At 36.1% G+C, this 56,052-nt stretch carries 63 protein-coding genes and 5 pseudogenes (2 of these 68 running past the window's edge); 29 read left to right on the forward strand and 39 right to left on the reverse strand.

Features of this window, described 5'->3' with window-relative positions; translation table 11 throughout:
• The 7 genes from hisC to AC0IWE_RS12105 all read left to right on the forward strand — a co-directional run.
• Positions 1 to 339, forward strand: the 3' portion of a protein-coding gene (gene hisC, locus AC0IWE_RS12075) for a histidinol-phosphate transaminase (protein WP_471793263.1). The gene continues 702 nt to the left of window position 1, outside the view; the window shows 339 of its 1,041 coding nt (coding positions 703-1,041); the start codon falls outside the window, past its left edge; its stop codon occupies positions 337 to 339.
• A gap of 1 nt (position 340) precedes the next feature.
• Positions 341 to 1,474 carry a bifunctional histidinol-phosphatase/imidazoleglycerol-phosphate dehydratase HisB gene (gene hisB / locus AC0IWE_RS12080; protein WP_471793264.1) on the forward strand — a complete coding sequence of 378 codons (1,134 nt, stop codon included), beginning with the start codon at positions 341 to 343 and terminating at the stop codon, positions 1,472 to 1,474.
• Positions 1,475 to 1,674: 200 nt separating this feature from the next.
• The gene (hisH, locus tag AC0IWE_RS12085) at positions 1,675 to 2,268 is read left to right on the forward strand and encodes an imidazole glycerol phosphate synthase subunit HisH (protein ID WP_471793265.1); all 594 of its coding nucleotides are present in this window, start codon (positions 1,675 to 1,677) and stop codon (positions 2,266 to 2,268) included.
• Between the two features lies 1 nt (position 2,269).
• Entirely contained in the window at positions 2,270 to 3,019 is a 750-nt protein-coding gene (gene hisA / locus AC0IWE_RS12090; protein WP_055914524.1) for a 1-(5-phosphoribosyl)-5-[(5-phosphoribosylamino)methylideneamino]imidazole-4-carboxamide isomerase, read from the forward strand.
• A gap of 120 nt (positions 3,020 to 3,139) precedes the next feature.
• Positions 3,140 to 4,258 carry an imidazole glycerol phosphate synthase subunit HisF gene (hisF, locus tag AC0IWE_RS12095; RefSeq protein WP_471794033.1) on the forward strand — a complete coding sequence of 373 codons (1,119 nt, stop codon included), beginning with the start codon at positions 3,140 to 3,142 and terminating at the stop codon, positions 4,256 to 4,258.
• Between the two features lie 64 nt (positions 4,259 to 4,322).
• Complete coding sequence (gene hisIE, locus AC0IWE_RS12100) at positions 4,323 to 4,946, forward strand: bifunctional phosphoribosyl-AMP cyclohydrolase/phosphoribosyl-ATP diphosphatase HisIE (protein ID WP_463493204.1); 624 nt, start codon at positions 4,323 to 4,325, stop codon at positions 4,944 to 4,946.
• Positions 4,947 to 5,027: 81 nt separating this feature from the next.
• Positions 5,028 to 5,924, forward strand: a complete 897-nt coding sequence (locus AC0IWE_RS12105; RefSeq protein ID WP_471793266.1) for a WD40 repeat domain-containing protein — start codon at positions 5,028 to 5,030, stop codon at positions 5,922 to 5,924.
• Position 5,925: 1 nt separating this feature from the next.
• Here the strand turns inward: AC0IWE_RS12105 and AC0IWE_RS12110 are convergent, their stop codons facing one another.
• From AC0IWE_RS12110 to AC0IWE_RS12120, 3 genes are all read right to left on the reverse strand, one after another.
• Complete coding sequence (locus AC0IWE_RS12110) at positions 5,926 to 6,228, reverse strand: hypothetical protein (RefSeq protein ID WP_471793267.1); 303 nt, start codon at positions 6,226 to 6,228, stop codon at positions 5,926 to 5,928.
• Between the two features lie 159 nt (positions 6,229 to 6,387).
• Complete coding sequence (locus tag AC0IWE_RS12115; protein ID WP_055914532.1) at positions 6,388 to 6,594, reverse strand: hypothetical protein; 207 nt, start codon at positions 6,592 to 6,594, stop codon at positions 6,388 to 6,390.
• Positions 6,595 to 6,874: 280 nt separating this feature from the next.
• On the reverse strand, positions 6,875 to 7,660 hold the full coding sequence (locus AC0IWE_RS12120) for a C40 family peptidase (protein ID WP_471793268.1): 786 nt from the start codon (positions 7,658 to 7,660) through the stop codon (positions 6,875 to 6,877).
• Between the two features lie 110 nt (positions 7,661 to 7,770).
• Here AC0IWE_RS12120 and AC0IWE_RS12125 point away from each other — a divergent pair, with 110 nt between their 5' ends.
• Positions 7,771 to 8,223 (forward strand): universal stress protein, encoded by a 453-nt coding sequence (locus tag AC0IWE_RS12125; protein WP_055914956.1) that lies wholly within the window; start codon positions 7,771 to 7,773, stop codon positions 8,221 to 8,223.
• Positions 8,224 to 8,537: 314 nt separating this feature from the next.
• Here the strand turns inward: AC0IWE_RS12125 and AC0IWE_RS12130 are convergent, their stop codons facing one another.
• Positions 8,538 to 8,888: a 4Fe-4S dicluster domain-containing protein gene (locus AC0IWE_RS12130; protein WP_055914541.1), complete on the reverse strand. Its 351-nt coding sequence runs from the start codon at positions 8,886 to 8,888 to the stop codon at positions 8,538 to 8,540.
• Positions 8,889 to 8,966: 78 nt separating this feature from the next.
• Here AC0IWE_RS12130 and AC0IWE_RS12135 point away from each other — a divergent pair, with 78 nt between their 5' ends.
• From AC0IWE_RS12135 to AC0IWE_RS12160, 6 genes are all read left to right on the forward strand, one after another.
• Entirely contained in the window at positions 8,967 to 9,983 is a 1,017-nt protein-coding gene (locus AC0IWE_RS12135) for an acyl-CoA reductase (RefSeq protein ID WP_471793269.1), read from the forward strand.
• 68 nt (positions 9,984 to 10,051) lie between these two features.
• Positions 10,052 to 10,255 carry a hypothetical protein gene (locus AC0IWE_RS12140; RefSeq protein ID WP_057932355.1) on the forward strand — a complete coding sequence of 68 codons (204 nt, stop codon included), beginning with the start codon at positions 10,052 to 10,054 and terminating at the stop codon, positions 10,253 to 10,255.
• Position 10,256: 1 nt separating this feature from the next.
• Complete coding sequence (locus AC0IWE_RS12145) at positions 10,257 to 10,940, forward strand: cell division ATP-binding protein FtsE (RefSeq protein WP_471793270.1); 684 nt, start codon at positions 10,257 to 10,259, stop codon at positions 10,938 to 10,940.
• Positions 10,941 to 11,068: 128 nt separating this feature from the next.
• Positions 11,069 to 11,650 carry a nucleotide exchange factor GrpE gene (locus AC0IWE_RS12150; RefSeq protein ID WP_471793271.1) on the forward strand — a complete coding sequence of 194 codons (582 nt, stop codon included), beginning with the start codon at positions 11,069 to 11,071 and terminating at the stop codon, positions 11,648 to 11,650.
• Positions 11,651 to 11,827: 177 nt separating this feature from the next.
• The gene (gene dnaJ / locus AC0IWE_RS12155) at positions 11,828 to 12,991 is read left to right on the forward strand and encodes a molecular chaperone DnaJ (RefSeq protein WP_055914551.1); all 1,164 of its coding nucleotides are present in this window, start codon (positions 11,828 to 11,830) and stop codon (positions 12,989 to 12,991) included.
• 878 nt (positions 12,992 to 13,869) lie between these two features.
• Entirely contained in the window at positions 13,870 to 14,787 is a 918-nt protein-coding gene (locus tag AC0IWE_RS12160) for a Ppx/GppA phosphatase family protein (protein ID WP_471793272.1), read from the forward strand.
• 43 nt (positions 14,788 to 14,830) lie between these two features.
• On the opposite strand, the gene AC0IWE_RS12165 is transcribed toward AC0IWE_RS12160, so the two are convergent.
• From AC0IWE_RS12165 to AC0IWE_RS12205, 9 genes and pseudogenes are all read right to left on the reverse strand, one after another.
• Positions 14,831 to 15,508, reverse strand: a complete 678-nt coding sequence (locus AC0IWE_RS12165; RefSeq protein ID WP_471793273.1) for a carboxypeptidase-like regulatory domain-containing protein — start codon at positions 15,506 to 15,508, stop codon at positions 14,831 to 14,833.
• A gap of 52 nt (positions 15,509 to 15,560) precedes the next feature.
• Positions 15,561 to 16,127: a Maf family protein gene (locus AC0IWE_RS12170; protein WP_471793274.1), complete on the reverse strand. Its 567-nt coding sequence runs from the start codon at positions 16,125 to 16,127 to the stop codon at positions 15,561 to 15,563.
• 70 nt (positions 16,128 to 16,197) lie between these two features.
• On the reverse strand, positions 16,198 to 16,587 hold the full coding sequence (locus AC0IWE_RS12175; RefSeq protein ID WP_055914962.1) for a Spy/CpxP family protein refolding chaperone: 390 nt from the start codon (positions 16,585 to 16,587) through the stop codon (positions 16,198 to 16,200).
• A gap of 183 nt (positions 16,588 to 16,770) precedes the next feature.
• A complete protein-coding gene (locus AC0IWE_RS12180; RefSeq protein ID WP_471793275.1) occupies positions 16,771 to 17,298 on the reverse strand; it encodes a KdsC family phosphatase in 528 nt (175 codons plus the stop codon).
• Between the two features lie 64 nt (positions 17,299 to 17,362).
• The gene (gene iscX, locus AC0IWE_RS12185) at positions 17,363 to 17,605 is read right to left on the reverse strand and encodes a Fe-S cluster assembly protein IscX (RefSeq protein ID WP_025143141.1); all 243 of its coding nucleotides are present in this window, start codon (positions 17,603 to 17,605) and stop codon (positions 17,363 to 17,365) included.
• A 90-nt stretch (positions 17,606 to 17,695) separates the two neighbouring features.
• Positions 17,696 to 18,028 carry a 2Fe-2S iron-sulfur cluster-binding protein gene (locus AC0IWE_RS12190; RefSeq protein WP_029275355.1) on the reverse strand — a complete coding sequence of 111 codons (333 nt, stop codon included), beginning with the start codon at positions 18,026 to 18,028 and terminating at the stop codon, positions 17,696 to 17,698.
• A gap of 62 nt (positions 18,029 to 18,090) precedes the next feature.
• Positions 18,091 to 18,834 carry a Rossmann-like and DUF2520 domain-containing protein gene (locus AC0IWE_RS12195; protein ID WP_471793276.1) on the reverse strand — a complete coding sequence of 248 codons (744 nt, stop codon included), beginning with the start codon at positions 18,832 to 18,834 and terminating at the stop codon, positions 18,091 to 18,093.
• A gap of 4 nt (positions 18,835 to 18,838) precedes the next feature.
• Positions 18,839 to 21,305, reverse strand: a pseudogene (ccsA, locus tag AC0IWE_RS12200) (cytochrome c biogenesis protein CcsA).
• A 5-nt stretch (positions 21,306 to 21,310) separates the two neighbouring features.
• Positions 21,311 to 21,745 carry a cytochrome c maturation protein CcmE domain-containing protein gene (locus AC0IWE_RS12205; protein ID WP_463493193.1) on the reverse strand — a complete coding sequence of 145 codons (435 nt, stop codon included), beginning with the start codon at positions 21,743 to 21,745 and terminating at the stop codon, positions 21,311 to 21,313.
• A 252-nt stretch (positions 21,746 to 21,997) separates the two neighbouring features.
• Between AC0IWE_RS12205 and AC0IWE_RS12210 the strand changes: the two genes are divergently transcribed.
• The 3 genes from AC0IWE_RS12210 (at position 21,998) to AC0IWE_RS12220 (ending at position 26,239) form a co-directional block, all read left to right on the forward strand.
• Complete coding sequence (locus AC0IWE_RS12210) at positions 21,998 to 22,678, forward strand: hypothetical protein (protein WP_471793277.1); 681 nt, start codon at positions 21,998 to 22,000, stop codon at positions 22,676 to 22,678.
• A 29-nt stretch (positions 22,679 to 22,707) separates the two neighbouring features.
• Complete coding sequence (locus AC0IWE_RS12215; protein WP_471793278.1) at positions 22,708 to 24,768, forward strand: hypothetical protein; 2,061 nt, start codon at positions 22,708 to 22,710, stop codon at positions 24,766 to 24,768.
• 70 nt (positions 24,769 to 24,838) lie between these two features.
• Positions 24,839 to 26,239 carry a hypothetical protein gene (locus AC0IWE_RS12220; protein ID WP_471793279.1) on the forward strand — a complete coding sequence of 467 codons (1,401 nt, stop codon included), beginning with the start codon at positions 24,839 to 24,841 and terminating at the stop codon, positions 26,237 to 26,239.
• 223 nt (positions 26,240 to 26,462) lie between these two features.
• Here the strand turns inward: AC0IWE_RS12220 and AC0IWE_RS12225 are convergent.
• From AC0IWE_RS12225 to AC0IWE_RS12250, 6 genes and pseudogenes are all read right to left on the reverse strand, one after another.
• Positions 26,463 to 27,884, reverse strand: a pseudogene (locus AC0IWE_RS12225) (Glu/Leu/Phe/Val family dehydrogenase).
• A gap of 592 nt (positions 27,885 to 28,476) precedes the next feature.
• Entirely contained in the window at positions 28,477 to 28,680 is a 204-nt protein-coding gene (locus tag AC0IWE_RS12230) for a CcmD family protein (RefSeq protein WP_471793280.1), read from the reverse strand.
• Between the two features lie 77 nt (positions 28,681 to 28,757).
• Positions 28,758 to 29,027: a hypothetical protein gene (locus AC0IWE_RS12235; protein ID WP_471794056.1), complete on the reverse strand. Its 270-nt coding sequence runs from the start codon at positions 29,025 to 29,027 to the stop codon at positions 28,758 to 28,760.
• A gap of 7 nt (positions 29,028 to 29,034) precedes the next feature.
• Positions 29,035 to 29,172: pseudogene (gene ccsA, locus AC0IWE_RS12240) on the reverse strand (cytochrome c biogenesis protein CcsA); the annotation flags it as partial.
• 367 nt (positions 29,173 to 29,539) lie between these two features.
• On the reverse strand, positions 29,540 to 29,752 hold the full coding sequence (locus AC0IWE_RS12245; protein WP_471793281.1) for a heme exporter protein CcmB: 213 nt from the start codon (positions 29,750 to 29,752) through the stop codon (positions 29,540 to 29,542).
• A 32-nt stretch (positions 29,753 to 29,784) separates the two neighbouring features.
• Positions 29,785 to 30,138, reverse strand: a complete 354-nt coding sequence (locus AC0IWE_RS12250; protein WP_471793282.1) for a heme exporter protein CcmB — start codon at positions 30,136 to 30,138, stop codon at positions 29,785 to 29,787.
• 119 nt (positions 30,139 to 30,257) lie between these two features.
• Here AC0IWE_RS12250 and AC0IWE_RS12255 point away from each other — a divergent pair, with 119 nt between their 5' ends.
• From AC0IWE_RS12255 to AC0IWE_RS12265, 3 genes are all read left to right on the forward strand, one after another.
• Positions 30,258 to 30,737, forward strand: a complete 480-nt coding sequence (locus AC0IWE_RS12255) for a methylated-DNA--[protein]-cysteine S-methyltransferase (RefSeq protein WP_471793283.1) — start codon at positions 30,258 to 30,260, stop codon at positions 30,735 to 30,737.
• Positions 30,738 to 30,751: 14 nt separating this feature from the next.
• Positions 30,752 to 31,123: a cupin domain-containing protein gene (locus AC0IWE_RS12260; protein ID WP_471793284.1), complete on the forward strand. Its 372-nt coding sequence runs from the start codon at positions 30,752 to 30,754 to the stop codon at positions 31,121 to 31,123.
• 139 nt (positions 31,124 to 31,262) lie between these two features.
• Positions 31,263 to 31,706, forward strand: coding sequence for a lipocalin family protein (locus AC0IWE_RS12265; RefSeq protein ID WP_471793285.1), 444 nt, complete (start codon positions 31,263 to 31,265; stop codon positions 31,704 to 31,706).
• On the opposite strand, the gene AC0IWE_RS12270 is transcribed toward AC0IWE_RS12265, so the two are convergent.
• The 4 genes and pseudogenes from AC0IWE_RS12270 to AC0IWE_RS12285 form a co-directional block, all read right to left on the reverse strand.
• Positions 31,703 to 32,101 (reverse strand): hypothetical protein, encoded by a 399-nt coding sequence (locus AC0IWE_RS12270; protein WP_463493183.1) that lies wholly within the window; start codon positions 32,099 to 32,101, stop codon positions 31,703 to 31,705. The two genes, AC0IWE_RS12265 and AC0IWE_RS12270, sit on opposite strands and share 4 nt — an antisense overlap.
• Positions 32,102 to 32,408: 307 nt before the next feature.
• The gene (gene gldC / locus AC0IWE_RS12275) at positions 32,409 to 32,744 is read right to left on the reverse strand and encodes a gliding motility protein GldC (protein WP_055914613.1); all 336 of its coding nucleotides are present in this window, start codon (positions 32,742 to 32,744) and stop codon (positions 32,409 to 32,411) included.
• Positions 32,745 to 32,886: 142 nt separating this feature from the next.
• The gene (locus AC0IWE_RS12280) at positions 32,887 to 33,159 is read right to left on the reverse strand and encodes a hypothetical protein (RefSeq protein ID WP_471793286.1); all 273 of its coding nucleotides are present in this window, start codon (positions 33,157 to 33,159) and stop codon (positions 32,887 to 32,889) included.
• A gap of 97 nt (positions 33,160 to 33,256) precedes the next feature.
• Positions 33,257 to 34,605, reverse strand: a pseudogene (locus AC0IWE_RS12285) (DEAD/DEAH box helicase).
• A gap of 290 nt (positions 34,606 to 34,895) precedes the next feature.
• Here AC0IWE_RS12285 and AC0IWE_RS12290 point away from each other — a divergent pair.
• Genes AC0IWE_RS12290 through AC0IWE_RS12305 form a run of 4 tightly spaced genes read left to right on the forward strand, consistent with a single transcriptional unit; the run spans position 34,896 to position 37,688 of the window.
• On the forward strand, positions 34,896 to 36,230 hold the full coding sequence (locus AC0IWE_RS12290) for a dihydroorotase (protein ID WP_471793287.1): 1,335 nt from the start codon (positions 34,896 to 34,898) through the stop codon (positions 36,228 to 36,230).
• 36 nt (positions 36,231 to 36,266) lie between these two features.
• Positions 36,267 to 36,464, forward strand: coding sequence for a DUF2683 family protein (locus AC0IWE_RS12295; protein ID WP_471793288.1), 198 nt, complete (start codon positions 36,267 to 36,269; stop codon positions 36,462 to 36,464).
• 30 nt (positions 36,465 to 36,494) lie between these two features.
• Positions 36,495 to 36,611, forward strand: coding sequence for a type II toxin-antitoxin system YoeB family toxin (locus tag AC0IWE_RS12300; RefSeq protein WP_471794034.1), 117 nt, complete (start codon positions 36,495 to 36,497; stop codon positions 36,609 to 36,611).
• A gap of 3 nt (positions 36,612 to 36,614) precedes the next feature.
• A complete protein-coding gene (locus AC0IWE_RS12305; protein ID WP_471793289.1) occupies positions 36,615 to 37,688 on the forward strand; it encodes a DUF3810 domain-containing protein in 1,074 nt (357 codons plus the stop codon).
• A 36-nt stretch (positions 37,689 to 37,724) separates the two neighbouring features.
• Here AC0IWE_RS12305 and miaE (AC0IWE_RS12310) read toward each other — a convergent pair whose 3' ends face one another.
• Both miaE (AC0IWE_RS12310) and miaE (AC0IWE_RS12315) read right to left on the reverse strand, forming a co-directional pair.
• Entirely contained in the window at positions 37,725 to 37,997 is a 273-nt protein-coding gene (gene miaE / locus AC0IWE_RS12310) for a tRNA isopentenyl-2-thiomethyl-A-37 hydroxylase MiaE (RefSeq protein ID WP_471793290.1), read from the reverse strand.
• Between the two features lie 65 nt (positions 37,998 to 38,062).
• Positions 38,063 to 38,308, reverse strand: a complete 246-nt coding sequence (miaE, locus tag AC0IWE_RS12315) for a tRNA isopentenyl-2-thiomethyl-A-37 hydroxylase MiaE (RefSeq protein ID WP_471793291.1) — start codon at positions 38,306 to 38,308, stop codon at positions 38,063 to 38,065.
• Positions 38,309 to 38,459: 151 nt separating this feature from the next.
• Here miaE (AC0IWE_RS12315) and AC0IWE_RS12320 point away from each other — a divergent pair, with 151 nt between their 5' ends.
• The 3 genes from AC0IWE_RS12320 (at position 38,460) to AC0IWE_RS12330 (ending at position 43,677) form a co-directional block, all read left to right on the forward strand.
• A complete protein-coding gene (locus tag AC0IWE_RS12320) occupies positions 38,460 to 39,695 on the forward strand; it encodes a glycosyltransferase family 4 protein (RefSeq protein WP_471793292.1) in 1,236 nt (411 codons plus the stop codon).
• 306 nt (positions 39,696 to 40,001) lie between these two features.
• Positions 40,002 to 41,858 (forward strand): Fe-S protein assembly chaperone HscA, encoded by a 1,857-nt coding sequence (gene hscA / locus AC0IWE_RS12325; protein ID WP_471793293.1) that lies wholly within the window; start codon positions 40,002 to 40,004, stop codon positions 41,856 to 41,858.
• A gap of 787 nt (positions 41,859 to 42,645) precedes the next feature.
• Entirely contained in the window at positions 42,646 to 43,677 is a 1,032-nt protein-coding gene (locus AC0IWE_RS12330) for an Atu2307/SP_0267 family LLM class monooxygenase (protein ID WP_471793294.1), read from the forward strand.
• A 1-nt stretch (position 43,678) separates the two neighbouring features.
• Here the strand turns inward: AC0IWE_RS12330 and AC0IWE_RS12335 are convergent, their stop codons facing one another.
• The gene (locus AC0IWE_RS12335; RefSeq protein ID WP_471793295.1) at positions 43,679 to 44,122 is read right to left on the reverse strand and encodes a DUF4395 domain-containing protein; all 444 of its coding nucleotides are present in this window, start codon (positions 44,120 to 44,122) and stop codon (positions 43,679 to 43,681) included.
• 203 nt (positions 44,123 to 44,325) lie between these two features.
• On the opposite strand from AC0IWE_RS12335, the gene AC0IWE_RS12340 reads away from it, so the two are divergent.
• A complete protein-coding gene (locus tag AC0IWE_RS12340) occupies positions 44,326 to 45,282 on the forward strand; it encodes a zinc dependent phospholipase C family protein (protein ID WP_471793296.1) in 957 nt (318 codons plus the stop codon).
• Here AC0IWE_RS12340 and AC0IWE_RS12345 read toward each other — a convergent pair whose 3' ends face one another.
• The 10 genes and pseudogenes from AC0IWE_RS12345 to AC0IWE_RS12390 form a co-directional block, all read right to left on the reverse strand.
• The gene (locus tag AC0IWE_RS12345) at positions 45,283 to 45,969 is read right to left on the reverse strand and encodes a DedA family protein (protein WP_055914655.1); all 687 of its coding nucleotides are present in this window, start codon (positions 45,967 to 45,969) and stop codon (positions 45,283 to 45,285) included.
• Positions 45,970 to 46,060: 91 nt separating this feature from the next.
• A complete protein-coding gene (locus AC0IWE_RS12350; RefSeq protein ID WP_471793297.1) occupies positions 46,061 to 46,720 on the reverse strand; it encodes a DUF4397 domain-containing protein in 660 nt (219 codons plus the stop codon).
• A 79-nt stretch (positions 46,721 to 46,799) separates the two neighbouring features.
• The gene (locus AC0IWE_RS12355) at positions 46,800 to 47,477 is read right to left on the reverse strand and encodes a DUF4397 domain-containing protein (protein WP_471793298.1); all 678 of its coding nucleotides are present in this window, start codon (positions 47,475 to 47,477) and stop codon (positions 46,800 to 46,802) included.
• A gap of 80 nt (positions 47,478 to 47,557) precedes the next feature.
• Positions 47,558 to 48,683, reverse strand: a pseudogene (dnaN, locus tag AC0IWE_RS12360) (DNA polymerase III subunit beta).
• A gap of 34 nt (positions 48,684 to 48,717) precedes the next feature.
• Positions 48,718 to 49,140, reverse strand: a complete 423-nt coding sequence (locus AC0IWE_RS12365; RefSeq protein ID WP_471793299.1) for a Gldg family protein — start codon at positions 49,138 to 49,140, stop codon at positions 48,718 to 48,720.
• The gene (locus AC0IWE_RS12370) at positions 49,052 to 50,404 is read right to left on the reverse strand and encodes a Gldg family protein (protein WP_471793300.1); all 1,353 of its coding nucleotides are present in this window, start codon (positions 50,402 to 50,404) and stop codon (positions 49,052 to 49,054) included. Before AC0IWE_RS12370 ends, AC0IWE_RS12365 begins: the two co-directional genes overlap by 89 nt.
• Complete coding sequence (gene gldF, locus AC0IWE_RS12375; RefSeq protein WP_471793301.1) at positions 50,404 to 51,129, reverse strand: gliding motility-associated ABC transporter permease subunit GldF; 726 nt, start codon at positions 51,127 to 51,129, stop codon at positions 50,404 to 50,406. Before gldF ends, AC0IWE_RS12370 begins: the two co-directional genes overlap by 1 nt.
• Before the next feature lie 162 nt (positions 51,130 to 51,291).
• A complete protein-coding gene (locus AC0IWE_RS12380; protein ID WP_157255511.1) occupies positions 51,292 to 51,948 on the reverse strand; it encodes a porin family protein in 657 nt (218 codons plus the stop codon).
• Between the two features lie 391 nt (positions 51,949 to 52,339).
• Entirely contained in the window at positions 52,340 to 52,870 is a 531-nt protein-coding gene (locus AC0IWE_RS12385) for a DUF3575 domain-containing protein (RefSeq protein WP_463493167.1), read from the reverse strand.
• A gap of 239 nt (positions 52,871 to 53,109) precedes the next feature.
• Positions 53,110 to 53,436 carry a hypothetical protein gene (locus AC0IWE_RS12390; protein ID WP_471793302.1) on the reverse strand — a complete coding sequence of 109 codons (327 nt, stop codon included), beginning with the start codon at positions 53,434 to 53,436 and terminating at the stop codon, positions 53,110 to 53,112.
• Here AC0IWE_RS12390 and AC0IWE_RS12395 point away from each other — a divergent pair.
• Positions 53,420 to 53,593: a hypothetical protein gene (locus AC0IWE_RS12395; RefSeq protein WP_471793303.1), complete on the forward strand. Its 174-nt coding sequence runs from the start codon at positions 53,420 to 53,422 to the stop codon at positions 53,591 to 53,593. The genes AC0IWE_RS12390 and AC0IWE_RS12395 overlap by 17 nt on opposite strands.
• Before the next feature lie 63 nt (positions 53,594 to 53,656).
• On the opposite strand, the gene AC0IWE_RS12400 is transcribed toward AC0IWE_RS12395, so the two are convergent.
• The 3 genes from AC0IWE_RS12400 to AC0IWE_RS12410 all read right to left on the reverse strand — a co-directional run.
• The gene (locus tag AC0IWE_RS12400; RefSeq protein WP_471793304.1) at positions 53,657 to 54,364 is read right to left on the reverse strand and encodes an ATP-binding cassette domain-containing protein; all 708 of its coding nucleotides are present in this window, start codon (positions 54,362 to 54,364) and stop codon (positions 53,657 to 53,659) included.
• A gap of 145 nt (positions 54,365 to 54,509) precedes the next feature.
• The gene (locus AC0IWE_RS12405; protein ID WP_471793305.1) at positions 54,510 to 55,400 is read right to left on the reverse strand and encodes a glycerophosphodiester phosphodiesterase family protein; all 891 of its coding nucleotides are present in this window, start codon (positions 55,398 to 55,400) and stop codon (positions 54,510 to 54,512) included.
• A 158-nt stretch (positions 55,401 to 55,558) separates the two neighbouring features.
• A protein-coding gene (locus AC0IWE_RS12410; RefSeq protein WP_055914691.1) for a response regulator transcription factor crosses the window boundary here: on the reverse strand, positions 55,559 to 56,052 show its 3' portion. It continues 139 nt past the right edge of the window; the window shows 494 of its 633 coding nt (coding positions 140-633); the start codon falls outside the window, past its right edge; its stop codon occupies positions 55,559 to 55,561.

The following is a 56,052-nucleotide window of genomic DNA, read 5'->3' on the forward strand; positions in this document are numbered from 1 at the left end:
CCACCTTACAACATCAATCAGGCCACGCAGGATTTAGCTTTTGAAGCCTTAAAAAACATCGCTCAGGTGAACGATTGGATTAAAGAATCTGTTGCAGAAAGAGACCGTTTAAGCAAAGCATTAACCACATTAAATATTGTTAACAAAGTATATCCTTCTGATGCTAATTTTATCCTGACAGAAGTTACCGATGTACTGAAAATTTATGATACTTTAGTTGAGCAAGGCATCATTGTACGCGACCGTTCTAAAGTAACTTTATGTGAAGGATGTTTAAGAATTACCGTGGGTACAAAAGAAGAAAACGACAAACTATTAACTGTTCTAGAGAATTTTTAAAATGAAAAAAGTATTATTTATAGATCGCGATGGAACGTTAAATATCGAACCTGATGATGAACAGGTAGATAGTTTTGCAAAGCTTAAATTTTATCCGCGATCATTATATTATTTATCAAAAATTGCAGCCGAGCTGGATTACGAACTCGTAATGGTTACCAATCAGGATGGATTAGGTACTGCTTCAAATCCTGAGGAAAATTTCTGGCCGATCCATAATTTTATGTTGGATACTTTTGCTGGCGAAGGTGTTCATTTTAGCGAAATCGTGATTGACAGAACTTTTGCTAAAGATAATGCGCCTACCCGCAAACCAGGTACTGCTTTATTAACCAAATATTTTAGCGAAGATTACGACTTAAAAAATTCCTTTGTGATCGGCGATCGCTTAAATGATGTGGTTTTAGCAAAGAATTTAGGGGCTAAAGCAATTTTTCTGCGCCAGAATGATGCATTGGGTTCAACTGAAGCACTTGATAAACATGAAACGCTGTTAGATGTAATCATTTTGGAAACCAAGAAATGGGAAGATATCTACAATTTGCTTAAAGCAGGAAGCAGAAAGATTCACCATGAGCGTAAAACCAACGAAACAGATATTACCATTAACCTTGATCTGGACGGGACAGGAAAAGCAAAAATTGAAACTGGTTTAAACTTTTTCGATCATATGCTTGATCAGATTGCCAGACATGGAAGTGTTGATTTGGAGATAATTGCGAAAGGCGATTTGCATATTGACGAACACCACACCATAGAAGATACTGGTATTGCATTGGGTGAAGCCTTTGCTAAAGGATTAGGCAATAAATTAGGCATCGAAAGGTATGGTTTTTGTTTGCCAATGGACGATTGTTTGGCCCAGGTAGCCATCGATTTTGGAGGAAGAAACTGGATTGTTTGGGATGCTGAATTTAAACGCGAAAAGGTTGGAGATATGCCTACAGAGATGTTTTATCATTTTTTCAAATCGTTCAGTGATGCTGCAAAATGCAATTTAAACATAAAAGCAGAAGGCGATAATGAGCATCATAAAATTGAAGCTATATTTAAAGCATTCGCAAAAGCCATTAAAATGGCCATAAAACGCGATGCAGAGAAAATGGTATTACCGAGCACAAAGGGACTATTGTAAGAAAGGTGAAAGGCTGAAAGGTTTAGGGCGGAGGGTTTTGAAGCCCATCCGCTGTTAAATAAACCCGATAGAGCGGAATAGCCCGCATCCCGATTTTTCATCGGGAGCGGACTATAAGCGATAGCGGGACTACAGGCCCTATGAAAAGCTGACTTTCATTTTCAAACCTCATAAATAAAAGGAATCTGAAATACAAAACTATGATTGGAATAGTAAACTACGGAGCAGGAAACATTTTCTCCCTTACCGCTACTTTAGACCGCTTAAATGTGACCTACGGAATGGTAAATACTGAAAGTGACCTCGAAAAATATAGCCATATTATCATTCCAGGCGTTGGCCATGCGGGTGCTGCCATGGAAAAATTAAAGGGAACAGGTTTGGTGGAAGCGATTAAAAAATTAACTAAACCAGTTCTTGGAATTTGTGTGGGCATGCAGCTGATAACCGAACATTCGGAAGAAGGCGATGCAGCACTTTTAAACATTGTTCCGGTTAAAACCAAAAAATTCGATAAGCTACTGAATATCAAAATACCACATATGGGTTGGAATGCAGTAAGCCCAAAAAGCAATTCATTATTTGAAGGTGTTGAAGATAATACACAATTTTACTTTGTGCATTCGTACTTTATTGAATATAACCCTATTTTTGACATCGCATCTGCCGATTATGGATTAAAGTTTTCGGCAGCGGTACAAAAAGATAATTTTTACGGCGTTCAGTTCCACCCCGAAAAATCGGGAAAAGCCGGCGAATTAGTATTAAAAAATTTTTCAAACTTAAGCTTATAAAATGTACATAATACCTGCTATTGATATTTTGGATGGAAAAGTGGTCCGTCTTCGTGAAGGTGACTATAACCAAAAAACGGAATATGATGTTTCTATCCCCGAAATGATAGAAAAATACCGTTCAAATGGTACAGATTTTATCCATATTATTGATTTGAATGGAGCCAAAGGTGATTTCAGTAATCAAAAAACGCTTTTCGAAATCATCAAGAAAACTGAAATGAAAGTGCAGTATGGCGGTGGTATCAGAACCATTGAGCAGGTAACGAATTTACTAGATGCCGGAATTCACCGCGTAATTGTAGGTACACAAGCCATTACCAATCCTGAATTTTTACCACAGTTAAGCGAGGCTTTTGCTAAAAAAGACGATTACGCCAACCGCATTGTAATTGCAATCGACGTTTTAGATGAGGTAATTAAATATTCTGGCTGGATGGAAAGCTCGCCGATTAAACTGATGGATTATGTTGATAAATGTCTTTCATTAGGATTTTTCCGCTTCTTATGCACTGATATCAGCAAAGATGGAAAATTAGGAGGTGCAGCAGTCGATTTATATGAAAAATTGCTTGAACACTCTCCAATGATCAAATTAATTGCTTCAGGTGGTGTAAGTTCTATGGAAGATATTTATGAATTGGCCAAATACCCAATTAGAAGTGTAGTAGTTGGAAAAGCAATTTACGAAGAACGCATTACCATCGAAGAAATTAAAGAGTGGAATTTGAAGGCTTTATCGAGTATCTAACCCCCCAACCCCCTAAAGGGGGAGTTAATAGCATAATTAAAGATGACTTATAAAATAAATGAGGATGATTTTGATTTTTTACAAGTCAATGAACCTAATATGTTCTATGGTGCATCAAATATGATTTTTGAAAATGCTAAACGCCTAAGAAACAAAGTCACTGAAGCTGAAAATTTACTATGGCATGTTATCAGTAATAAGCAATTAGGAGTAAAATTTAGAAGACAACACCCTATTTCATCTTTTATCGCTGACTTTTACTGTCATGAGGCAAAATTAATTATCGAATTAGATGGAAGCATCCATGATCTACCGGAGGTTATTAATAATGATATTGAAAGACAAAAAGTTCTCGAGGGATTTGGAATTAAGGTAATGAGATTCAAAAACACTGAACTTTACAATAATTTAGACTCAGTTTTGGAAAAGATAAAAGAAGCCATACAGGCTAAGCAATTTGCATCTCCCCCTTTAGGGGGCGGGGGGCTAAGTAAAAGAATAATCCCTTGTTTAGACGTTAAAGACGGCCGTACGGTAAAAGGTGTAAATTTTGTTGATTTACGTGATGCTGGCGATCCGGTTGAACTAGCGGCACAATATGCACAACAGGGTGCTGATGAATTGGTTTTTCTTGATATTACCGCAACCCACGAGCGTCGGAAAACGATGATTGAAATGGTTAAATCGGTTGCCAGGCAATTAAATATTCCTTTTACCATTGGTGGTGGAATAACCGAAATTGCGGATGCAGAAGCATTATTAAATGCAGGAGCTGATAAAATCAGCATCAATTCGGCCGCAGTTAGAAATCCAAAGCTAATTGAAGACCTGGCTAAAACTTTTGGAGTACAATTTGTGGTTTTGGCTGTCGATACTAAACATGTAGACGGTAAAAATATGGTTCACTTAAATGGTGGACGATTAATTACCGAGCTGGAAACCGAAAGCTGGATAAAACAGGCAGAAGATTTAGGCGCAGGAGAAATCCTGTTAACCTCTATGGACCATGATGGTACAAAAGCAGGTTTTGATTGTGGATTATTAAGCAAAGTAAACCAAATGATCAATATCCCAATTATAGCATCAGGTGGAGCAGGCAATATGGAGCATTTTACTGAGGTTTTTGAAAAAGCCAATGTTGATGCCGCACTGGCAGCTTCGGTATTTCATTATGGCGAAATCCTGATTCCTGATTTAAAGCAAGAATTAAAAAGGAACAATATTCCGGTAAGAATATAAACCCCTAAATCCCCTAAAGGGGACGTTACCACTCAATATGGTAAAGTATAAAATAGAATAATAAATGATTGAAAAAAAAATAGATGTTAGCCAAATTGACTTTGGCAAAACTCCCCCTTCAGGGGGCTGGGGGGTCCCGGTAATCATTCAGGATCATAAAACTTTAGAGGTTTTAATGTTAGGCTATATGAATGCCGAAGCATTGGAAAAAACGCAAGCTGAAGGCAAAGTAACTTTCTTTTCGCGTTCTAAAAATCGCCTTTGGACAAAAGGTGAAACCAGCAATAACTTCTTGTTTGTTAAAGAACTTTTTGTAGACTGTGATAACGACACCATTCTGATTAAGGCCGATGCCGTTGGGCCTACCTGCCATACTGGTAGCCGAAGTTGTTTTAAAACAGATTTCAATCAAAATTTCATCTTCGAACTCGAAAACATCATTACCGATAGATACGAAAATCCTGTTGAAGGTTCGTATATCAATAAAATGCGTGCTAAAGGCTTAAACAAAATTGCTCAAAAAGTTGGTGAAGAGGGTGTAGAAACCGTAATCGCTGCCTTAGCTGAGTCGGAAGAAGAATTAATTGGTGAAGCATCAGATCTTGTTTTTCACCTTTTATTTTTATTGAAAGAAAAAGGTTTATCGATTCAGGATATAGCGAAGAATTTAGAGAAAAGACACAAATAAGGTTTGAGGTAGAAGGCGTAAGGTTTAAGGTGCTATATGCCTAACCCTACACCCAAAACCTTAAACCATGAACCTTAAGAAATGCTCAAACACCTACATACCTTCCCCGGACACCAAAACCCTGTTTATGCGCTTGCCAACTCAGATGAAGATGGTGTATTTTTTAGTGCAGGCAACGATAAAGGTGTTGTAGAGTGGTCGTTAAATGAGATGGCTTTTGTGAAGGTTAAAATGCCAGTGCAGAGTTCAGTTTATTGTTTGCACTATTATAATAAACAACTATTTATCGGTGAACGCAGTGGGGCTTTTAGTGTTTATGATTTTAAGGAGCAAAAGGTAATTAACAGAATAAATGCACATACCAAGCCGATTTTCAATATACAAACCGTAAAAGAAAAAAATGAGCTTTTAACCACTGGAGAAGATGGTACTGTTGCAGTTTGGTCGATTAATGATTTTACAGAAATTTATCGCTTCCAGGTGGCTTACGATACCGTTAGGGCAATTGCCATTGCACCCAATGAACGTGAAGTGGCCTTTGGCTGTAAGGATCATTTGATCAGGATTTACAACCTTGCAGATTATAGCTTGAAACAATCATTGGAGGGACATTCATTACCTGTTACCTCTTTGGCTTATCATCCCACAGGCAAATACTTAATTTCGGGAAGCAGAGATGCACAACTAAAAATATGGGATCTGCCGAATTACGAACTCAGAGAAACCGTTCCGGCGCATATGTTTACCATTTATGATATTGCCTTTCATCCTACCCTGCCTTATTTCGCTACTAGCAGTCAGGATAAGAGTATTAAACTTTGGGATGCAGAAAACTTTAAACTGTATAAAATATTAAGTTTAGAAAAAGCAGGTATAGGGCATACGCATTCGATTAATAAAATCATCTGGAGCAATGACGGCAAATACTTAATTTCTACAGGTGATGATCAGCAGGTGATGGTTTGGGAGATGGAATAATTTAAGATTTCTTTTTATTTATTCTTTTCTGCAGCTCTTTTATATCAGCTAAGTCTTTGAGCCTTCCAGAAGCAACCTTATTGGCAATAAAATCCTGAACATTGATAAAAGGCGTGACTAAACCATCAATTTCAGCATCAATTTTGTTTTCGAAGGCTTCATCAAACTCAACACCCGAAATTGCATTTAATATATCAATCCTTAACGGTGGATAGCCAATTTGTGAAACATAGTTTTCTTTTAAAAAATCATCTTTCTTAAACCCTAGTGATGCGAAACCGAATTCAGTCAATACATCAATCATTTTTTCAGCGTTTTCGTGATCTGGCTTAATCCAAATTATCTAAATCACCAGTATGTCTGGGTCTGCCATGATATGCTAAAGCATGAGCACCCACAATCATATATTTAACATCATGCTTATTTAAGAGTTCTATAAACTCTATAAAGTCAGGCTCAAATATCATAATTTACGATGTGTTATAACCTTATCCATTTTTTCAGGAAATGAACTATTTAACCAGGTGAAATAACTTTTCCTTAAAGAAACGACAGTTTTAAGCCGTTCTTCTGGAGCCTGAGCAAGCCAAAAGGCAATATCCAAAGCATCTTCATCCTCCATCTTTACCTGATTGAACACCATTGCCATTTTCCTTATTTTCGGCTCCATATTCGCTTTAATTATCTATACAAATATAATCAAAAAGAGCAAAAAAGGGACATAGATGATGCTTTGCATAAAGGTTTTGTGTTGTTGGTCGGCAAATTATGGTTTAGGAGATGGATAACTAGTTTTTTAATTTTAAGCTCCGTCATGCTGAATTTATTTTACAAGTAGAAATATTATTTTTAATTGTCTTGTAGCTCCTGCGTGGTCAGCATCTTTCTTGATAAAAATACCCTGAAATAATTTTTGTTTGCCATTGCGTCCAAAACCGCATTCCACAAACTTAATCCACAAATCGTTTAATAATTCTCAGTTTATGCGAATATTTACCTAATTCTTTATTAAAAATACCCTGATCATCAATTGGATCTATTTTTACTTTGGCTGAGGAATGAATAATTTCATTTGGACTGAGCATAATACCTACGTGAGTAATTCTGCCTTCGTCGTTATCAAAAAAAGCAACATCACCAGCCCTGCATTCTGCCAAAAAACCTACCAACTCGCCTTGCTCTGCCTGTTGCGAAGCATCGCGGTTCAGTTTGATGCCCAACATTTTAAATACAGTTTGGGTAAAACCAGAACAATCAAGGCCAAATAAATGCCTTCCACCCCACAAATATGGTATGTTCTGAAAAAATTTAGCAGTTTCAGTCACCTTATCTGTAAAATTTACAGCACTTTTATCATATTCTCCGAAATTTAACTTAAACTTTTCTTCGCCCGCATAACAAAAATCATCCTTTAAAAATGGAAGGTTACTGGCCGGACTCAAATGATAGCTACTTCCATCAGCCGCTGTTAATACGTTATTAAAACTTAATGGGGCAAGTAACTTACAATCATGCATTTCTGCAAACTGATTTTGGGTAATTGGTGCCAATTGCCTAAAATCCATCCAGCCCTCATAACCGTCATAACCATTCTGAATCAGCCACCATCGATCTTCTTTCTGTATAATTTCGACATGATCGCCAAATAAAAGTTGCGAAACAATTTCTGCCTGATCTGATGCATCTGCTCTTAAGGGTGCTACAGCAACCCTACAAATACCGTATTGATTTTCCATTTAAATCTGCTCGTGAAACTATTGTAAAACTAATAAAATACATCCATTGCCTAACATTTTGCATGCAAATTTGTTATTTATATGATGATCACCTTTTAAATCAGCTTGCCATGAATTTTAAAAAAATATTAATCGCCGTTGATAACAGTACCTGCTCAGAAAAAGCGGCAAAAGCCGGTTACGACATGGCCGAAAAATTTGGAGCAGAAGTTGCATTGGTTAACATTATCGAACCAGTACCTGCCAATGTAAATCCAGATTTAACCCTGGCACCTGTATTTTTGGAGACTTACGACAATAGTGAAGAAAACAGCCATATCTTACTTAAAGAAATGGAAACTAAATATGGAAAAGGAATTACCACAACTTATTTAAGCATAGTAGATACCGCAGCGCATGGCATTATACAGCAATCTGATGAGTGGGGTTCTGATTTAATTGTAATTGGTACTTACGGCCGCACAGGATTATACCACTTCTTAATGGGAAGCGTTGCAGAACACGTTGCAAGGAAATCGGCCTGCCCAGTGCTAATTATCCCTAATAAATGTGATGTTGATTAGGTTTAGGATAATTGCGGACTGATTAATAGATTAATAATCTACGTCGTCATTTCGAGCGGAGTGCAACGAAGTCGAGAAATCTTATAGCTTTCAGCATTGCTACTGTTGTTATCATACAGAACCCGTTCGCTATCTTTTTACATGAATAATACCACGCTTATAGATTTCTCCATTCCACTTCGTTCCAGTCGAAATGACGTGTCTTCTATTTAATCACTGCCAATCGGTAAAGCTCCGGCAAAAAGAGTGAAACCTTATAAAACAAAAAAAGTCTCACTTTAGGTGAGACTTTTTTCATAAATATTTAAGGTTGACTACCCTTCTTGGTGTAACCAGGCTTTTTTAGCCAACAATTCATCTTCTGTTTCGCGGATATCTTCGTCATCTACACAACAATCAACCGGACAAACTGCCGCACACTGTGGCTCATCATGGAAGCCTTTACACTCCGTACACTTATCGGATACAATGTAATACACTTCATCCGAAACTGCTTCCTGTGCTGAGTCAGCCTCAATTTGTTGATTACCAAAATCAATGATACCGTTTAAATTGGTACCATCAGAAAAACGCCATGCAGTACCGGCATCGTAAATTGCGTTATTAGGACATTCCGGTTCGCAAGCCCCACAATTTATACACTCATCTGTTATTTTAATCGCCATGTTTTCGTCTAATTCTTTTGCTTAGTTTACCTTTGCGATGCAAATATAATATATAATCACTTAATAATAATTCTAAATATGTCAGCATTAACTCAAGAAAAAGCAATATCCGCGTTTAACCAACTAGGCACATTGCTTACAAACCCTACTGACATACTAGGAAATGCATTTTATAACGCTGAAAATACCAATGTATGGTTCACAGCAGAAAATATAAAAAAATCTATTTTATCATTTGCTGAGATGTTAAATGAGGCCGATTTAAGCGTTTGGTTCAAATCAATCAGGTTTAGTAACTCCCCAAAAAAGGTGGGTTTAATTTTAGCAGGAAATATTCCTCTTGTAGGTTTGCATGATGTTTTAAGTGTACTGGCTACTGGAAATATTGCCCTGATAAAACTTTCTTCGGCTGACGATAAATTGATTAAAGCGGTAATTGCAGCACTGATAGAAATAGAGCCCGCTTTTGATACCCACATCCAATATGTAGAACGTTTGAAAGATTTTGAGGCCGTTATTGCCACAGGAAGTAACAATTCATCACGCTATTTTGATTATTATTTTAGCAAAGTGCCAAACATCATCAGGAAAAACAGAAACAGTGTTGCCGTTTTAGATGGTTCGGAAAGTTTTGAAGACATCCAGAATCTGGGCAACGATATTTTTGATTATTTTGGATTAGGCTGCAGAAATGTAGCAAAACTTTATTTCCCGAAAGGTTACGATATTGCTAATTTTTATGAAGGAATAGAAAGCTTTCAGCCCATAATAAACCATTTTAAATACAATAATAATTACGATTACAATAAATCTATTTACCTGGTTAATGCAGCTAAGCACTTCGACAACGGATTTTTATTGTTAAAAGAAGATGAAAGCCTTACCTCGCCACTGGCTGTTCTTTTTTATGAAGAATATGAACATCTGCATGAGGTTGAAGAAAAGTTGAAAGATAAATCTGAAAACATTCAGTGTGTGATTACCAAATCTCCTTTAAATTTTAAAACTTATGATTTCGGCCAAAGTCAGCACCCAAAACTTTGGGATTATGCCGATGATGTAAATACAATTGAGTTCTTGAACAAGCTAAACTGAATTTCTGTATTTTAGTGTTTAAGCTTTCTCCTTTGGGCTTTCAGCTTAAATAGCTATTTTTGGACACAATGTATATCGTTAAAGTTAAAGGCATAGCCAAAATTCCAGATTACGTACAGTTAAGAGATGACAAGTTTACACTTTTAGCTTATTTTAGGGTAGATAGACCTGATAAATCGCTGGAAAAACTCGGACTTGGAGACAAGCAGGAATACATTATGGAAATGGTTAAAGATTTGCCTTTCGGGCAGATTGCAAAATTAGAAATATAATATGGCAGGCAATTCAGTAATTCATTTAAGCAATGTTGATGTTTTTCAGCAGAAACATTTAGTCCTCTCCAACGTAAATTTACATATCGAAAGAAACGAATTTGTTTTCCTGATCGGGCAAACAGGCTCCGGTAAGAGTAGTTTGCTTAAAATATTATATGGCGACCTTCATATTGGTAATGGCGATGGTAATATTGCTGGTTTCGACCTTAAAAATCTAAAAGAAAGTCAGGTGCCTTTTTTACGCCGTAAATTAGGCGTGGTATTTCAGGATTTTCAACTACTTACTGATAGAACAATTGAAAAAAACCTCGAATTCGTACTTAAAGCAACAGGTTGGAAAGACGAAAAACTAATTAATGAACGCATTAAAGATGTTTTAGACAAAGTTGGTTTGCGTTCTAAAATTAAAAAAATGCCACATGAAATTTCGGGAGGTGAACAACAGCGTATCGTTATTGCGAGGGCTTTGCTAAACGATCCTGAAATTATACTTGCCGATGAACCTACAGGAAATTTAGATCCGGAAACATCAGAAGAAATTGTAACCCTTTTAAAGCAAATTAGCCAGGCCGGAACTGCGGTTTTAATGGCCACGCACGATTACCACATTATCCGTACTTTCCCTTCACGCATTATTAAATGTGAAAATGGTGTGGTGCATGAAGATGCACAAATCGTATAAAAAATTCTGACACCCGTCAGCTAATCAGCCAATCTGTTCAGATAAATACAAATAAATCTGACAGCTTGGCTGATTTCCGTTTATGGCAAAATAGTTGAGATTAACACAAAAAAATTCAGCCTAGTATTATGTTTAATAAGAAGAAAAATAACGATAAAGAAGAAAATATAATGAATCCTGAAAATACATCAGAAAATACTGCTGAAAATGTAGAGAATACTGATGCTTCTGCAAATGAAACTGAGCAGGCTCCAGAATTATCTGCTGAAGAAAAATTGCAAGCAGAAGTTCAACAGCTTAACGACAAATATTTACGTTTATACGCAGAATTCGACAATTATAAACGCCGTACCCAAAAAGAACGTATAGAATTATTGCAAACCGCTGGTAAAGATGTAATTGTATCGCTTTTACCAGTTTTAGATGATTTCGACCGTGCATTAAAAGCAATGGAAACTGCTGCTGATGTTGCTCCGGTAAAAGAAGGTATTTTGTTGGTTAGTACAAAACTGAAAAACACACTGGCACAGAAAGGCCTGAAAGATGTAGAAAGCATCAGCCAACCTTTTAATACCGATTTCCATGAGGCAATTACCAATATCCCAGCCCCTACTGAGGATTTAAAAGGAAAAGTAATTGATGAAGTTGAAAAAGGATATACCTTAAATGATAATGTAATCCGCTTTGCTAAAGTTGTAGTTGGAGCATAAAAAAGTAATTATTGAATGATTGAAATTTGAATGGTTGAATGCTAAATACCATTCTCTTATTCCATCAGTCATTTAATGATTAATACAGAAATAATTATTGAATAATTGAATTTTGAATAATTGAATTAACATTCTCTTATTTCCATCACTCAATCATTCAATCATTTTATAAAGAAGATGAGTAAAAGAGATTATTACGACGTATTGGGCGTAGCCAGGGGCGCAGCTGCTGATGAGATAAAGAAAGCCTACCGCAAGATGGCGATCAAATATCACCCGGATAAAAACCCTGGGGATAAAGCTGCTGAAGATAAATTTAAGGAAGCTGCCGAAGCCTATGAGGTATTAAGCAGTCCGGAGAAAAAACAACGTTATGATCAATATGGTCATGCAGGAGTTGGCGGCGCAAGTAGCGGTGGCTACGGCGGTGGCGGCATGAACATGGACGATATTTTTAGCAATTTCGGCGATGTATTTGGCGGCCATAATCCTTTCGAAAGCTTTTTCGGCGGTGGTGGTGGCGGTCAGCAACGCGGTGGCCGTAGGGTTGCCAAAGGTTCTAACCTCCGTATAAAAGTTAAATTAACCCTTGAAGAAATTGCACACGGCGCAGAGAAAAAAATCAAGGTTAATAAATTAATCGTTTGTAAAACCTGCGATGGCTCGGGCGCAAAAGATAAATCATCGGTAAGTACCTGTGGTACCTGCGGAGGTAGCGGCCAGGTGCGTAGGGTAACCAATACCATTTTGGGCCAGATGCAAACAGCATCTACATGCCCTACTTGTAATGGTAGCGGACAACAGATTACTTCTAAATGTACTGTTTGCCATGGAGACGGTGTGGTACGTGGAGAAGAAACCATTACCATTAACATCCCTGCCGGAGTAAGTGAAGGCATGCAGTTAAGCATGAGTGGAAAAGGAAATGCTGCTCCTAATGGCGGTATCCCAGGTGATTTAATTATCTTAATTGAAGAAACACCACACGAAACCTTAAAACGTGAAGGCAATAACATTGTATACGATTTGCATTTAAGCTTTGTTGATGCTGCTTTAGGAATGAGCATCGAAGTACCAACCATTGATGGTAAAGCAAAAATTAAAATCGATCCAGGAACTCAAAGTGGTAAATTATTGCGCTTAAAAGGTAAAGGTTTACCAGAAGTGAACTCTTACCACAGGGGTGATGAAATTATCCATATCAACATCTGGACACCAAAAGCTTTAAGCAGCGACGAACGCAGTGCCTTAGAGAAACTTCGTGAATCTCCAAACTTTAAGCCTCAACCAGGTAAAAACGATAAGAGTTTCTTCGAAAGAATGAAAGAATACTTCGAGTAATTATTAATATTAAATTTAAGAACCGATGTCGCAAGCATCGGTTTTTTTTATGCAATCGTCATGCTGATTTTATTTCAGCATCTGTATTAATTCACCTCACCTATCTAAGAAATTGTTTGCCTTGGGGGTTACCAAATTTGCAAAACAGGTATTAAACAACAATTTAGATGAATTCAAAAATGCCTTTAGAAAAAACTTAATAGAAGTATCAATATTCACCTATCGGTTGGTGTCTCACCTACCGAAACTAAGCAACCTTTATAAACGAAATTACATGATTGCTTTAGCTTAATATTTTGACCTGTAAGATAACAGTAATTTGAAAAGCAGTTGAGTAATTATATTAGCATCAGTCGGGCTATACGCTATAGCTCCGAATAAAAATCGGAGGCTGCCGCTGCTATCCCGTTTATTAACAACAGCTTTTGCTACTATTTGAGGTAGCCTGGCCAGCGCCAATTTTTCACCTATCGGTTGGTGTTTCATTGACTGAAAATGAGCAGCATCAAAGGATTAAATTACATAATTGTTTCACCTATCGGTTGGTGTCTCACCGACCGAAACTAAGCAGCATTAAAGGATTAAATTACATGATTGTTTCACCTATCGGTTGGTGTCTCACCGACCGAAACTAAGCAGTATCAAAGGATCAAATTTCACCTATCGGTCGGTGTCTCACCGACCGAAACTAAATAGTACTTGATAAACACCATGCTATTTCCTCCAAAAACCACAGGCCTCAATAAAATAAACCTGATAGCAATGGTATTTCGTTCTACTTCGTTTAATTTAGCAAAAACATTAACGAAATTTAATGGATAGCAGGACCACAGTTTCCGAAGAAACACTGCTATTGCTTTCCAAAATACAAAAAAACTATGCGCATTGCTATTATCGATCTTGGCACCAACACTTTCCATTTGCTTATTGTTGAAACAGAGGGAAACCAATTTGAAATTCTTTATAAAACCAATGTACCCGTTAAGTTGGGCGAAGGTAGAATTAACGATAATCTCATTATTCCTGAAGCCTTTGAAAGAGGAATAAGCTGTCTTGAAAATTTTAGCCGGACCATCTCCGAGTTCCGGGTTGATGAGGTAAGGGCGACAGCTACTTCGGCGGTAAGAAGTGCTAAAAATGGAAATGACTTTGTAGATGTGGTTAAAACTAGAGCAGGAATAACGATCGAAACCATTACTGGCGATGAAGAAGCTGAATTCATTTACCAGGGTGTAAAACTAAGTGGTGCAGTTACTGAGCTATCGTTAATTATGGATATTGGAGGTGGGAGCGTAGAATTTATTCTTTGTGATACCGAAAGATTAATCTGGAAGAAAAGTTATAACATTGGCGCTGCACGTTTAATGCAACAGTTCTTTAAATCCGATCCATTGGCCGATGAAGAGAAAAATGCCATTTTGTTCCATGTTCAAAATCAATTGACAGATCTTTTTGATATCTGCGAAAAATATAAACCAAAAATACTAATCGGTTCAGCTGGTGCATTTGAAACATTTGCAGCACTTATTACGAGAAAAAACAATCAAAAGGCAGACATTGCAACGATGAAAACTTTAGCATTGAATTTTGATGATTACATAGAAACAGCAATTAAAATACTCAATTCAACACATCAGGAAAGAACCGAAATGCAAGACATAATTCCTTTACGGGTAGATATGATTGTTATTGCTGCCTTGATCACCAATTACATATTGGGTAGAACAAAAATAAACCATTTGAAGCTTTCTACATATGATTTAAAAATGGGCGTACTTGCCAGTATGATGCAATGATAGATAGCCATTTCTATAGCTGGCTTCTTTACACTAATGTAATTTACTTCTTTTTTGGTGCAATTATCATACGTCCCATAATCATGGGTTCTGCTTTTTTAAGCTTAAGGTCATTCTGTTTGTCTTTAGAAAAATTGAGTATTAGCATCCCATTATACCGTATACTTTCAACAATTATCTGGTTATTTTTAACGTTGAATTTATCACCTAAACTTATCTCATACCGGCCGTTTTCATCGGTTGTTGCAAAAAACTTGGTATCAACAATCGTTAATCTAATCCCTGCTGCAGGCTTGTTATCGGCACCAAAAACATAACCATATACTTTTTTAGGTACAATCGGCTTTGTATCTGCGTGTTTGTGGTTAATGCTTTTTATAGTTTCAATTGGTGCTTTAATATTTTTAGCCTTTGCATCCATCACAAAAATGCTCATGCCTATAGCCAGTACACCAAGATATTTCATCCAGTTTCTGTTTGTTGTTGGCATAACCGACAAATGATAATTTAGCTGGTTTAATTGAGTTTGGCTCAACCGGCCGCATACAGAAGAACTTGAATTGGATAATACACCGATGATTTCGGCATTAGTATAGCCTGAAAAATCAATTACATTTTTACTGCAGGCTGTACAAAAATTAAAACCTGCACCCTTTTCCATTTCATCCCAATTTTGCAAACAGGGTTCAGCAATGGTAACTTCGTTAATTCTCATTTTCATCGTGATCATTTTATTAGATGATGTAACGATGTAGGAAATTCCACAAAGAGATTTAAATAAATTTAAGGAGTTCGTTATAAAGCTTTTCGGTTGGCAAGCCCATTACATTCGTATACGAACCCTCAATGCGCTCTACTACAACAATTCCCCACCAATCTTGCACACCATAACTTCCTGCTTTATCATAAGGTTGGTAATTATCGATGTAGAAATCAATTTCCTCACTGGTAACGGCTTTACAGTACACTTCTGTACGATCATAAAATGAATGGCTTTTATCGCCCTTAACAACCGTTACGCCTGTAAATACTTCATGCCTGCTGCCAGAAAGTTTTTTGAGCATTTCCTGTGCGTGTGCCCTATCGCTTGGTTTGCCTAAAATTTCGCCATTTAAAGCTACAATAGTATCGGCGGTAATTATAATTTCACCATCTCCGGTAAACGCCTTTGCTTTTTGCTCTGATATATAAACTGCAATTTCTGCCGGACTTAAACCATCAGGATAACGCTCATCAACATCTTTTAATTCTACTTTAAAATTTAAACCCATAAGGGTTAACAGTTCTTGTCGGCGTGGCGATTTAGAGGCTAAAACAATAGGGGGAAAATTTACAGGCATATTTTATTTTTTTTGCTAAAATAAGAAAAGCGGCCTAAAGCCGCTTTCTTATTTAATATTTTAACAAGATTTAGTTGTTGCCACCACCTTGTCTACGTTTTTCCATTTCGGCACGTTGCTCTTTTTGCCAGGTTTCGTAAGTTTTTTTCTGATCGTCAGTTAATACAGCATTTACTTTTGCATCATTATCAGCACGCATTTTTTGCATTTTCTCTCTCATTGCATCTCTATCACCACCTTGCATTTCTTCGCGCATTTTTTTCATGGTTTCAGCCTGCTCAGTAAAAACAGCTGTTAATTTCGTTTTTTGATCGTCAGATAGTTTTAATTTCTCGTCTAACTGTTTTACGCGGTCTTCAGGTTTCATCATCATTCTGCCTTGTCCACCACCTTGTTGTTGCGCGTTAGCGAAACCAGCTATACCTAGCATTAATCCGCAAATCATCATTAATTTTTTCATGTTGTTTTTGTTGTTTTTGGTTGAAAATTGAGATGGTTTGAGTCTAAAAAAAAACAATAGTTTAATGGCAAAATGTAACTTAGCTGTTGCAAATTACAATGTGCCGCGTTTCACACTTTCCTAAATAACTTTGTTAAGACGGAATTATTATGCAGCACCCAATAAATTATAAATTAAGCTAAATTACATGCCAGAATCGGCAGCGTTCGGATTTTCATCATGCCATCTGCCCTGCACTTTCATCACTTTTTCGATAATATCGCGAACAGCAGTTTTGCCTCCTTTGAAGGGAGATACAAATGTAGAAATGGCTTTTATTTCTTCTACGGCATCAGCCGGACAGGTTGGAAGACCTACCAGTTTCATAACTTTTAAATCAGGGATATCGTCGCCCATATAAAGCACTTCTCCGGCAGTAATATTTTTATCCTGAAGGTATTGATTAAAGATGGCAACCTTATCTCCGGTTCCAAGGAAAACATCGGTAACCCCTAAATTGAAGAAGCGTTTTCCCATTGCAATACCATCACCACCAGAAATGATACAAATGTTATATCCCTTTTTAACTGCCAATTGCATGGCATAACCATCTTTAATGTTAAATGTGCGTAGCGATTGACCATTATCAGTAACCTGAACTGAGCCATCGGTAAGCACACCGTCTACATCAAAAATGAAAGTGGTGATCTCTTTTAGTTTCTGTAAAAACATTCGCGCGTTTAGGGTTAAGCGCTCGGTGCTTACTCTGGACTGAGGACTCCGAACTCAGGACTAATTACTGATTATCTCTCCACTCGTACACCCAGGCAGATTGAATTTGCTCTAAATGCCCTTCGCTGCTTTCCTCACGGGTACCTTTAAAGTTTGGTAAGGATAAAACCCATTCTAAAAGTTCGGTAAAGCGGATACGGTAGATTTTAGCTTCTGTAAAGTCATCACCGAATTTCTCATATAAAGACATTGCAATATCTTCATAATCATTCCAGTAAAAAGGTAAAGCAAATTTATCGTTGTTCATGTTGTTTTGTTGGTTAATTGTTGAAATTGGTTAATCGGTTAAATTTATAAATTGGCTAACCGACTAATGACTTTTGCTTTGGGACTATAACTAGTGACCCATAAAGTCTGATTGATCTGGAATGGTAACTTCAATATCGCCATTAATTACCACACATTGGCAACCCAGGCGGGAAGTAATTTTCGGACGGACAGCTCTGTCGATAAAGTCTTCTTCTTTGTCGGAAATCTCTTCGATATTATCCATGCCCTTTGTTACGTATACATGGCAGGTACTGCAACCACAAACACCACCGCAGTTGTGTTGTAATTCGATTCCGTTATCCAGACAAACATCTAAAACAGATTCTCCCGCGGCTATTGGCAATTCAATAGATTCGTGATCTGCTTCTTCAAAATTTATTTTTAATTTAAAAATGCTCATAATTATTTTGCAAAAGTAATAAGCAAAAGCCGTAATAATACTATTTCAGCGTTAATTTTATGCTATCGCTTAATGTTTGATAAATATTCTGCAACCCGGGCATGCTTGTTAACATGCCTCATGTGCTTATTTAAAGTATTTTCATCAGCCCGTACTGCTGGTCCCGTTTGCACATTTTCAGGCAGATTGCTCATTACCTTATCAGCCGTCTCGGCAATTAAAGGTCTGATGATTTCGAAATCCAAATCATTCTGATTCAAAATTTCATTGGCTAAAGTGTAAAGGTGGTTCGGAAAATTACAGGCAAACACGGCAGCCAGGTGTAATACTTTTCGCTTCTCTCCATCTAACGGATATACTTTAGTACTTAATTTGCTAGCTAAATTGGTTAAAACAGTTAGTTGATCTTCGTTACTAGCTTCAATACAAAGTGGAATATTTACGAATGAAATTTCCTTCCCTTTAGAAAAAGTTTGCAAGGGATAAAAAACACCCGCATTTTTCACCAGTGAGGATAAAGTATTAATATCTGTAGTTCCTGATGTATGCACCACTAAACCATTTACATTTTTTAATGATCTGGCAACTGCGGCAATGGCATCATCTTTTACCGAAATAATATATAAATCAGCATTCTGTTCAAGATCATTTAAATCGCTTACTGCTTTGGTTTCTATTAAAGTAGCTAAAAACTGTGCATGATTAAAATTAGGGCTATAAACTTGCACCACTTCTTCACCTACAGCCTTTAAAGCCTTGGCCAATTGTGTGGCAACATTACCTGAACCTAATAAAACAATCTTCATGTTGTTATGCTACTTTGGCCTCTTTTCTTCTTCTGAAAATTGAAAGTAAGAAACCAACAACCATTACAATGGTACCTGCCCAATATAAATTGATAAATGGAAACTCAATTGCTTTAAAAACAACCCAATCTTTAGCTTGTTGAGGTTTTTCAAAAATCTGAAGTTCCACTTTTTTCTCATCTGGTAATACCCTCGAAAAACGGAATTTCAGATCAAGTTCATCAACCTTACGTGCGAAATCAAAAGTATTGTTACCTTTTATTAAAAAGATAGGCTCTGTGTTGTAAATTTTACCCGCAGCACTAATCTCTAAAGGTAAACCAACAGCGTAATCGCCCTGGCCTAATGCTAAATCTTTTGCGGTAGGTTTTCTGTTTAAATCTTTAACGGTAACGATTCCACTTGAGGTATGAATGGTATCCCCTACAGAAACCTTTACAATACGAGGTGCTTTATAGTTTTCATCATCCGAATGCCCTTCATGGTCATCATGCGATTCTTGTTTAACAGCCGCACTCGTAATGTGTGTATAAACATCGTAAGTTAAATAGTGCTTGGTATCAGGAGATGCAATTAAGCCCATTTTTTCATTTGCCTGAACATGCGGATGCAAGTTAAAATCTTCTTTAACCTTACCTTCTTTATCTAAAACTTTAAAATTAAGCGTATAAATGGTATTTGGTGCCACTGTGGTATCGGCTACATAGGTTACAGTATACTTACCCATTTGTTTTGGCTCGTTTTTATATAACATGATGTTCTCGCCAGGCTTTTCTGTCTTTTCAAAACCTTCTACAGGAATAAATTTATTCGCATTAATGGAAATTGGCTTATTTGTAGCGGCAGAAATTAATGCACCTAAAATTAAAAAAGCAAAACCAATGTGAGCAATTGCAGATCCGGCCAGTTTGGCTTTACCACCAAAAGCCTGATACAATATGGCTGCATTGGAAAGTACAGCAAATAAACAACTAAAAGTAATCAGGATGTACATGGTGTTGGTGTAGATTTCTGCTACATAGACCAAACCTGCAGTTAAAACAATTGAAAAAACAATTGCAGAAATTAAGCTGCTATAAAATTTGCGCGGGTCGGTTCTTTTATATTTTAAATATTGAGAAAAACCTGAAATTAATGTAATTAACACCGCAAATGGTGCCTGCCATTGGTTGTAATACTTTACAGCATCAATAGGAGGAGTAAATTTAGTGCCGAAAGCCTTATTAAAGACTGGCACTGAAGTAGAGAAAATAACCTGAATACAGGCGATGGTTACTACCAAAGCTCCGATAAACATCCAGAATTCGCGCGAATAGGTTTCTTCATCTTTGGTGGTAATCGGCAATTCTTTCCACCTGATTACAATTAATACAACTGCTAAAACGGCAAATACAACATTATATAAAATTAAGTGCCCAAACATACCCATATCGGTAAATGAGTGAACGGATGTATCGCCTAAAATACCGCTTCTGGTTAAAAACGATGCATAAAGCACCAATAAGAAACTTAAAAATACCAATGCAATGGCTGTAAAATAAGCATGACCGGTATTTTTATATGCAATCATTACGTGTACAGCACCAATTAAGGTTAACCATGGAATTAAAGAGGCATTTTCTACAGGATCCCAAGCCCAGAAACCACCAAAATTTAAGGCTTCATAAGCCCAAAACGAACCCATAATAATACCTGTACCTAAAACCATTACCGCAAAAAGCGTCCACGGTAATGCTGGTTTAATCCATTCTTTATATCTTTTTTGCCATAAAGCTGCAATTCCGTAAGCAAAAGGAACAACCATACTTGCAAAACCCAAAAACAAAGTTGGCGGGTGAATAACCATCCAGTAATTTTGCAACAATGGATTTAATCCTCTCCCATCAGTAATGAATTTTAAATAATTAGCGAAATTTTCAGGATTTGCAAAAACAACAGGTGCCATTGATTTTAAATCAAGAGAATCTCTTAGTAGAATAAAAGGAGAACTTCCGATGCGCTCGCCTAAAATTTCTACACCCAAAAGCATCGATGTTAAAAACACCTGTGAAAAGGCCACAACTGTCATTACAGGAGCGCTCCCAGGTTTTAGCTTTCCAGATTAATAAAGTACCTAAAAATGATTGCCAAAAAGCCCAAAGCAAGAAACTACCTTCCTGACCTTCCCAAAAAGCAGAAATAATAAAGTGTATTGGAAGCTGCTTTGATGAGTGCCAATAAATGTAACTGTACTCATTGTAGTGACCTAATACTAGGTAGAATAAAATTGCTCCTATACCAATAATACAAGCAAAATTAATTAAGAACCCAATACGGCCTAAATTTCGCCAGGATTTATCTTCTAAATTCTTCTCGCGACTGGCATAAAAGTATGCGATTGTTGAAAGTAATGATGCACTAAACGCCAGTACAATAAAAAACTGACCGATTTTACCCGGCAGCAGGTGTTCGCCTACAAATTGAATATCCATTAAAATTAGTTATATTTTTTTTCGCCGTACTTACCTACAGTATCAACCTTACCATCCTTGTTGATTTCAACCAGGTTATCGTTATATTTAGAAGGGCATTTCATTAAAATTTTGGATGCGTAAAATTTGTCCTGATCCATTTTACCAATCAAAACCAATTTTTCTGACTTTTCAAAATCCTGTGGCTTAGTACCTGCATACACAACCTCTCTTACTTCACCCTTTTCATCTTTCATATGGAATGAAAAATGGTTGGCATCTTTTACCGCATCGTAATACGTACCTTTTGATTTTTCCCAATAGCCCATTACGTGCTCTTCTTTATTAGAAGTAGCGGCTTGTTTGAAATTAGAGTAAGTATCTGTATTTGCGTTTAAGCTAAATAAAATCCCTACGGAAATTGCGATGGTAATTAACCCAATGATTGCACTTTTCTTCATGATGATGTGTATTGTAAAAGCTGGGAACAAAGATAGAAAAATAGGCTTAGCAAGCATTCTTTTACATTTTTCTTGTCTTTATATTGACAATTACCTGATTTTTATCAGAAATATTTTCAACAAGAGCATCTATTTATAACTGATCTTAAGGAATATCTTAAATCCGATAAAACTTAGCTTCGAAATTATTAAGTTTGACCCATCAGATTTTATTCCTTTTTACATCCCACAATAAACATAAACCGGATAAACATGAACTTGAAACAGTTTTATAAGCTATTGCTATTTATTTTTCTAATACCCATTTTAAGTTCCTGTTTTGAAGTTGTTGAGGAAATTACCTTGAAAAATGATGGAACCGGAGATGTTGTATTAACCATAAACCTGAGCCAGAGCAAAACCAAAGTGGCTTCGGTGATGCTGCTTGATAGTGTACAGGGATACAAAGTACCGAGTAAACAAAAAATACAACAAGAACTTAATGAAGCTGTAGCTTATTTAAAAAAATCGGAAGGCATTTCGAATGTAAAAAGCACAAGTGATTTTAGCAATTACATTGCAACCATCAGTTTTTCGTTTAAAGATGTTTCAAATATCAATAATATCACTAAAAACATCCTTGCTCAACAAAAAATTAAGGCTACAAATACATCCTCATACAGTTATAACAAAACCACAAAAACTTTTAACAGGAAATATCAGCCAGTAGGTACAGCAAAAACCGAATTCAATAAATTAAAGGCAAAAGACAAAGCTGTTTTTAATGGCGCAACCTATACCAGTATTTACCGTTTCGAATCTCCTGTAACAAGTAGCACTAACCCGGCATCAAATGTGTCGAAATCCAAAAAAGCAGTAATGTTAAAAAGCAGCATCATGGATTTAATTAATGGAAAAATTAACGTATCGAACACGATACAACTGTCTAAATAAAATCACACTTTCCGAAAAACCCTATCTAAATGAAAAAAATTCTAATTGCCATCTCTTTCTTTTTATCCTTTCAACTGGCGCAGGCACAGGATTTAGTCAAGAAAATCCCTTCAAATGCATTTACAGTAGCCACTATTAAAGGCGACAATGTCTTTAAACTCATGTTTGTGAAAGACTTTAACGAATCTTTTGTTGGCAAAAAATTACTTACGGAAACATCAAAGTCACTGGATAAAAATTTTACCAGCATTGAAGATTTTGGCATCAACCTGGAGAAAAACATGTATTACTTCAATCAGTTAAGCGATAGCATTACCTATAACTGTTTCTTGATCCCTATAAAAGATGCTGCAAAATTTGAAAGTTTGATTGAAAACAAAGAAAAAAAGTATACTCAGCAAGGCGATATCCGTACAATGATTTTGCCAGATAGCACGAGTATAATCAAATGGAATAACAACATGCTTTATTTTGTAACAGGAAGCATTAAAAGTTCTTTCTTTGCTGATTCTGTCAAATCTGCACGTTATGGAATTAAAGACACAAAATATGGATGGGATACCACGGTAACCGACAGTACAGTAGTTACTGTAGATTCTGTTGCAACAATTGCTTACCCGGAAACAATCGATCAGCCTACTACTATAAAACCTTATAAAAAGGCCAAAACCGCTGCTAAAAAGAAAAAACCAACAAAAAAGTCAATCAAAGGTAAAACCCGTAAAAAAGCTACCATTGCCAAAAAGAAAAAACCGGTAAGTGATGGCTTTATTGATGATGAAACTGCGCCTGATATGGCTGATGATGTGGTAACAGACAGTGCTGGAACTTATGTTTCGGGCGATGTTGCAGATGCGGCAAACTACAACCAGGCCGGCGATGAAAAACATTATCAGGATTATCAAAAAGAGCTTACCGAGGAGGATGTAAAGAAAAAAAGATTAGCCTTTACCTGGATGACTACTCAAGCCGATCAGATTTTTAACGGCACTTACGAATCTATCGAAAACAATAAATCCTATACCGCAAGTTTAAACAATAAAGCCATTGCAGAACTTTGGGTATCGAGTTTACAGGATGTTTACAATTCGATAGCACCCGAATTTGGCACCTATGGAAAAGCTGGTTTAATGAAAGGTTATGGCAGTTTAAATGCAAAGCTTTTTATGGACAATAAAAGTTTTCGTATCTCTACAGGGTTGGAAATGGTTCAGGAACAGGCCGATGCTTATAAAAAAATCATGAACAGGAAGTTGAACAAAAAATTTCTGAAATATGTAAACAGCGAAAAAGCACTTGGTTTTATGAGTTACTCGATTGATACCAAAGCTTACCTGGAAGAGTTTCCTAAATTAATGAAACAAGCCTATGGATCTTTTTTAGGAGCAAGAATGGATGAAGAAATTGATTTGGGAGCTGATCTGATCTCACTTATTTTGGATGAAGAAGCTATAAGCAAAGTTGTTAAAGGCGATGCCCTGTTTGTAATTAACGGTTTAAATACCAAAGACGTTACCTTTACCACTTACGAATATGATGATGATTATAAGCAAAAAGAGGTAGTTAAAACGAAACAAGAAACCCTGCCTGATTTTCTTTTCATGTTCTCATCTGAAGATACCAGATTGATTAACAAAGCAATTAAATACGGGCTGAACAAGAATTTTATCACTGTTGAAAATAACATATACAAATTCCAGGAAAAGAAAAGCCCAATTGATATTTATTTCATGATTAAAGATGGTATTGTATTTTTTGGCAACTCATTAACAGAGATGCAGGGAATTAGCAACAATCAATACAGCAACAATAAATTAAGCAAATTGCATAAAGATTTATTAAGCAAAAATAATTTCAGCTTTTTATTTAATGCCAAAAACCTGGTGGGCAAAGTACCGGATTCGGAAATTGGCGGCGAAGAAACGGCTAAGAAATTTAACAGCACTTTAGAAAAAATGGGCAATGTATATATGAAATCGAACCCGATTAAAGGTAGATTGGTTTCAGCAGATATTAGTGCAGAAATACCGAACGGACACGAAAATGCATTGAAATACCTGTTCTCTTTAATAGAAAATGCAGCGAAGTAATCACTTGCTTGTTTTAATAACAATTTTCAGTAGTTAACCGATTAACCCCTTTAAAAAGTTAACCTTTTCTATGATGAAATTTTTAAAAATAACAGCAGCAATAGTAATATTGCTGCTGATCTGTTATTTCGGCTTTTTCAAGTATCGGCAGATACAGGCGAATAAGATATCAATCCCAACTTCTGCCACTGCCCTGCTAAAAATTAATGTTGATGAATTATATAAAACCATCGCAATTAGTTATATAAAACATCCCAACCAATATACTGGAGGGGATAAAAAAGGCATAAAGGATAAAATAGCGGATTTAAAAACAGGCTTGAAAATTCCGGCAAATATCTATATATATACCTTGGCAGAAAAAGCAAAAACAACCTTCTTTTCGAGCTTTGAAATAACAGATACGTTGGCTTTTAACTGCTTTATTGAGAAAAATACTTTCCTGCCATTGATCAAAAAAGAGTCAGGTTTCTTTCAATCAAAAGATTCGACCATCTCAATTTTATTTAACAAATCAAATGCTGTTTTAGCCTTTTCTCCTCAAAAAGAACAGGTTAAAACAGTACTTACAGATATCCTGAATAAAAAAAACATGGTAAAAATTGGTGAAAGCAAGTTTAATAATCTGATTAACCTCACCGATCATTTAGTTTTTCAGGATAGCAACAATTTGTGCAAGATTAGCTTTACCGATGGAAAAATCAGTTTCAGTAATGAATTTACCAATAAATGGATTGAACCTGCACTGCAACCAAAACATCGCGTTTTAAATCCTAAAAGTTCCGTAAGCATGTGGTTAAACGGAAAATATAAATCAGATGTATCGAAAAACAATCAGTCACCAAATACTTCTATTTTTTCAAAATATAACTTTTCGAAATTTTACAAAGATTACCTTGATTTTGAATGGACCAATACAATTACCCAGGTAGATACTGTTGTTGGTTATGAATATAATGATGATTTTGAACGGGTGGAGAAAAAAATTCTTCAGGACAAAAAGATTCCGGCTATATCTATTAACATGAGTGCAAATGATCAGGAAGTAAGTAATTACCTAAAATCTTTAGGTGCGCTGGATGAATCAACCGGAAAAATCAGCAGAACTATAATTCCACTTTATCAAACTTATTTTAAAGGTACCAAAGGCAATATTCAGTTGAGTACTTTACCAAATATTAATCCTGACCTTAATAAAATATCCTCCGAAGATTTCTTGTACCTTAAAATAGATTTTAAAAAATTGTTGAAGCAAATGCCAATGCCACTTATCGCTGAGAATTTAAGCAACTTTAGCCAACTGGAAATTAAAGCAAAAAGCACAGGAAAAGATAAAATTAAACTGGAATCGGAATTACTGTTTTCAAATCAAGACGCAAATGCATTAATTCAGCTTTTAAAAACCTTTAAAAATGGTATTAACAGCCAGATCAAATTTAATTTACCAATTGATATTCCGGTACGCAAATAGGCTAATTTCGCAGATAAAGGGTGATTTCAAGCAACTTTAATAAGAATATTAATACAGGAGCATTAATTTCAAACTAAAAAAGAGCTAGAAACGGCTTTAATAGTTGGCAATAGATTTAGATCGTAACTCTTAAAAACGAATAAAAAAAGCCTTGCAGTTTTAATCCTGCAAGGCTTTCATTTAGTTCTTGATCCTTCAACAAGCTCAGGATGAAAAACTAAGATTATGGCCAAACGCCTAAATTCATATAAGAAACTGCAATTTTATCGATTGAATTTACAAAAGCAGCAGTTCTTAACGTCTGCGTACCTGGTTTATTTTTCAAAGTTTCGCGAATTTCATGATAAGAATGGATCATGGTATCTTCTAAACCAGAGTTTACCAATTCCATTTCTGAGGCACCCTTAACAATCATCAAACGGTGCTCAGGCAAGATCGTTTTACCAGTCAGGTTTTCTAAAGTATTGATCAGGTTTGCATTAGAATTTGCCGCATAACGGTTTTCCATACGTCCGAAAGCAACGTGAGAAAGGTTTTTTAACCATTCGAAGTAAGAAACCGTAACCCCGCCGGCATTGCAATACATATCAGGAATAATAATTCCACCCATTTCAGTAAAAATAGCTTCAGCTTCTGGTGTAGTTGGTCCGTTTGCACCTTCAGCAATAATTTTTGCTTTAACCTTGCGGATGTTAAGCTCAGTAAACTGGTTTTCTAAAGCCGCCGACAATAATATCGCAATCTTGCTTTTAAACCTTCCATTGAGTTTTTAAAATCGGTAGCACCTGGGAAACCTAAAATAGAGCCTGTATTTTTACGGTGTGCAAAAACTTCATCAACATTTAATCCGTTGGGATTATAAATTGCGCCTTCATATTCACATAAGCCTACGATAGTAGCCCCAAATTCGGCCAGAAATTTAGCTGAGTGGTAACCCACGTTACCTAAACCCTGTACAATAACTCTTTTATCACCTAAACCTGCTTTAAAACCAATTTTGGCCATATCTTCTGCAACTTCTACACATTCGCGTACGGCATAAGCCACACCACGGCCGGTAGCTTCTTTACGACCACGGATACCATGTAGAGCAATTGGTTTACCAGTTACGCAGCCTAAGGCATCCAACTGGCCAGGGTTCATGGTCATATAAGTATCGGCAATCCAGCTCATTTCGCGTTCTCCAGATCCATAATCAGGAGCAGGAACATCGATACCGGGACCGATAAAAGTTTTTCTTAATTAATTCTGTAGTATAACGGCGGGTAATCGTTTCCAATTCGGCAACGCTATATTGTTTGGTGTTAATTTTGATCCCACCTTTTGCACCACCGAATGGAACGTTAACAATAGCACATTTGTATGTCATTAAGGCTGCAAGTGCCATAACCTCATCTTCGTTTACCATTTCGCTATAACGGATACCACCTTTTGTAGGGCTCATATGGTGAGAGTGCTCTACACGCCAGGCATCAATTACTTCAAAACCGTTTCCGCGGCGTATTGGGAACTGGAAACGATATACACTATTACATGTTTTAATCTGGTTCAATAAACCTTCCGGATGATTGGTGAATTGAGCCGCACTGTCAAAGTTTTTACAAACATCTGCAAAGAACTTGTTCTCGTCTGCTAGATTAGCCATTATTTATTTTTTAATATGAATAAGTTTTCGATGCAAAATTGCCTAAAAAACCGCACATATCCAAATGAAAAAAGACTTAGTGTAAACCAAACACCACGCTGATTTGCTGCAACCACAGTACTTATACCAATTGTAGCGAATTGTTCAAAAACAATACTAACACCTATTTAAACGCAGATAAATGCTTTGGGAAAGATTAGAAAAACGACCATTTTATCGCTTTTATTGAAGCTTATTTCAACCTAAAAAATTTATAAAAAAAATATTTAAATCATGCTTTTATTACAACGCTTAACAAACAGAGTAATAAAACCGGGCAAATATTACGAATATTGTAATTCGACAGGGGAATTAAGACATAAAAAAGTGACCAATTATGTTGATCACTTTTCAATGTTAATCTAAATCGTCCCGTTGATTTAATTTTTAACTAACCAAACTTGATCAATAAATTATCAAAAAACAATACTGCGATGTAGGTATTTTATGTCTTTACTGACTTGTATCTTTAATTAGCGCTTTAAAAATCGATAACATCCTATTTTACAATAAGATAAATATAAAATTTATGAAATTATCAGCAATAATGCATTTATTTATTGCCATTTGAAACGATAAAATATTTATAGCTATAATCCTTTAAGGTCCTATTATTTGCTATTGTGGTTTTCTTTTTCAATTTCTTCTTTAATCTTTTATCAATAGCGAAAAGATAACCAAGCAGGCCTACAAGAATAATTACGATACAAATTACAACAACGTAGATTTTTCCATTGCTGCGCAGGCTATCGGCCATTTCTACACCGTCTTACCTGAGCAAATAGTTGCAAAGTGGCGATCATTAATATTAAGGAGAAAAATATCTTTTTCATTTTAATTATGTTGTTGTTTGTTTTCTATTGAACGTATTCTGAAACGGATGGTATAAATCCAAAAGCCAATAATAGACCAACCAATAAATGCTGGATATAAAAACTGTTCCATTCTGCTATCTAAATCGTAACTATTAAAGCCTGGGTTGCCACCATTGCCAGGGTGTAATGAATCTGACAGCCTTGGGAGTACCATAATGAGGACTACCATCATAAGGAAAAGCAAAAATATTGTAAATGGCTGATATTTTTGCTCTTTTTTGTTCTTCATCAATTGCATTGCGAAGAATTAAATAAGCAAAATATAATAATATTGCAATTGCACTAAAATTTTGTTTACATGAAACCGACAATTGTCCCCAGGTATATTTTGCCCATAACGACCCAGTTATTAAACCGAGGATACTAAAGACCACCCCAACATTTACACTTTCAACTGCTCTAGTATCATAGCTTTCTTCTCCCTTTAATAAAAAACATAATACTATAAAAAACTGAAATAGAAAAAAGTGTAATCATAGCTGAACCACATGGGTACATGAAAATACAGGTTCCTTATAGTTTCATTCAAAATTGCTAACCTAGGTACACCAATTTAATAATCCACCTACGGTTGAATACAAAACCAATATGGCTCCCAGAACTTTCCACCATGTTTTACTCATATATTATAATATTTATTAAACTTATAATTTTTATACTACTTTACTCTCTCCAAAGGTAAGGAAATAACAATAATGCTGTTGCAACAGTAACAACGTTAACGGCTCAAAAGCATGTTCTTTATTCCATCAGGTTTGAACTCGTATCCCACGGCAAGCCATCAACTGCATTCTTAGCTAATCTGATTAGGAGTATGAGTACCGGGATAATAAGTGGAAAACTCAAAATTGCCATTAACATACCACCATTGCCAGCCTTACTCGCAATGGCAGATACCATGGTAAAAACAGTCGAAAAACTAATTGCACCTAAAATAATAGCAATATAATACATTAGTAGATTAGTATCAGGATATGTACCAAAAACTAAAATGTGTAAAATCCAAGCGCAATTGTAGTCAAAGCCAGCATTAAAAGGATGTTGTAAACCATCTTAGAAATTAAAACTGCAGCAGGGCTGGCCAGAATGTAACTGTATAATTGCTGTCCTTTAGTTTCTTGCAAAAAGCTTTTCGATACGCCGTTAATTGAGGCAAAAAGCATGATAATCCAAAATAAAGCATTCCAGGTTAATTTATCGCCAAGGCTAACAAACGACAGGTAACAGGTAAAAATAGTAGAAACCACATAGAGTAATACACCATGAATGGTATATTTTGAACGCCACTCTAACAGTACTTCCTTATGTATTAAATATTTAACCTCTTTGGCCAATTGCATAACCGCAAATATACTTTTATTGATAAATATTGCGCGCTTAAATTGTTGTATTGTTGTAATTTTGTTTTAGATAAAACCCTAGGGAAATTAGCCACGAAAGTACAGAAGGCATAGAAAACATGGATTATGCATCAGTTATAGAATCGCCAGTTGGAAAAATAACCATCTTTGCTGATGATGAATTTGTGTATGCTGTTACTTTTGCCGAAAAAGATACTACAGGTATGGCAGAAAACCAGCTTACCGTTAATGTTGCAAGGCAAATAAATGATTATTTTAAAGGCGAACGGCAGGTTTTCAATTTCCCTATGAAACAAACGGGAACAGCGTTTCAACAGGAGGTTTGGCATAATTTATTAACCATACCTTTTGGCGAAACCACTTCATATGCCAAATTTTCGGCGCATCATCCTTTAGCGATAAGGGCTATTGCATCGGCAAATGGAAAAAACAATATTGCAATAGTAGTACCTTGCCACCGGGTAATTGGCAGCAACGGCAAACTGGTTGGTTACGCGGGCGGCTTATGGCGCAAAAAATGGCTGCTTCAACATGAAAGTGAAGTTGCCAGAAAAGGACAAACAGAATTAAAATTTTAACCCTTATTTAGCAGATGAATACAAACCAAGCCGGAACGCCAAACAACTACTTAAAAGCTATACGTTTAATCAATATTGATGGCGACAAATGCGCATTTGAAACTGGCAAGATCCCAATCCGCCAGCACATTAATGCAAATTACTTTTTTGCTCAAACCGATGTTTCCACTTTAGAGAAAATCCCTCATCCGGCACCAAGGAGACAATATGTTATTACGCTTAAAGGTAAATTGAAGTTTACTGTTAGTAACGGAGAAACCTTTGTTATCGAACCAGGAATTGTGCTTATTGCCAATGATACCGCTGGAGAAGGGCATACCTGGGAAATTGTAGATGGTATTGAATGGGGAAAGAATTTATATCCCGCTGGAGGAGGATGCAGATGATTATTTTACTTTAGACTAACACTGTTAAAACCAAAATTGGGTCAAATCCGTAAATAATAGCAAAACCTACTATTATGAAAACGATCTGCTCACTCCTGCTTGTTCTTTTAACTTACCTGCCCATGGAAAAAAATGTCTGGTGGCTAAATTAGATTTAAAAAAATATTCTGGAACATGGTATTCGTTATATTCTATTCCTACAATTTTTGATAGAGGAAGCCGGGAAACAACCACAAAGTATACCTTGAATAAAGATGGTTATTACAATGTATTTACTACCTATAAAAAACCGGGCGATGATAAGGTGTACTCAAGGAGTTCGAAAATGTTTCCTTCAGAAGATGGTGATAAAGGAGAATTACAGGCGCAATTTATTTGGCCGATAAAGGTTGATTACTGGATTATTGAGCTGGCTGATGATTATTCTTATGTGGTGGTAGGCCACCCTGATCATAAATTTTCGTTCATCATGAGCCGTAATCAAACAATGCCAAAGAAAACTCATGATGAAATAGTAGCCAGATGTAAAGCTAAAGGATATGAGGTAGCTAAACTAACCTCGCAATTGCACGAAAAAGTTTAAGCTGTAATTTTTTCGCCGCGTTTAACACTAAAGAGCATAAATATAACGCCTACCAAAAGTACAATCCAACCCCATTGGAAATGTACTACTTTACCGATCAACTTATTGGCAAAACCATACTTGGTGTAATTGTTGGCGGTAAAATAAACGGCTACAACTGCTAAAACATACCATATTGCCATTACAAAACTCATAAACCTAAATGCACCAACACTTCTGATAAAAAGGAATAGAACTGAAATGGCTATTATCGCATAGGTAATTAGAAATAAACGCGCATCAGATTGATACAAATTCCAGTTCCCTTTAATAGGTACCTTTAAAATTGGGCAAAAACCAGCAATAACGCATAATATTATGCCTAACCAAGCCCTGAATTTATTTAATACTAACATTTTTATAATGGTTAATTTTATGAATGGTCAACTGTTTAGAGTTAATGATAGTCCACGGTAATATAATTAATTGGTCTGCCTATCTCAAAACTTCTTTAATGGATAAATTGTTTAGATTAGTATCTGTTTCAGCATTAGTTAATGTGCAATTGTTGATTGCCTATAGTGTAATAGCCTAATTTGCATTTTTCAAAAACCCTAAAAGCGAAAACTATTAGAATTGATTACCACTTCTGACAACAAGCTGTTGGTTTCAAAATTTTCAGCTAAATGCCTGGCATTTTTTATCCATTAACTATTGACTAAACTACTGCCCTTCAATAATCCCCATTTTATCGGCAAAGTGTGCACAGTAATCGCGCAGATCTTCAACTATTAAAGTTTCGTTTGTGGCTTTCAAAAAGCTATCTCCCATTGTTTGCAAAGTTTCGTAAAAGAAACGTTTCATTTCATCAACAGGCATATCTTTTGTCCAGAGATCAATACGCATCGAGTTTTTGTAATTATGATCCCAAAGGGCAAGAATCATCGATTTTACCGGCACCTGATCTGTTGTTTGTGCATCGGTACTTTCCCAAAGAATATTCTCTGGCATATTGTTATCGTCTAACTCAACTGTTATTTTAATTTCTGCTTTTCTCATGTTAATATTGATTGCACCGCTTCAATAGATTTCTCCAACTAAATCGGTTAATTTTTCCGGATGCAAAGATGCTTATTTAATTTGATTCCTCTGATTGGTTGCTTAAACCGATAAAGATTGAACAGCGATTTTTACGGTTTGATTACGTTACCTTTTGTAAAATCAACATAATTACTGCTGCAATTACAATGAAAATCAGTTCTACTACCCAAATTCTTTTTAAATCTTTTAGGGTAAAACGAAAAATCATATCAGTTATAAATGTTACCACAATTAAACAAGCTAAAATAAGCAGGTAAAAACCATCCATGTTTACATGTCTGGGTGCTGTACTTTTATCCGATAAAAGATTTACAACCACAAGCCCTAATCCTGCGGCACTAATGATATTCAAAGGCGTAATCCTAAGTTTCATCTGTGTTTATTTATTGTTTTAAATTGTCAGATGGAGCCTTTGACGATTTAAATAATTATTTAGAAAATTAATACTTATTTTAATTGCGTCGGGTTTATTACTTTTTCTTATCGAATTTTTTACCTTTTTTAAAGCTCTTAATCTGCTTTCCGGCCTTTGCTTTCGCTTTTTCCCTTACCTTTTTTTCAATTGCAGCAGCATGTTTTTTCTCATGGAAAGCACCTTTAAAATCAGGATCTTCTTTCCGTTTTTGCATATCAATTTCCTTTGCAATGTGTTGACGTTCTTCGTAAGGGGTTTCATCAATAAAAACTCCTTCAGGAATTTCAACAACAGGAATATACTGGCGGATCAGTTTTTCGATTTTGCGGATATAATATTTTTCAGCATCTGTAGCAAAAGTTATCGCATCGCCTTTGGCAAAAGCCCTACCTGTACGCCCGATACGGTGCACATAATCTTCAATAATGATAGGCACATCGAAATTAATTACATGACTTACATCACTCACATCAATCCCTCTACTCGCAACATCTGTAGCAACCAAAACCCTGATATTGCCTTCTTTGAAGCTATTTATAGAGTTAATTCTTGTATTCTGACCTTTATTGGCATGTATTACGCGAACATTATCGGCACCATACCTCCGTTCGATAAAACTATATATGTTATCTGCAACGGTTTTGGTTTTACAAAAAATAATCAGGCGGTTAAAAGCCTCGTCATTCTTTAGCAAATGCTGAAGCAAGTTAATTTTCGTTTTAAAATTCGGAACGTAAAATAAGGCCTGTGTAACATTTGCAGCCGGGGTTGCTTGCGCAGATGCCTCAATCACAAGTGGATTATTCTTAGAAATCGCCGGCAATTTTTTGCACTAGCTCACTCATTGTAGCCGAAAACAGCAAATTTTGGCGTTTACGTGGAACAATTTCTAAAATTCGGTGAATTGAGCCAATAAAGCCCATATCCATCATTTTATCAGCTTCATCCAACACTAAAAATTTAAGACTTTGGGTATTGATATCGCCAGACAAATACAAATCCAAAAATCTTCCAGGGGTAGCAATCAAAATGTCGATACCCTTAGAAATCTGTTCTTTCTGCGTTTTTGGACCAATTCCACCAAAAATTACCAATGAACGTAGATCGGTATGTGTAGAAAACAACTTTACCTGCTCTGCAATCTGCATGGCCAATTCGCGGGTTGGAGATAAAATCAAAGCCCTGGGGATTCTCACCTTGAGCATATTTTAATTGCATTAAAATAGGCAAAACAAAAGCCGCGGTTTTCCCTGTACCGGTTTCGGCAATACCAAAAATATCCTGTCCCGATAATACCGGAGCAATTGCTTTTTCCTGTATCGGCGTGGCAACGGTGTAACCTGCATCGGCAACTGCATTTAAAATTTGCCTGTTTAACTTAAATTCTTCGAACGATTTTGCCATAGCGCACAAAGATAGTGATTAAGGTTGAGGGTTTGAAGGTGTTAGGCAGATGGTTTAGATCACATTCAAAAACAGGGCTCCTTTTATAAGAATGGGTAGTAAAGCAATTTCAGGAATTCTTCTTTAATCGAGCCCCACAATCTGCTCTACTTCATGCCAGTAATTTGCCGCCTTATTTCATTCAAAACAGTAACATTAAAACTCTTCTGTACCTCTTTCTGCTTAACCAGCGTGTCAAAATTCTCAAATCTCCTATCTAACTTCTCAAATCTATTTTTACCTTTGAAAGTATGAATACTTACCTGATAAAAGCCGCCACAATTGTAAATGAAGGACAAAAAATTGTTGCTGATGTATTGATAAAAGATGGATTGATAACCAAAATAGGACAAAATTTATCTGCTGCCGATGCACAAGAAATTAACGCAGAAGGCCAATACCTTTTACCAGGAATGATTGATGACCAGGTGCATTTTCGCGAGCCGGGCTTAACCCATAAAGCAGATATTTTTACCGAAAGTATGGCTGCCGTTGCCGGTGGGATTACATCCTTTATGGAAATGCCTAATACTGTACCCAATACCTTAACACAAGATTTACTGGCTGATAAATATGAAATTGCCGCACAAACTTCGCTGGCCAATTATTCATTTTATATGGGCGCCAGTAACGATAATATTGAAGAGGTACTAAAAACGGATCCAAAAAATGTTTGCGGAATTAAAGTCTTCATGGGCTCATCCACAGGAAATATGCTGGTTGATAACGAAAAAACGTTAGAAAACATCTTTAGCAAAGCACCGATTTTGGTAGCAACCCATTGCGAAGATGAAGCCACTATCCGCCATAATCTTGCCGAATTTAAAGCAAAATACGGTGAGGATCTTACAATTGAAATGCATCCACTGATCCGTAGTGCTGAGGCTTGTTATAAATCATCCTCATTAGCGGTAGAACTGGCTAAAACTTATCAAACGCGTTTACACATTCTACATATCTCTACAGCAAAAGAAATTGCTTTATTTGATAACATTACTCCATTAAAAGATAAAAAAATTACAGCCGAAGCTTGCGTGCATCACCTATGGTTTAACGATAAGGATTACGCAGCAAAGGGAAATTTCATTAAATGGAACCCGGCTGTGAAAACTGAAGATGATCAAAAAGGGGTGCTCAAAGGTGTGTTAGAAAATTATATCGATGTAATTGCCACAGATCATGCACCACATACATTGGCAGAAAAGCAACAGCCTTACAGTCAGGCTCCATCAGGAGGGCCATTGGTTCAGCATGCTTTGCCTGCTTTGCTGGAAATGCATTTACAGGGTAAAATTTCTTTAGAGAAAATTGCTGAAAAAACGGCACACAACCTCGCGATTTGTTTTGATATAGAAAAACGCGGATTTATACGCGAAGGATACTGGGCTGATTTAGTTTTGGTAGACTTAAAAGATTCATGGACGGTAACCAAGCTTAATAATTTTTACAAATGTGGCTGGAGCCCATTTGATGGAGATACTTTCCAGGCGAGTATTACACATACTTTTGTATCAGGCAATTTAGCTTATCAAAAAGGTAAATTCACGACTGATCAGATCGGAAAACGCCTAACTTTTGCCAGATAGATTTGTTATATTTGTTTTAATATAAAGTTATTATATATGGAAACATTAATTGCACATCCAAAAAACGAAGAAGAAGCTACTGCCTTGAAAGTTGTTATGAAAGTTTTGAAGATCGATTTTGAAACAGAAGAAAGTCCGTATAACCCAGAATTTGTAGCTAAAATAAAAAGAAGTCAAGAACAAATGAAAGCGGAAAAAGGTGTCAAAATTGCCGTAGAAGATTTATGGAAATAAGCTCTTGGGTGACGTATAAAACATGATAAAATAAAATATGATTTATCCAGTTTATGGTCCAGAAGAATAAATCGCGAACACAGAATCATCTATCAGATATTAAACGATGCCTTACATATCCATTCACTAAGAGGCCATTATAAATAAATAATGATAGCCCGACGATTACTCATCAAATTATTCATTTCACTTGGTCTTGCCATCTTAATTTTCACCTTTGGCTTCTTCCCCACCCTTGTCCAAAAATATTATTCAACAGGCTTTTACCCTTATATTTCTTCAGCATTAAGATTTATATCGTCCATTTTCCCTTTTGCCATCGGCGATATCATTTATGCATTACTTATTGGGTTTGTATTTTATAAGATTTTTAGGTTTTATAAGCAACGAAAAGCACTTAAAAAGACGGATAGGATTTTTGTTCCTTTACAAGTGCTCAACTTTTTTCTGGTTCTCTATATCATTTTTAAAATTGTATGGGGCTTAAATTACAGTCGACCAAGTGTTAGTGAAGAATCAGGCATAGGCAATGAAAAGTATAACCTTAAAGAATTGGTTCTCCTGGGTGATTATTTTGTGCAAAAAACCAATAACCTAAAGCTTAAACAAGGCAAAATCCCCGCTTATACGATTAAGGAACTGGAAGTAAAATCGTCAGAAGCTTATTCACTCATGTCGCAAAAAAATCAATTATTTCGATATCAAAACCCTTGTTTAAAGTCGGTTTTAAACGCATGGATAATTAGTAAAATCGGAATCGAAGGCTATTATGCCCCGCTTTCAGGCGAAGCCAATATGAATATGAATCTTCCTGACTTTGTAAAACCTTATGTAAGTTGCCACGAAATCGGACATCAACTTGGCATTGCCTACGAAGACGAAGCTAACCTATTGGGGTACCTAACGGCCAGTAACAGTAGTGATGTGAATTACCAATATTCTGCCAATTATGAAATGTTGCGGTATATTTTGTTCGAAATCAGAATGAAATCTCCTGACGATTATAAAATACTTTATTCGAAAATTTTGCCACAAGTTTTAGCAGATTTTAAAACCGAAAAAGAATTTTGGAGAAAATACAATGGCGATATGTTCGGTTACATGGATGCCGCTTTCGATAGTTTTTTAAAGTTAAACAACCAAAAAAAAGGAATAGATAGCTACCAGGATATTGTAATCTGGTTATGGAATATACATAAAAAGGAGTTGACAGTTGCCAATTAACAGTTGACGATGAAAAACTGCAAACCGAAAACTTAACTATCCGTGTATTGCCTCTTTAGTTCCGAAACTCTGAATCAGTTCTCCTTCAAAATCCAGCCACTCTTTCCAGCGTTTATCCACATCTACATCTGTACTGTATTTACGGGCGAAATTTAAAAATGTAGTGTAATGGCCAGCTTCCGATACCATTAATTCGTGATAAAACCTGGCCAGTTCCTCATCCTTTATATTTAACGATAATACCCTGAAACGCTCGCAGCTTCTGGCTTCAATCATTGCGGCAAACAACAATCTGTCAATAAATGCCATATTCCGGCTACCATCTTTTTTGCTGAAACTTTACCAAACGGCCTACATAATCATCTTTCCGTTCTCTACTTAAGGTATAACTGCGTTTTTTTATAATGTTTATTACCATTTGAAAGTGTTGCATTTCTTCGATTGGCAATCGCTGTTAACTCATCTACAAGATCCTGATATTCAGAATTTTGCGTAATTAAGGTAATTGCATTTGTTGCTGCTTTTTGTTCGCACCAGGCATGATCAGATAAAATTTCCTCTAAATTCGATTCCGCAATATTTGCCCAACGCGGGTCTGTCAATAATTTTAATCCTAACATGTAATGCTTTGTGTTGAGCTGCAAAATTAGGAATATTTAAGATACGTTTAATATTTCGGGCAGATTTTTAGATCATGTAGATTTTACTTTTCACGCTGCAAAACTAAATTTATCTGTGGGAGCCGAAAAAAAGAGTTTATTTTGCAGGAACATGAATAAAGGTGCTAAGAAATTATTGATAATCGGATTGGTGTGGCCCGAACCCACTTCATCGGCAGCGGGAACAAGAATGATCCAACTGGTTAATTTATTTCTATCAAAAAATTATCAGATCACATTTGCGTCAGCAGCATCAAAAAGCGATTTCAGTTATAATTTTAATGGAATTGGTGTTTCTGAGCAGGAAATTGAACTGAATAACGAAAGTTTTAACGCATTTTTGAGAGAACTGCATCCCGAAATCGTACTTTTCGATCGTTTTATGATTGAGGAACAGTATGGCTGGAGAGTACAGCAGGAATGCCCCCATGCACTAAGAATTTTAGATACTGAGGATTTACATTTACTGCGGAGTGCCCGCGAGCTGAGCGATAAGAAAAAACAAGCTTTAGATTTATTTTCAGATACCGCTAAAAGAGAAATTGCGTCAATTTTACGTTGTGATTTATCCTTAATTATTTCAGAAACTGAGATGGATATTTTAACAACAGATTTTAAAATTGACCGCTCATTGATTTATTATCTACCTTTTCTTGAAGAAGAAATTGATACCGATACCTTCAAAAACTGGATACCGTTTGAAGATCGATCTGATTTTATTTTCATAGGTAACTTCCTGCACGAACCGAACTGGAATACCGTACAGTTTTTAAAAACCAAAATATGGCCAATACTACGGAAAAAACTCCCTGGAGCAAGGCTTAATATTTATGGTTCATACCCCTCTCAAAAGGTTCTACAGCTGGATAATAAAGCCGAAAGATTTATAATCAAAGGTAGAGCACTAAATGCTAAAGAAACCATCTCCAAACATAAGGTATTGTTGGCACCCATTCAATTTGGTGCAGGAGTAAAAGGCAAATTTATCGATGCCATGCAGACAGGTACACCATCCGTTACCACTTCTATCGGTGCAGAAGCCATGAAAGGCAATTTAGAATGGAACGGTTATGTTGAGGATAATTTAGACGAATTTATAGATAAAGCCGTAGAACTTTATCAGGATAAAAATAGCTGGCAGATAGCGCAACAACATGGTATTCAGATTATTAACCAAAGATATTCGGCAAAACATTTTATTGATCATTTTACATCAGAAGTTGAAGGATTAATTTCAGGTTTAATTAAACACCGTCAGGATAATTTTTTTGGCCAAATTCTAAATCACCACACTGCACAAAGCACAAAGTACATGAGCTTGTGGATTGAAGAGAAGAATAGAAAGTAGTTTGGAGGTTTTAATGGAGATTAGGTAGTTCATGACCAAATAATTATATAATAATCCCTCGGTCTGTGTACCCACAGACCAAAACACCTTCACACTCACGCAATACAATCCTTGTAAAATAAACCTGATGGTACGGATGCCGATCGTTCAATCGGCAAAAGGGACAGCAGGACTGCAGCAACCAAAGAATTACTGAAAACTTCATTTCCAAACCCTAGTTCAATTTGAGAAAAACGAATTTCAATCTTGACAACATTAAAACATTTCAACCCTAAAACCTTACAACATTATTGTAAATTTGCAACCATGGCAAAAATATCAATTAACCTTGCTACAGGTTCGTTTCAGAAGGAAGAAATTATAGTTGGAATCGATTTAGGCACAACCAATAGTTTGGTGGCGTTTATCAATCCAGATAAAAATCCACAGGTAATTAACGATGCAGGTAAAGGAATATTGGTACCATCGGTGGTATATTTTAATGGCCAAAATGAGGCCGTTGTAGGTAATGAAGCGAAAGAATACTTAACAACAGATCCTTCAAACACCATTTTTTCTGTAAAAAGATTATTAGGCCGCTCTTACAAAGATGTAGCCGAACACAAGGATATTTTTTCTTACAAGATTATAGACGATGAAAGCGATGCGTTGGTTAAAATCCATGCCGGCGACCGTTTCTACACACCGATTGAATTATCCGGTGAGATTTTGAAAGAACTAAAAGCAAGAGCAGAACATGCGTTAAAAACTCCTGTTAACCGCGCCGTAATTACTGTTCCAGCTTATTTTAACGACAGTCAACGCCAGGCCACCCGCGATGCAGGAAAGCTTGCCGGTTTAGATGTAATGCGCATTGTGAACGAGCCTACTGCGGCAAGTTTGGCTTATGGAATTGGATTAGACCCTTCGCAACAAAAAACAATTGCAGTTTACGATTTGGGCGGAGGAACATTTGACGTTTCTATTCTACAGATTCAGAATGGAATTTTCGAAGTTTTGGCCACAAACGGCAATACTTATTTAGGTGGCGATGATTTTGACCGCGCCATTTTAAATTATTGGCTGAAAAAAAACAACCTTGATGTAGCAGAAGTTGCGCAAAACAATATATTGATGCAAACTTTGCGTTTACAGGCAGAGGCAGCGAAAAAAGCCTTATCAACTCAAAATTTATATAACGAACAGGTTGGCGATATTTGGTGTACGCTTGATAAACAAACTTTTGAAGCGTTAATTTCATCGAAGGTCGAAGAAACCATCACCGCTTGTAAAAATGCATTAAAAGATGCAGATTTATCTGCCAGCGATATTGATGAAGTAATTTTAGTGGGAGGTTCTACCCGAACACCATATGTAAAACAGGCTGTAGAAAATTTCTTCGGTAAAAAACCACAGGATAACATCAACCCTGATGAAGTAGTAGCCCTTGGGGCAGCCATTCAGGCTGATGTTTTGGCTGGAAACCGCTCCGATATCTTATTGTTGGATGTTACGCCATTATCTCTAGGTATAGAAACTATGGGTGGTTTAATGGACGTTATTATCGCCAGAAACAGTAAAGTACCTACAAAAGCAGGTCGCCAATACACAACCTCTATCGATGGACAAGTAAACATGAAAATTTCTGTTTATCAGGGTGAACGTGATCTGGTGAAGGAAAATAGAAAACTGGCAGAGTTTGATTTAAAAGGAATTCCTGCGATGCCTGCCGGTTTGCCTAAAGTAGATATTAACTTTTTGTTAAATGCCGACGGCATTTTAACCGTTCAGGCAATTGAATTACGTTCTGGCGTTAAACAAGAGATAGAAATTACACCAAGCTATGGCTTAAGTGATGACACTGTTGAAAAAATGCTTTTAGATAGCATTGAGCATGCAAAAAGTGATGTAGAACAACGTATGCTGATAGAAGCAAGAAGTGAAGGCGAGCAACTGGTTTATACCGCTGAAGGTTTTATTAAAAAACATGCAGAACATTTAACTGAAGCTGAAATTGCAGAAACGGTTGCCTACATAGAAGCACTAAAAACAGCACTGTCTACCCAGGAAAAAGATACCATTTTGAAAAAAGCTGATGACCTGAATGAATTTACACGTCCTTTTGCAGAGCGCGTAATGGATGCAGCGATTTCCACAGCAATGAAGGGGAAGAAGATTGAGTAGTTTTCAGTTGACAATTGTTAGTTGTTAGTTGATAGTTATTAGTTCATAGTTGCCGATTTTTAACATATTTACGTCTCGCTGAATTTATTTCAGGGTCTATTTCCAAAATGATTTAACAAGTTCAGCAAGACGATTGCGGTTAGATATAATAGTCAAAACGAATAGTCGTCCCCTGAATTTATTTCAGGGTCTATTTCCAAGATGCTTTAACAAGCTCAGCAAGAGGACTGCAGTTAGATATAATAGTCAAAACGAATAGTCGTCCCCCTGAATTTATTTCAGGGTCTATTTCCAAGATGCTTTAACAAGCTCAGCAAGAGGACTGCAGTTAGATATAATAGTCAAAACGAATAGTCGTACCCCTAAATTTATTTCAGGGTCTATTTCCAAGATGCTTTAACAAGCTCAGCAAGACGACTGCGGTTAGATCTAATAGTCAAAACGAATAATCGTCCCCCTGAATTTATTTCAGGGTCTATTTCCAAAAAATGCTATAACAAGTTCAGCAAGAAGATTACGATTACATATAATCGCCAAAACGAATAGTCGTCCCCCTGAATTTATTTTAGGTTCTATTTCCAAAAAATGCTATAACAAGTTCAGCAAGATTATTGCGGTTAAAATTAATAGCCAGAAAGGTTAATCGTCTCCCTGAATTTATTTCAGGGTCTATTTCCAAAATGATTTAACAAGTTCAGCGAGACGATGACAATCATCATTTTTCTTACCATACATCAAAAATCACTACCAGTATATCAATTACCTTTGTTAAAATTATTTTAACATTATGGAATTAGGTATCGGTATGTTTGGCGATTTGCAGATCAATGCAAAAGGAGAAATTCAACCCGCACAACAAAGACTTCAGGAAATTATAGCAGAAATAAAATTAATGGATGAAGTTGGCTTAGATTTTTATGGAATTGGTGAACACCATCGCCCCGATTATGCTGTATCGAGCCCTGAGATTATTTTAGCTGCTGCTGCTACCGTAACCAAAAACATCAAATTAAGTAGTGCGGTTTCGGTGTTAAGTTCGTCAGATCCGGTTAAGCTTTACCAAAATTTTGCAACTATAGATTTAATTTCAAACGGAAGAGCAGAGTTAATGGCTGGACGGGGAAGTTTTATCGAATCTTTTCCTCTATTTGGTTACAATTTGCAGGATTACGATGAACTTTACGAAGAAAAATTAGAATTGCTGCTTAAAATAAATAAAGAACCAAAAATCAGTTGGAAAGGTAAATTCAGACCTGAACTAAATAACCAGGAAATATTACCAAGGGCAGTAAACGATAACTTAAAAATTTGGGTAGCCGTTGGTGGCACGCCAGAATCGGTAGAACGTGCCGGCAGATTGGGTTTACCTGTGATGTTTGCCATTATTGGCGGTCAGCCCATACAGTTCAAACCTCTTTTTGATTATTATAAAAGGGTTTACGAAGCTTACGGACATGACATGGCTAAATTTGAAGTAGGCGTTCATATGCATGCTTTATTTGGAGAAAACAGCGCTGAAGTTGCAGATTATTATTACCCACTTTATTCTGCACAAATGAATAGAATCGGTAAATCGAGAGGCTGGGCACCTTACCAGCGCAATCAATTCGATGCTGGCAGAAGCAATAGCGGTGCCCTGATTATTGGCGATGTAAACGAATCAGTAGAGAAAATTCTTGCCATGCAAGAAACCTTTGGATTAACACGTTTCTCTGCACATATGGATGTAGGTGGACCATCACATATCGCCTTAATGAAATCAATTGAACTATTTGGAAGTAAAATTGCGCCAAAAGTACGGGAGGCTTTAAAGAAATAAATTAAGCCGCTTTCTTTTTAGAAAAAATCTGTAAAAAGGAATAGATATAACAGCCTACACAAATGGCGAACAAGCTCTCTAAAAGAGCGAAAATGATCATAATTGAGGTAAAAATCAATGCCGGATTATAAAAATCGAATAAAGATACCGCGGTAATCAACAGGCAAAATCCAAAGCCCAAGGTTGCCGCGAACTTTTTTGGTGCCAGATCTTTCATTTTATTTGATATTGAAAAGAAATTGGAAATTTTTAAAGCTATAATTTTCAGCAGGCTGAATTTGCCTGATGAAAAAGCCCTTAATGCGAAATCAATAAGTAAAAAAACTATCGCCCAATAATTAGAAAACGCGATACAAGCAAGGGCAATAAGGGCAACCATAAATGCAATGATCCTTACTACATTTTCATTTACTCTTTCGGCTGATATTGGGCAGGATAATTCCATAGATAATTTTACGATAAAAATAAGAATTTATTAATCCACCTCCACATTAAAAGAAAATCAGAATGAATTGCATGAACGGATTTCATTTATGTTAAACTTTTTAAATGGTGAATAAATATTAAATAGATACAAAAAGCTCAAAATACATCATTTTAAACGACTAACTATAAGTGCATTAAAATAAAAATACATACATTAGAGATATGAAAAGATTAACGATTTTAGCCGCGTTAATCATCCCAATTTTTCTATGTACTTCGTGGGGATTCTTTGCACATCAAAGAATAAACAACCTTGCCATTTTCACTTTACCAGGTGATATGATTGGTTTCTATAAAAAGAATATCAAATACATCACCGAACACGCCGTAGATCCTGATAAACGCAGGTATGCAGATACCTTGGAAGCACCCCGGCATTACCTGGATGTAGAAAATTATGAAAAAAACATTGATAGTATTCCTGAAAAATGGAATGATGCATTGGCTAAATATGGGCTGAAAAAGCTAAATGCAGATGGGATTGTGCCGTGGCAAATTCAGCGCACCTATTATAGCTTGGTTAAAGCTTTTAAAACTCGCGATTCGATAAAAATCTTAAAATATTCAGCTGATTTAGGTCATTACATCGGCGATGCACATGTTCCCCTCCATACTACGGCCAATCACAATGGCCAATTGAGCAACCAGGTAGGAATCCATGCCTTTTGGGAAAGCCGCTTGCCCGAATTATTTTCAACCAATTATAATTTTGTTGTTGGCAAAGCAAATTATATCGAAAACCCACTCAAAGAAGCTTGGAAAATACTTAAACATACACACAGCCTTGTTGATACGGTATTAACTTTTGAGGCCGACTTGAATGCATCGTACCCTTCTGCACAAAAATATAGTTTTTCAGAAAGGAATAATGCCGTACTTAAACAGTACTCTAAAGCATATTCAAAAGCTTATCACGACAGGATGAATAACATGGTAGAAAAGCAAATGCGGTCTGCAATTTTGGAAATTGGATCTTTTTGGTACTCAGCATGGGTTGATGCCGGCCAGCCTGTACTGAAAAACCTCGTTAAAACAGAATTATTACCTGATGAGAAAATAGATGAATCAAAAACCGAAAAGAAATACCAACAGGGCTCAGTGATTGGCCGCGAACTTTAATTATCCTTTAGGGTTTTCTCCTTCAATAATTTCTTCAATCTTCTTAGGCTGTAAACGGCTTCTAACTGCTGCCCAGATGGCGGGAACAAAAGTTACAACAGCAATGAAGATAATTACCAGCTCAAAATTATTTTTGATTACGGGAATCTGGCCTAATAAATAACCTCCCAACAGCAATGCAACTATCCACGCAACACCGCCAATAATATTATAGTAAGTAAAACGCCCAAACGGCATTTTGGCAATTCCGGCTACAAAAGGTGCAATGGTTCTAAAAATTGGTAAAAACCTACTTAGCATAATCGCTTTACCACCATGTTTCTCAAAAAATTCGTGTGACTGATGGTAATATTTCAGCTTTAAAATTTTGTTTTTTTCCTTAAATACACCTGCTCCCAATACCGTTCCGAGTTTGTAATTTACTGTATTCCCTAAAATTGCGGCCACAATTAAGATAACCAACATGATCCAGATATTTAAACCAGTTTCATGTTCACCTGCAATTAAAGCACCCATTGCAAAAAGCAGAGAGTCGCCCGGAAGAAATGGTGTTACCACAAAACCAGTTTCAGCAAAAATAATCAGGAATAAAATAAGGTAAGTCCAGGTGCGGTATTCGTTTACAATTTCTGCTAAATGAACGTCGATATGAAGAATAAAATCTAAAAGCTGATGTAGTAATTCCAATTGATCTGATTTTGGGCAAAAGTATGAATAGTATAGAGATTATGTGCTAGTAAATTGCAATAAATATTAATTGGTGGATATTATCCTATTTTTAAAGCTCACCTTTTCTATCTCCATCAAGCAATATGAGGTAAACCCTTCCCTTATTAATATTAAAGGTATCAAGCGGTGTTACTATTGGAGGCGGATTTGTTGCGGTAGGGCTTGATAGCTTGAATGCAAATTTCATTGCTTTGTTAACCTTCACTTTAAAGGTTTTAATCCCACCGTAAGCAAGCGTAGATTCTTTAGGGCTTGCTACATTTGTACTGTCGGTTATAACCACACTGGAACCTAAGGTATAGCCCAGGTTTAAAAATGTTAGTTTAGCAGAGTCAAGATCGGGCTTTACATCATCTTGGTAGATTTTTAACTTGGCTGGCTTATCGATAGCTTCTTTAAGGTAAAAAACAGAATAATTCTGGCCAATTTTAAATGCCTGATCTGGAAGAGAAGTAACATCAACCCCGCTATTGATATTTTTTGTTGTAATTTTAAAAGTAGAATCTCCAGGAATTACAACATAACTCGTATTCGCATTATAAGTTACAGAAGTTCCGATCTGAATTCCGTTTAAATAAAAATTTTGCGTTGTATCTGTAGAAGCGGCATGGAAAAAACGAATTTTAGCATCGCCTTTAATAAAATTATTGTTTTTAATACAAGAGCTGATTAAAATGGCACAAGCAAAAAGAAAAGAATGTTTTAACAAACACTACTGTATTTTTCATAAGGTAAAACTGATGCTAATAAAACGTAAAGATAACAGAAACCATATGAATTTGTTAAAATTAATTATCGGTAATAATATGTGCCTGTAACGTTGCTGCAGTTGTACCACTAAACCAAATCGTATAGATTTTGCCAGCCTCTAAAGCAGAACTATCAATGGTTTTAATGTTACCAGAACCCACCACATTATACCTTAGATTAAAAGTTGTATCAACCGTAAAGTAAGAAGAAGCTTCTTTAAAAGCCAAACCGTTAACAAATTGCGTTCCTCCTTGTACCATTACATTAATACCCGTTGTAAAATTAGGGCTCAAACTGATTAATTTAATTTTAGCTTTACCAATTTCAGTGTTGCTCAAATTATCTTCATAACTTACAACCTCCATATCGCCTTTTTTATTGGTAACTAAAAATGTGGTGTAGGTAATAGATGGCGTAAAATTTAGTGATGTATCAGTACTTGCACTATTTGTACCAGTATAAGAAATGTTTCTGTTGCCTGAAGGTATTTTAACATATTCACTGCTTTCGCCAAAAGCCAAAGCGGTAGCTGTTAGTTTTTCATTGTCTAAATATACATCCTGGTTAACAGCAGCTTGCGAGGCGTTAACAATTTTCACCTTGGCCTGTCCTTTAACAACTTCGTCTGGATTGTGTTTTTTGCAGGCTGATAAGCCAATTGTCAGAAAAGAAATAATTAAAATTAATGATTTCGAGAGAGAAGTATAGATTTTCATAAGTTGGTTAGTTTGGTAAACAAGAATGGCTCGGTCAAAAACCAAGCCATTTTATATACAAAACTAAAAAACTAGTAGTTTTAGTAGCTATTGTTTAACATTACCGGCATTACCAACATTAAAACATCTTCGTTTTCATCATTGGTTTGAGGAATCAAAAGCCCTGCCCTATTGGGTGTAGAAAGTTCTAAAGTAACTTCATCGCCACTTAAATTGCTCAACATTTCAATCAAAAAACGAGCATTAAAGCCTATTTCAAGGTCTTCACCATCATATTGACAGCTTAAACGCTCATGCGCTTCATTTGCGAAATCTAGATCTTCGGATGAAATATTTAATTCGCTACCACTAATTTTTAACCTTACCTGGTGAGTGGTTTTGTTTGCAAAAATTACAACCCTGCGAAGTGTATTTAAAAATAAACTTCGATCAATAATTAATTTGTTTGGGTTGTTTGTAGGAATTACTGCCTCATAATCTGGATAACGCTCGTCTATTAAACGACACACCAGGTTTATATTTTCGAACTTAAAGAAAGCACTTGTAGCATTATAATCAACTGAAACATTAATATCTGTTGATGGCAATGCAGCTTTTAATAATGTTAAAGCTTTTTTTGGCAAAATAAATGATGTTGCTTTATCAGCTTTACTATCCATACGGCGGTAGCGCACCAATTTATGTGCATCTGTTGCCACGAAAGTGATGTGCTGAGGAGATAACTGGCAGAAAACACCTGTCATTGCCGGACGAAGTTCATCATTACTTACAGCAAAAATGGTTTTTGTAATTGCTTCTGTTAAAACCGATGCTGGTAAATTTACTGAAGAAGCATTTTCTACAATCGGAATTTTTGGAAAATCATCACCGTTTTCGCCGCTCAATTTAGTATTTACCGTCGCCTGCGCTAATCTCAATTGCGAAAGTACTGTCATCAATGTTGAATGCAATTGGCTGATCGGGTAATGTTTTAAGGGTATCTAATAAAATTTTAGATGGAACTGCCACTTTACCTTCTTCCTTAGATTCTACAGCCAAAGCAGTTGTCATGCTGGTTTGTAAATCGGTAGCTGAGATAGTTAAGTTTCCATCTTTAATTTCGAAAAGAAAATTTTCTAGTATAGGTAAAACTGTACTGCTGCTTGATGCACCATTTACAGTTTGTAAGTGTTTTAATAGAGTTGATGTGGATACAATAAATCTCATGATATCATTTTAGTCTTCTTCAAAAATATAAAAATTATTTAGCGTACTTGTATTTGCGGTAATAATGTTGAAAAATCGCAAACAATATTAACAATAGCAAGGGAGCCACAACATTTATGAACTGCCATTTTGTTTTTTCGAGTTTAATTTTGGCTTTATCCAATAACCTTATCTTCACTTCTTTATTTCTTAGAGCAATTAAGTTATCATCATCGGTAAAATAATCAACTATATTCAATAGCAAAGCTTTATTTCCAAAAGTACGTTGCGAATATCGGTCGTACCCCAATGGGAAAGGATTTCCATTTTGCTCGGATACCTGATTTTTAAATACATCACCGTCGCCAATTACAATCATTTTTGCCGGTTTACCTATACTTTGTAAAGTATAAGATTGTGTTATTGTGGCGGGTAATGGCCTGCCTGCAAAAACAGATGGGAAGTTTCCTTCCAGCATTAATCCAACATTTTCTGGTTTGCTTCTGGAAAGATCTTGGATCTAACTGTTCGCCAACCATCTGCAAGCTAAACAATTTAGGCACATTATAAACCTTATTAAATGCAGATGTTGTTAAAATATATGATTTCTTTATTCCCCTGGTTCCAATAGTATCCACTGTGCTCGGAAATTCAGATTTTATGCCATCTAACTTTTTCACAACACTTTGAGCCGTATCAGGCAACAAAACGGGATAGTAAATCCATGGTACCAGTTCCATTTGATTTTGCCCGCCAACAACACCTGTAGATACCGGAATTTCGGCACTGTTTGCAGGATCGGCAATGATATTGTAATTAATCCTTGCACCATACATAAAAAGCATATCATTCAGGTTCAGATCACGATTAATCGCCATTTGACCGCTTCTGCCCCTTAAACTATCCAATTCTGCATTTACCTGATCTATGCTCCAAAGTACCTTGCCACCATTCATCACAAAGTAATTGATTTTATACTTCTCCGCCTCAGTAAAAGGCTTTTTAGGCTTGGCGATAATTAACATTTTCAATTTATCCAATCCAGCTTTATCGATACTGTTTAAATCAATACGACCTACTAAATAACTGCCAGAAAGCGTATGGATGGCATCAGCTAGTTGCAAATCAGAAAGTTCGCCATTAGATTCTGAAAAACCAATCCTGGGATTATCGCCCGAAAGCACTTTTTTCAAACTTGAAGTGAAAATATACTCCAGGTTTTCAATAGATCGGTTGATATTGTCTTCATAATTACCACGGGTATCCAGATTCTGAAAAAGTTTAATTGGAAATTCCTTTCCATCACTTTCTATCATGGCCATTGGGAATACGAGTTTCTGTGTTAAGCCATCTTCGGTTTTAACACTTAAATTGGTCGCTTCAATTCCTCTTTCATACAGATTATTGATCACGGTATCTTGATCTGCCTGATTCAAACCTGCAAGCGGATCAACAAAAACCACTTTTACATTGGTTTTGGCATAGGCCCGATAATCAGATAAAATATCTGAAACCGCAGCTTGCAACCGCTTAAATGCCGGCGGCAGCTCTCCGGCTAAAAATACTGTGATTATTACCGGTTTTTCATTTTTTTGAAGAATCGATTTTGTTTTTTCGCTTAAGGTGAACCGTTTATCTGCTGTAAAATCGAACCTGTGGAAAACGTATTGACCAGCGGTGTTTAAAATGATCAATACCGCTATCACTATAATAAAACTGAACCATTTATTTTTCTGCTTCACTATCGTTTCCCTCCTGTTATTAATTTGGTGAAACATAAAAACAGCACTGAAAAGGTAATAAAGTAAATTAAATCCCTCGTATCTAAAACCCCGCGACTGATGGAAACATAATGCTGATTGATGCCTAAATTTGTAATTGTGCTATCAATTGCTTGCAGGGCAGCGATTTTACTCAGGTAATCGAATCCCAAAAAGGAAAATGCACAAAGAGCAGCGCATATTACAAAAGCAATTACCTGATTTTTAGTTAAAGACGAAGAGAAAATACCAATTGAAGTAAATGCTGCTCCCAATAAAAATAAACCAATGTATGAGCCAATTACTGATCCTGAATCGATATTACCTTCCGGAAAACCGAGTTTTGAAATGCTATAATAATAAATTAAGGTCGGAATTAACGCAAAAAGCACCAATACCAGGCTTGCAAAGTATTTTGCTGCAATTACCTGCCAGAGTTGTATGGGTTTGGTAATTAAAAGTTCATAAGTTCCTTCACGCCTTTCTTCTGCGAATGACCGCATGGTAATTGCAGGAATTAGAAACATAAAAAGATAGGGAACAAGGCTAAAAAAGCCATCTAATTCTGCATATCCATAATCAAGAATGGATGTATCGGGAAAAAACCAAAGTAACAGGCCCGAAACCAATAGAAAAACGCCAATGGTTATATAAGCAACCATCGAACTTAAAAAACTGAATAACTCGCGTTTAAAAACTGCGTACATGTGCTATTAAAACGCCGAAGTTAACCATTTATTCCTGCAAAATTAAAAGGACTTTGATTAAATATAGGTTATAAAAATCTGTTTAAAAATAAGGATTTCCAGTACCAACCAGAAATCCTTATTTTAAAAAATTGCATGAAGATTAAAGCGTTTCTTTCAGTTTTAGAAAGAAAAGCCTAAACCCACCGAGAAAACTTTATTTTTAAAGGTAATTTCGTCCGATAGATCTGTATCTGCAATACTGCTTAATCCTAATCCGTAGCCAGCATGGATATTGATACCATTGTTCAATTGATAACCTGCCAAAAAGTTAATCCCAAAATCGGTACGCTTAAATTCTGATTCATTCTCACCGAACTTGATGTCTTCTTTAAGAGAACCATATTTAACATTTGCATTGATTAAGTAGGCAAAATAAGGTCCGGCACCAACAAAAAACTTACCAGAGTTGCCCAATTTAAAATTGGCCAATACATTTACCGGCAACTCCAGATAATTAAAGTTCAAAGTTACTTTTTCATCAGTGTCAAAATCATCAGTTCCGAAAGCAAAGTTGTCGTTATTTAGTTTTGTTCCTTTACCGATAAAACTTAAACCTGGTTGGATTGAAACTACATCCGATATGGCAAACTCAGCTGTTCCACCTACATAGAAAGATGTTTTTGTATCGAAACTTATTGAGGTGCTACCTGAAGATACGGTCATATTTGGAAAAGCTACCCCTGCTTTTACACCAAAAGTTACCGGTTTGTTAGTTTGAGCTGAAGCTGCAAAGCTTAAGCCTGCAACTGTTAATAGAGATAATACGAGTGTTTTCATCTGATTTTTTAAGAATTTTTTTTAGTTTCCGTGTTTTCACCTGTAAGCGAAAACGTTACAATGATAATCAAACTAATTTGATAGTTAACAAAAATGATTAATTATTTTAATCAGTATATACAACAAAACCCCCAATTTAGTGGAGGCTTTGAAAATAAATTATGGATTAATATTACAAACCAAATGCAAAAGCAGCACGTAAGCCAATAAAGAAAGTAATACTTTTTTCATGTGATTTATGTTAATTAAACTTATTATTTAGTTAAGCAAATAGACACCATAAAAAGTAAAAAGTTACACCAATAATAAAAAACTTAAGAAAGTTACCATTGATAAAAAACAAAAAACGCCCTGAAACTATTCAGGGCGCATTTTTTAATGTGAGTTTGCGTTAAAAAGAAAAGCCTAAACCAAAACCTAGATTTGGTAAAACACCGCTACCTTTTAAGGTGGAAAAAGCACCATCATTATCATCATATTTAAATGAAGAATAGGCAGCACCAAGGTTTAAATCGATCACAAAACCGCTATCAAAGGCCCATTGGTAACCTGCTTTTGCACCAATATTCAACGATCCATAATTGGTTTTGTAATCTTTACCGTCATTAAAATCTTCAATCTTTACTTTTCCGGAAAGGTATCCAACTTTTGCACCCAAATACCAGCCATGTAAGCTTTCGCGGAAATAATAACGGTATTGGGCCTCGCCACCAATACTGGAGTATTTAGAATCAGAAAGTTTATAGCCAGCTACACCTAAACCAGCACTCACTGAACTGTTGGCACCAATTTTAAATTCTCCACTTACTAAATCCGTACCTCCTAAAAGCGCGAGAGGATTAGCTTTAATTGCAATTGTTTGAGCTTTAGTTGCAAATCCTAATCCTGCAACCATTAATAAAGACAATAGTGTTTTTTTCATTATAATTATTTAAAGTTTAATTGCAAGCGTAAGGCAAGCGATGTGCCATCACGAACTATAACTTTAGTAAATAGCCAACAAATAGCCTTTACAATGCATTAAAGCCAGAAAAAAACTATAAAATAATATTTGCGATTAAAGCAGTAAGAAAATTCGGGTTTTGATTACTGTGGACTTATTTCAACGAAATGGGGAAAATATTCCACATGTGTAATAAAACAATTATTAATATTTAAGAATTATAAATTAAAAACATAAATAAACCTGATGCCAACAAAGCCTTTTGTATTGGATTTATTGATAACAACAACATCATTTTTACCTGTCCACGCTTCGTACCTGATCCCAAAGTCGAGTTTATTGCCCCCTGATAATTTAAACTGGTTTCCAATGCCCGGCGACCACACGAATAAAGTTTTTTGACCATTGTTTAAGGGTAGCGCGGCCCCTACCTGGCCTTCAGCATAAAAGCTTTCGCCAAATTGATATTTCAGTCCTGCTTTAACAGGTAAATAAGTAAGATCCTGTATTTTAAAAATTTGATTTCTTTTGCCAAAAAAATTCATAAAACCGCCATTTACCGTTAAGGCAAAATTTTCTGCGATAGGAAAATCGGCTTTAACTGATGCTCCAACACCGATGCCTGATATTCCTGAGAAATTACCCGATGGCAGGCCGATTTCTGCGCCAAACCCAATAGTGCTATTGCTTCTGGGCTTTTAATGCCAGGGGCAAGAAAAATAAAATTGCAATTGAGGTAACTATAGTTTTTAGGTTAAACATGTATTAAGCAGTAAGTTTTCTAAAGATATCTTCCAATGATTGTTGCTGATGCGCTTCTTTAAGGCCTTCGAGCGAATCGTTTGCCACAATTTTACCTTTATTAATGATGATAATATCGTCGCAGATGGCTTCAACCTCCTGCATAATGTGCGTAGATATAACAACGGTTTTAGCTGTTCCTAATGTTTTAATCAACTTTCTGACATCCACAAGTTGGTTAGGATCAAGGCCTGAAGTGGGTTCGTCTAAAATAAGCACTTCCGGATTATGGATAATGGCTTGCGCCAGCCCTACCCTCTGGCGGTAGCCTTTTGATAACATGCCTATCTTTTTATGTTGTTCTGGCGTTAAACCCACCATTTTGATCACCTCATCAATCCGTATCGTTAAATTGGAAAGTTTATAGGTTTGACCTACGAAGTTTAGAAATTCCTTTACATACATATCCGCATAAAGCGGGGTGTTTTCTGGAAGATAACCAATGTGTTTTTTCGCTTCAAGGGCTTCTGAGAGGATACTTTTACCAGAAATTTTGGCTTCGCCAGAGGTGGGTTCTAAATAACCGGTAAGCATGCGCATGGTAGTGGATTTACCAGCTCCATTTGGACCTAAAAAACCTAAAATGCGACCTGGCCTGGCTTCAAAACTTATTGAATCGACTGCTTTTTGCTTATCGTAATGTTTAGAAAGATTTTTAACTGAAATACTCATATTTGTATATTTAACCGCAAAGAACACAAAGGCTTTCGCAAAACAAGGTTTAGGATTATGATCCTTACATGGCACCTAACAAGCCTACAACGATAACCCATTGTGAACACTTAAGATTGCTTCAGGCATCGCAACAATGGACATATTAATTAATATGCGATGAACTTAACTTTTTATTGTACCTAAACTTATCCAATTCTTCTGCTGCCTGTGGTAAATTATCACCCGATAAAATGTCGGCACCATTATTAATGAGATGGTAATAAACATTTTTTGCAGGGCTTGCCATTGCACTTTTATCAATATTGCCCATAGTACCTAAAATAATGGTAATGCCTTTATCATGAAGGTATTTATAAAATTCTTTATCGGGTGCAGAAACACCAACAAAGGCCACTATCCGATTATTTGGGATGCCCATGTTATTTAATCGTTTTAATTCTGCTTTCTTTTGAACTGATGCAGAAATCATCATTTCAGGAGCCAATTGGTGTACTTCTCTCGCCTGATCTGCAGTATAAGTAATAATTATCGAATTGCTTTCAACCTTATATTGCCTAACTTTTTCGATCACTCGGGCATATGAAACACCTTTCTTTAAATCGATGGTTAACAATGCTTTTCCTTTACTCCAGCTTAGCACGCTATCTAAAATTGGGATTTTAAACTTAGTTTCTTCGCCATTATTATCGATCAGATTAAAAGCTTTTAATTCTTCATACGTATAATTGCCAATCGCCCCTTTACCTGTCGAAGTTCTATCGAGTTTATCATCATGCATAATTACCATTAGCGAATCTTTACTGTAAGCAATATCAAATTCGATTATAACGGGATTATAAGTAGTAGCATTATCGAATGTTTCGATACAATTTTCAGGAAAACCAGGCATTGGTCCGCCGCGATGTGCACTAATTAAAGGAAAACGGTTTTCTGGCGACCATTTTAAGAACTGATGTAATTCTTGGATGTTCTTAAAGTGAATATATTGATGACTTTTTTGCTTCGGTTTGCAAGAGAAAAAAACCGCAACCATAACCAGAAATAGTAAATGATGAAATTTCATGCATCAAAAGTAAACAAATTGGTTAATTGTTTGGAGTGGCATTACCGATTAGGTATTGAGATTGGTTTTTCGCTTAATTTTTGGCATGTTGCGAGGTTAACTCCTTTATTCAGTTAAAAAAATATTCCTCAGGCAAATCCATTTTTGATAGCAAAAACAGCCAATCCTACACGTGTTTTAAGTTCGAGTTTTTCGCAAAGCTGATCGCGGTAACTTTCTACAGTGCGTGGACTACAGAACATTTTATCAGCAATTTCTTTATAATTAAGCTCGGTAACGGTATACTTAAGAAATTCTTTCTCGCGGTCTGAAATTTTAATTTCAACATCCTTGCTTTTATTAAGGCTGGAAAAAATGATTTTTGAAGCCCAGTCGGGATAGAAAAAACCGTTGGCATTTAATTTCGTAAGTGCATTTTCAAGCTCTATCGGATGTGCGTTTTTTAACAGATAAGCTTTGGCTCCATTGCTCACCATCTTAATAACGCTTTTTTCTTCCCCTTGCATGCTTAGTGCCATTACCTTTACCTCCGGAAAGTGTGCGGTTAACCAGCTAACCGTTTCAAATCCATCCATAATGGGCATACTGATATCTAAAAGTACAATATCAGGGATTTTATTCT

This window comes from Pedobacter sp. AC402, from assembly GCF_979252805.1.

Excerpts from the sequence above, each read along its gene's own strand:
- hisB (WP_471793264.1), top strand. The coding sequence starts at position 341 with ATGAAAAAAGTATTATTTATAGATCGCGATGGAACGTTAAATATCGAA.
- hisH (WP_471793265.1), top strand. The coding sequence starts at position 1,675 with ATGATTGGAATAGTAAACTACGGAGCAGGAAACATTTTCTCCCTTACC.
- hisA (WP_055914524.1), top strand. The coding sequence starts at position 2,270 with ATGTACATAATACCTGCTATTGATATTTTGGATGGAAAAGTGGTCCGT.
- hisF (WP_471794033.1), top strand. The coding sequence starts at position 3,140 with ATGATTTTTGAAAATGCTAAACGCCTAAGAAACAAAGTCACTGAAGCT.
- hisIE (WP_463493204.1), top strand. The coding sequence starts at position 4,323 with ATGATTGAAAAAAAAATAGATGTTAGCCAAATTGACTTTGGCAAAACT.
- AC0IWE_RS12105 (WP_471793266.1), top strand. The coding sequence starts at position 5,028 with ATGCTCAAACACCTACATACCTTCCCCGGACACCAAAACCCTGTTTAT.
- AC0IWE_RS12110 (WP_471793267.1), bottom strand. The coding sequence starts at position 6,228 with ATGATTGATGTATTGACTGAATTCGGTTTCGCATCACTAGGGTTTAAG.
- AC0IWE_RS12115 (WP_055914532.1), bottom strand. The coding sequence starts at position 6,594 with ATGGAGCCGAAAATAAGGAAAATGGCAATGGTGTTCAATCAGGTAAAG.
- AC0IWE_RS12120 (WP_471793268.1), bottom strand. The coding sequence starts at position 7,660 with ATGGAAAATCAATACGGTATTTGTAGGGTTGCTGTAGCACCCTTAAGA.
- AC0IWE_RS12125 (WP_055914956.1), top strand. The coding sequence starts at position 7,771 with ATGAATTTTAAAAAAATATTAATCGCCGTTGATAACAGTACCTGCTCA.
- AC0IWE_RS12130 (WP_055914541.1), bottom strand. The coding sequence starts at position 8,888 with ATGGCGATTAAAATAACAGATGAGTGTATAAATTGTGGGGCTTGCGAA.
- AC0IWE_RS12135 (WP_471793269.1), top strand. The coding sequence starts at position 8,967 with ATGTCAGCATTAACTCAAGAAAAAGCAATATCCGCGTTTAACCAACTA.
- AC0IWE_RS12140 (WP_057932355.1), top strand. The coding sequence starts at position 10,052 with ATGTATATCGTTAAAGTTAAAGGCATAGCCAAAATTCCAGATTACGTA.
- AC0IWE_RS12145 (WP_471793270.1), top strand. The coding sequence starts at position 10,257 with ATGGCAGGCAATTCAGTAATTCATTTAAGCAATGTTGATGTTTTTCAG.
- AC0IWE_RS12150 (WP_471793271.1), top strand. The coding sequence starts at position 11,069 with ATGTTTAATAAGAAGAAAAATAACGATAAAGAAGAAAATATAATGAAT.
- dnaJ (WP_055914551.1), top strand. The coding sequence starts at position 11,828 with ATGAGTAAAAGAGATTATTACGACGTATTGGGCGTAGCCAGGGGCGCA.
- AC0IWE_RS12160 (WP_471793272.1), top strand. The coding sequence starts at position 13,870 with ATGCGCATTGCTATTATCGATCTTGGCACCAACACTTTCCATTTGCTT.
- AC0IWE_RS12165 (WP_471793273.1), bottom strand. The coding sequence starts at position 15,508 with ATGAAAATGAGAATTAACGAAGTTACCATTGCTGAACCCTGTTTGCAA.
- AC0IWE_RS12170 (WP_471793274.1), bottom strand. The coding sequence starts at position 16,127 with ATGCCTGTAAATTTTCCCCCTATTGTTTTAGCCTCTAAATCGCCACGC.
- AC0IWE_RS12175 (WP_055914962.1), bottom strand. The coding sequence starts at position 16,587 with ATGAAAAAATTAATGATGATTTGCGGATTAATGCTAGGTATAGCTGGT.
- AC0IWE_RS12180 (WP_471793275.1), bottom strand. The coding sequence starts at position 17,298 with ATGTTTTTACAGAAACTAAAAGAGATCACCACTTTCATTTTTGATGTA.
- iscX (WP_025143141.1), bottom strand. The coding sequence starts at position 17,605 with ATGAACAACGATAAATTTGCTTTACCTTTTTACTGGAATGATTATGAA.
- AC0IWE_RS12190 (WP_029275355.1), bottom strand. The coding sequence starts at position 18,028 with ATGAGCATTTTTAAATTAAAAATAAATTTTGAAGAAGCAGATCACGAA.
- AC0IWE_RS12195 (WP_471793276.1), bottom strand. The coding sequence starts at position 18,834 with ATGAAGATTGTTTTATTAGGTTCAGGTAATGTTGCCACACAATTGGCC.
- AC0IWE_RS12205 (WP_463493193.1), bottom strand. The coding sequence starts at position 21,745 with ATGAAGAAAAGTGCAATCATTGGGTTAATTACCATCGCAATTTCCGTA.
- AC0IWE_RS12210 (WP_471793277.1), top strand. The coding sequence starts at position 21,998 with ATGAACTTGAAACAGTTTTATAAGCTATTGCTATTTATTTTTCTAATA.
- AC0IWE_RS12215 (WP_471793278.1), top strand. The coding sequence starts at position 22,708 with ATGAAAAAAATTCTAATTGCCATCTCTTTCTTTTTATCCTTTCAACTG.
- AC0IWE_RS12220 (WP_471793279.1), top strand. The coding sequence starts at position 24,839 with ATGATGAAATTTTTAAAAATAACAGCAGCAATAGTAATATTGCTGCTG.
- AC0IWE_RS12230 (WP_471793280.1), bottom strand. The coding sequence starts at position 28,680 with ATGGCCGATAGCCTGCGCAGCAATGGAAAAATCTACGTTGTTGTAATT.
- AC0IWE_RS12235 (WP_471794056.1), bottom strand. The coding sequence starts at position 29,027 with ATGAAGAACAAAAAAGAGCAAAAATATCAGCCATTTACAATATTTTTG.
- AC0IWE_RS12245 (WP_471793281.1), bottom strand. The coding sequence starts at position 29,752 with ATGTATTATATTGCTATTATTTTAGGTGCAATTAGTTTTTCGACTGTT.
- AC0IWE_RS12250 (WP_471793282.1), bottom strand. The coding sequence starts at position 30,138 with ATGCAATTGGCCAAAGAGGTTAAATATTTAATACATAAGGAAGTACTG.
- AC0IWE_RS12255 (WP_471793283.1), top strand. The coding sequence starts at position 30,258 with ATGGATTATGCATCAGTTATAGAATCGCCAGTTGGAAAAATAACCATC.
- AC0IWE_RS12260 (WP_471793284.1), top strand. The coding sequence starts at position 30,752 with ATGAATACAAACCAAGCCGGAACGCCAAACAACTACTTAAAAGCTATA.
- AC0IWE_RS12270 (WP_463493183.1), bottom strand. The coding sequence starts at position 32,101 with ATGTTAGTATTAAATAAATTCAGGGCTTGGTTAGGCATAATATTATGC.
- gldC (WP_055914613.1), bottom strand. The coding sequence starts at position 32,744 with ATGAGAAAAGCAGAAATTAAAATAACAGTTGAGTTAGACGATAACAAT.
- AC0IWE_RS12280 (WP_471793286.1), bottom strand. The coding sequence starts at position 33,159 with ATGAAACTTAGGATTACGCCTTTGAATATCATTAGTGCCGCAGGATTA.
- AC0IWE_RS12290 (WP_471793287.1), top strand. The coding sequence starts at position 34,896 with ATGAATACTTACCTGATAAAAGCCGCCACAATTGTAAATGAAGGACAA.
- AC0IWE_RS12295 (WP_471793288.1), top strand. The coding sequence starts at position 36,267 with ATGGAAACATTAATTGCACATCCAAAAAACGAAGAAGAAGCTACTGCC.
- AC0IWE_RS12305 (WP_471793289.1), top strand. The coding sequence starts at position 36,615 with ATGATAGCCCGACGATTACTCATCAAATTATTCATTTCACTTGGTCTT.
- miaE (WP_471793290.1), bottom strand. The coding sequence starts at position 37,997 with ATGGCATTTATTGACAGATTGTTGTTTGCCGCAATGATTGAAGCCAGA.
- miaE (WP_471793291.1), bottom strand. The coding sequence starts at position 38,308 with ATGTTAGGATTAAAATTATTGACAGACCCGCGTTGGGCAAATATTGCG.
- AC0IWE_RS12320 (WP_471793292.1), top strand. The coding sequence starts at position 38,460 with ATGAATAAAGGTGCTAAGAAATTATTGATAATCGGATTGGTGTGGCCC.
- hscA (WP_471793293.1), top strand. The coding sequence starts at position 40,002 with ATGGCAAAAATATCAATTAACCTTGCTACAGGTTCGTTTCAGAAGGAA.
- AC0IWE_RS12330 (WP_471793294.1), top strand. The coding sequence starts at position 42,646 with ATGGAATTAGGTATCGGTATGTTTGGCGATTTGCAGATCAATGCAAAA.
- AC0IWE_RS12335 (WP_471793295.1), bottom strand. The coding sequence starts at position 44,122 with ATGGAATTATCCTGCCCAATATCAGCCGAAAGAGTAAATGAAAATGTA.
- AC0IWE_RS12340 (WP_471793296.1), top strand. The coding sequence starts at position 44,326 with ATGAAAAGATTAACGATTTTAGCCGCGTTAATCATCCCAATTTTTCTA.
- AC0IWE_RS12355 (WP_471793298.1), bottom strand. The coding sequence starts at position 47,477 with ATGAAAATCTATACTTCTCTCTCGAAATCATTAATTTTAATTATTTCT.
- AC0IWE_RS12365 (WP_471793299.1), bottom strand. The coding sequence starts at position 49,140 with ATGCTGGAAGGAAACTTCCCATCTGTTTTTGCAGGCAGGCCATTACCC.
- gldF (WP_471793301.1), bottom strand. The coding sequence starts at position 51,129 with ATGTACGCAGTTTTTAAACGCGAGTTATTCAGTTTTTTAAGTTCGATG.
- AC0IWE_RS12380 (WP_157255511.1), bottom strand. The coding sequence starts at position 51,948 with ATGAAAACACTCGTATTATCTCTATTAACAGTTGCAGGCTTAAGCTTT.
- AC0IWE_RS12385 (WP_463493167.1), bottom strand. The coding sequence starts at position 52,870 with ATGAAAAAAACACTATTGTCTTTATTAATGGTTGCAGGATTAGGATTT.
- AC0IWE_RS12390 (WP_471793302.1), bottom strand. The coding sequence starts at position 53,436 with ATGAATTTTTTTGGCAAAAGAAATCAAATTTTTAAAATACAGGATCTT.
- AC0IWE_RS12400 (WP_471793304.1), bottom strand. The coding sequence starts at position 54,364 with ATGAGTATTTCAGTTAAAAATCTTTCTAAACATTACGATAAGCAAAAA.
- AC0IWE_RS12405 (WP_471793305.1), bottom strand. The coding sequence starts at position 55,400 with ATGGTTGCGGTTTTTTTCTCTTGCAAACCGAAGCAAAAAAGTCATCAA.